Origin of the sequence: Streptomyces endophyticus (genome assembly GCF_035798155.1) — a bacterium.
Lineage (GTDB): Bacteria > Actinomycetota > Actinomycetes > Streptomycetales > Streptomycetaceae > Streptomyces > Streptomyces endophyticus.
The window spans coordinates 54,535-106,513 of sequence record NZ_JAOZYC010000117.1 but is presented as its reverse complement, the minus strand read 5'-3'; the positions used below and the strand labels follow the sequence as shown (position 1 = coordinate 106,513).

Here is a 51,979-nt window from a genome sequence, read left to right as displayed (position 1 = left end):
CGGGCCACGTGCTGCGGGGCGTGGGGCAGGGCCCGGTGGGTGCCGCCCTCGCGCAGCGCGCGGGCGACGTCGTACGGCAGCTCGGCGAGGTCCGTTCCGACGGGGACCAGCATGCCGCGCTCGGCGAGCCAGTCGGTGCCGGGGTCGCCGGAGCCCTGCTCACGGAAGTGGAACTTGGAGTGGGGGCCGGCGTAGTGGCCGTACTCGGACATGAAGCAGTGCGTGGCGAGCGACGGCGGCCCCGGGACCAGTTCGGCCAGGAGGTCGTGGGCCTCGGCGGGCGCGTCGGCGACCAGGGCGCGGACTCGTTCGGGATCGGAGAGTGTCTCGACGATCGCGTGCTGGGCGGCGTCGCGGGTGCGCTCCTCGGGCAGGCCGAGCGCGGTGGCGATGCGGTGGATCTCGGCGGCCTTGAAGGCGTCGATGAGCAGCGGGTTGAGGGGGCGGCCGTAGCCCTGGAGTTCGGCGGACCTGCGGTGGAGAAGGACCGGGACGGTCAGCAGATCGCCATGCGGTGGCAGCAGGAGGGCCCGGTCGGCGAGCCGGACGAGGACGGCCTCCGCGACGACCCGCCGGTCGGCCTCCTCACCATCCTCGCCACCGCTGGCGATCCGGTCGAGGAGTTCCGCACGGTCCACGGCACGGCTCGCGGGTTCGAGGCCCGACTGGGTGGCCTGTTGGTGGCGCAGGTGCGCCGAAACCTCCGGAGCGGGCTCGACCGGGCCGTGGATCTCGGCAGCGTACGCGGTGATCTCCGCGAGTACGACGCGTTCGGGCAGGGTGACGCAGTCAAGGGCGCGACTGACCGAGGCCGGGGCGAGCAACTGCCGGGCCAACTCCGCGAACACGGACACCGGGGCGCCGGAGGCCGGCAGATCCCGCTCCTCCAGAAGACGCGTCAGTGCGGTACGGGAGAGTGTCCTCAGCCAGCCGGCAAGGGTGTCTTCACTGGTCACGGCCGCCAACCTAACGGGCGCGCGAGCCACGAAGCCAACGTCCGATCGGACGTCCTGGGCGCCACGGCAAATACCGCACCATACCTCCGTCCCCCAACGCGCCACCGTCGTGCAGGAATACGGTGAACCTGCGCCACGGAAGGAGCGGGACCATGCCCGACATCACGGTGCTCCTCGTGGACAACCATCAGGAGACCCTCCTCGCCCTGAAGGCTTCCCTGGCCCCTCTGCCCTGCCGCATCGAGACGGCCGAGAGCGGGGACCAGGCCCTCAAGGCCGTCCTGCGCGGCGGCATCGACCTCGCTCTCCTGGACGTCGTCATGCCCGGCATGACCGGCATCGAAGTGGCCCGCTACCTGCATCGCCTCGACCAGACCCGGCACATTCCAGTGATCCTGATGACGGGAATGGTCGGCCAGGCACGACTCACCGAAGAGGCCTACGAGATCGGTGTGGCCGACCTCATCATCAAGCCCGTCTCCCCCTGGCTGCTACGCCTCAAGATCGCCGGCCACCTGCGCTACCTGAGGCGCATCCGCGAACTGGAAGCACCGGACCCCGCCTGACCCGCTCCCCGCCCCTCATCCCCTGTGCAGCACACCATCGATCTCGGCGAGCTCGCCCGCCGACAGCGGCCCGAACTCCAGCGCCCCGGCGTTCTCCTCCGCCTGAGCAACCGTCCTGAAGCCAGGAATCGGCACCGTGCGCGGACTCCGCGCCCACAACCAGGCCAGCGCACCCTGGGCGAGGGTACGGCCGCGGCTCGTCAGGATGGACCGTACCGCCTCCACACGCGCCAACCACTCCGGATCGACGCCGCCGCCCACCGCGAACCCCGGCAGCCAGGCGGGCGGAGCGCTGCGGATGTCCGTGGCCGCGAGCGCGTTCCCCGGCGCGAACTTCCCCGTCAGCAGGCCCATCGCGAGCGGGCTGCGGTTGATGCTCGCGAGGCCGAACTCCTCGCACAGGGCAAGCATTTCGGGCGCGTCCTGCAGGACGTTGCAGCGGTGCTGCACGGCGGCGCAGTGGGGGCCCGCGGCGAAGACCGCCGCGCGCTCGGGGTCATCGGTGCTCCATGCGTACGCACGGATCAGCCCCTCCCCTACGAGGTCCTCGCAGGCGTCCCGAAGCGGCGCGGCCCGCTCGGGATCGGCGTCCGACAGATGCAGCTGGTACAGGTCCACATAGTCGGTGCCGAGCCGGGCCAGTGACGCGGTCAGCGCGCGCCGTACGTACTCCGGCGAATCGTCGCCGCCCGTGCGGACCCTGCTCTCCTCGTCGAAGAGGTTGCCCCACTTGGTGGCGACGACGACATCCGCCCGGCGCCTGCCGAGCGCCCGCCCCAGTACGCGCTCGCTGTGCCCGGCCCCGTACGCGTCGGCGGTGTCGAAGAAGGTCACGCCGAGATCCAGCGCACGACGCACGGCACGCACGGACTCCTCGTCATCGACCTCGCCCCAGCCGAGTGGCTCCCCGCCAAGCCCCTGCCAGGGCCCGCCGATGGCCCAGCAACCGAAGCCGAGCGCGCTGACCTCGATCCCGCTTCGTCCAAGGGCCCTGGTGTACGGCGCGTGCGGCGCGGTGGTCGTCGACCCGTTCTTCGCGTTGGTGGTCTCCATGCCTGCGAACGCTAGGAGTTGAAGTGCACGCGAAGGCAACCCCCTGCGCACGACCACCCGGACCCGAGAAGCCGCCCCTGCGACTCACCGCGTCGGCGACCCCCGCTGGCGTTGCTACGCGGTTTCCCTGACGTCGATGAGGACCTTGCCCACCGTGCCGCTCTCGACGGCCTCGTGTGCCTGCGCCGTCTGCTCCAGCGGGAAGCGGACCAACGGCAGACCGGCCTCGGCGCCCGCCCGTAGCGCACCGGTCGCGACGGCCTCCGAGACCGCGGCCACGCCGTTGCGCATCGGCTCGGCGGGGACGGAGTAGAGGGACAGGCCGTGCCAGTCCAGGTTGCGGCCGAAGGTCGCGCGCAGGGGCAGTCGCAGTTCGTCGCCGCCGTTGTTGGCGTAGAAGGCGATCGTCGCGTTGTTCCTGGTGACCGCCAGGTTCAGCTCCGCGTTGACCGCCGGGGCGACCTCGGCGACGAGGTCCACGCCGTCCGGCGCCAGATCGAGAATGACCTTGGCGACGTCCTGCGTACGGTAGTTGACGATGTGGTGGGCGCCGGCGGCCTTCGCCAGGTCGGCCTTCTCCGGGGAGCTGACGGTGGTGATGACCGTCGCCCCGGCCCAGCGGGCCAGCTGGATCGCCGCGTTGCCGACCGCCCCCGCTCCCCCGGCGATCAGCACGGTCCACCCGGCGAGCGCCCCCGGCGCCAACCGGTCCGGCCCGTCGGCGGCGAGGGTGAGGGCCCGGTGGGCCGTGAGCGCCGGCACGCCCAGCGCCGCACCCAGGTCGTAGTCGGCCCCGTCCGCCAACGGCACGGCCCGCTCGGCCGGAATGGTCAGGTACTCCTGCGCCGTACCACCGTCCGGGCGCCCGGCCGCGGACAGATACAGCCACACCCGCTCCCCGATCCGCGCGGGGTCGACTCCCGCGCCGACCGCGTCGATCCGACCCGCACCGTCCTGGTTGGGCACCTGACTCTCGCCGTCCCCGAGGCTGCCGGACAGCCCCGCCCGGACCTTCCAGTCGGTGGGGTTGACCCCGGAGACATGGACCTCGACCCGGACTTCGCCGGGACCGGGGTCGGGGACGGGACGCTCCTCCAGCTTCAGAACCTCGGAGTCGCCGTTGCTGCTGTACACGATGGCCTTCATGCTCTGGCCAATCATGATTGCGCTCGTCGTATTCCCGGCTGCGGGCGGCTATTGGAAGAGGGTTCCGGTCTTGTCGCCGATGGCCTGCTTGCGGTGGAAGTAGTCGTTGATGACGACCCGGTAGAGGTCCGCGTCCGGGCGCGCCCAGTTGCGCATCAGTTCGCACCCGAAGGCGAGCGACGTGATCGGTCGCGCGCCGGCCTGCGTCATCCGTTCGATCGCCGTGGTGTGGGTGACCGGGGAGACGCCGCCGACAGCGTCGACGACGGGGTAGATCTCGAAGCCCTCGCGGAGCATGTCCAGGGTGGGGAAGGCGAGGCAGACCTCCGTCCACAGTCCGGCCATGACGATCTTCTTGCGGCCGGTCGCCTCGATGGCTGCACGGAAGTCGGCGTCTTCCCAGGAGTTGACGCCGGTGCGGTCGATCTCGGGAACGTCCGGCAGCTCGCGGGTGATCTCCGGGACCGTGGCCCGGTTGACGCCCATGCCGACGGCGACGGTCGACAGCACGGTCGGAACTTCGTAGGCGCGGGCGAGCTTGGCCAGAGTGATGGCACCGAGGTCGATCTCTTCGCGGCTCGCGGAGCCGATGGTGGCGTACTGGCCTTCCTGGTAGTCGATGAAGACCACGGCGCAATTGTCCGGCGTGAGCAGATGGTCGGCGACGGTGTCCCGGACGGGCTCGGGAGCGGTCTTGATGTGCGCGGCGTCGGCGGTCATGCCGTGTCCCCTTCTCGCGTCTGGATCGTGGGCGGTGGGCGATGGCCTTGCGGGCAGGAGCGTACCCACGGCCGGGCAGGCCCGGCCGTGGGCTTCCTGCGGCGCGCCGACGATGGCTGAAAAAGGGGGAGGCGCTCCCCGTTCAGCCGAGCCGGCTTCGCAGCCAGTCCGTGATCTCCCGGTTCACCGGGTCGACGACGTCGGCCGTCTCCTGCTCGCGCTTCTTGAGGTACTTGGCCCAGTACGGGCAGACGGGGACCACGCGCTTGCCGCCGGCGCGGACGTCGGCCAGGGCCTCGGTGACGAGGATCGAGGCCAGACCCTGCCCGGCGAAGCGGTCGTCGACCTCGGTGTGGAAGAAGACCCGCTGCTCGCCGCGGTCGCGGTACTCGGTGAAACCGGCGAGTTCACCGTCGACCGTGATGACGTAGCGCTGCTCGTCGGGACGGTGTTCCACGGCCGGAGTGGTGTCAGATGTCATGGCGCTTGTCTCCTTGGGCGTTGGTGTGTTGATGTGTTGGCGCGGTGGTGTGTTGGCGTGGTGGTGTGTTGGTGTCTCGTGCTGCTGGTGTGCTGTTGGTGTGCTCTTGACGCGGTCAGCGAGGCTTGCGGTTGCCGCGCGCCTTGAGGGTGCTGTTGGGCAGCTCGGGGGCCGGCAGGCGTTCGCCGGAAGAGCCGTGGACCGTGCCGAAGCGTTCCGCTCCGGCCTCCCATTCCGCCCGGGCCGCCACGATGTCCTCGTGGCTGCGGCCGATGAAGTTCCACCACATCACGATCTCTTCGCCGAACGGTGTACCGCCCAGCAGCAGAAGCCGTGCCGGATGGCTCGCGTCGTTGGCGAGGGTGATGGTGTCGCCACCCGGCGCGAGGTGGCCGAGCTGTGCGTTCGGTACGAGGGTCCCCTCGACCCGGACGGCTCCTTCGTCGACCAGGACGCCGTGTTCGAAGGCCGGGTCCACGGCGAGGGTGGTGTGCGCGCCCGGTTCGAGCACGATTTCGGCGCCGAGCAGAGGGGTGTGGGTGGGGACCGGGGAGGTTTCTCCGGCCAGTGTGCCGAGGAAGACCCTGGCCTCGCCTCCGTCCAGGGCGATGGTGGCGGGGGCGTGGTGCCGGAACGCCGGTGCGACGTCGCGGTGCTCGTCCGGGAGCGCGATCCAGAGCTGGATGCCGCGCAGGACCGTGGTGTCGGGGGTGGAGACCTCGGAGTGGCTGATGCCGCGTCCGGCGGTCATCAGGTTCAGTTCGCCGGGCCGCACCATGGCGTGCGTGCCCAGGCTGTCCCGGTGCTCGATCTCCCCGTCGAACAGCCAACTCGCCGTCTGCAGACCGGTGTGCGGGTGCGGCGCGACGGCCATCCCGCCGGTGGCGGCGACGGCGTCGGGCCCGTAGTGGTCGACGAAGCACCACGCTCCGATCAGGCTCCGCTCCCGCTGTGGAAGGGTGCGCCGCACGGTCATCGCCCGCGGGCCGCCGAGCGGAACCTCGCGGGCCGAAAGAACCTCCACCCGCCTTTCGGCCACGGTGTCCTGACGTGACGTCACGGCCGCACGGCGCGTCTCGGCCGGCGCCTGTTCGTATGCAGACATGGTGCCCTGCCCCCTCTTTCCGATCTTCCCTGCCGCAGCTTTCCGGTCTTCCCTGTCGCAAGGTGATTGAACGGTAAACTATATTGGCGTGGGCCGCCACTCCCACAGACGGCCACGAACGAGGAGGCTCAGTCATGACCAGCAGCACATCGACCACCACCGACACGCAGGACCGGCGCCGCGTCTTCATCGACAAGCAGTCACCGGGCGCGTACCAGGCCTTCCGGCACGCCGCCGACACGGTCCGCGCCGAGGCCGTCGAGGCCGGACTGGAGCCCGCGCTGCTGGAGTTGATCAACGTTCGCGTCTCCCAGATCAACGGGTGCGCCTTCTGCCTCAACACCCATACCCGTGCCGCCCTGCACGCCGGGGAGTCCCCACTGCGACTGGGGGTGCTGCCGGGGTGGCGGGACGCGGAGATCTTCACCGACCGGGAGCGGGCGGCCCTCGGCCTGGCCGAGACGGTCACGCATCCGGACGACGCCGCCGCACAGGAGTCGGCGTACGCCGCGGCCCGGGAGGTGTTCGACGATGCCGAGATCTCCGCCGCGATCTGGGCGTCGATCACCATCAACGCCTTCAACCGGGTCTCCATCCTCAGCAAGCACCCCGTACGCCGGCCTGCCACGCCGAACCAGGCGGTGCGGCGACCGAACGCCCCCACTGCGTAAAACTGCGCAGACAACCCAATCGGCAGCCGACGGTACGTTCGGCGCCACGACCGGCGACACGACCGGCACCACGACCGGCTCCACGGCTGGCGACACGACATGGAGGGCCCACGATGGCCATCGAGATCACCGACTCCCCCGACGCCAACCGCTACGAGGCCCGAGTCGACGGGCAGCATGCGGGAGTCGCCGAGTACATGCGCACCAAGGAGAGCGGGCTCGTCGTCTTCACGCACACCGAGGTCGACCCGCAGTACAACGGGCAGGGCGTCGGCTCCGCGCTGGCGCGCGCGGCACTGGACACCGCGCGGGCGGACGGGCTCCGGGTTCTCGCGGTATGCCCGTTCATCTCCGGCTGGATGGCCCGGCACCCCGACTACCAGGACCTCGCCTACCAGAGCCGCAGCAAGGTCGAGGACTGAGAGCCCTACCGCCACTGGCCGTCCTCGCGGTCACGCCGTCGACCCTCGCGCGTCCGCGGAATTGACAAGGCGTCCCCCCGCCCAACGACGTCCCCCCGCCCACTGATTGAATGCACATGCCACTCACGGCAACCACATGCACACGGGGAATCACGGGGAACTCATGAACAACACGCATGTCCTGTCCGCATCGACCGCCCGCCGCGCCGCCACCGCGCTCGCCTGCGCCGCCGCCCTGGTGTCGCTGACGGCCTGCGGCGGCGGCTCGGACAAGGCCGCGGACGCCGACAGCAAGCCGTCGAGCGCCACCGACAAGCCGGCCAAGGCCGACGCCAAGCCGAACGGTGTCGACAAGCTCACCGCCGTCGAACTGCGCGCCAAGGGCACGGAGACGAAGGCCGCCGCGGGTTCGGTCCGCGAGGTCATGTCGCGCTCGGACGCCAAGTCCGACCTCCGGGTCTCCGCCACGGAGTGCACCGGCACGGTCGACCTCAAGGACATGGGAACGTTCGACGTCGTCCGTAAGGGCAACGACGTCTGGGGCAAGGTCGACTCCACGTTCTCCACCTGGGCCAAGAAGAACGGCGCCGGCACCATCAAGGCCGACCAGTGGATGCACGGTTCGCCGACCGCCGCGCTCACGAAGGTGCTCGTCTCCTACTGCCACGGCGAGCAGTTCGGCGAGCCGGAGAAGAACTCCCTCAAGCTCACGAAGGGCTCCGCCGCCGAGGTGGCGGGGCAGCCCGTCGCCACGGTCGTCGCCAAGGGCGCGGACCCGAGCAGGCAGGCCACGTTCAGCGTTGCGACCACGGGCAAGCCCTACCTGCTGCAGCAGGAGACCCCGTACAGCAACGGCACCGGCATGGCGACCATCACGTGGTCCGACTTCGGCACGCCCGTCGGCGCGAAGGCACCGACCGGCAAGATCGTGACTGCCCCGAAGATCTGACCCGCGGCACCATCGCCGCGCTTGAGGGCCGCCCCGAAGGGGCGGCCCGTGCGCGTCAGTTGAAGACGACGGTGTTGGTGTCGGGTTCGCCGGTCGGCAGCATGGTCGCCTGACCGGTCGCCCCCTTGAAGTCCCCCGTGCCTCCGGTCACCGCGGAGCGGGTGGGGCGGGGCATGGTGTCCTCGTCCTTCTGGATGGGCTTGAAGGCCTGGGTGAAGATCTCACCCCTGCCCTCGACGACATAGGCACTGGAGCACAACGCACCCACCGTCGTCTTGCCGGGCGCCGCCGTGGTGCAGTCGTAGTAGAACCGCCCCACCACGTCCCCCGAGGCATCGAGGAGGCGGGCGTCACCGTCGAACTGCTGCCCCTCGCTGCCGCTGGGCTCCTCGTCCTCATAACCGAAGTCCACGGTCATGGTGGGCAGCGGCTCCGACACCGGCGTCGGCACCGGCACCGGCACCGGCCCCAGGGCCACCGCGGGCGCGGCCAGGGCTCCGACCGCCACCGTGAGCGAAGCGGCCGCGAGGCCGAGTGGCCGTCCGAGCAGGCGGATGGATGTCATGAACGATCCTCTCCATCGAGGCGCATGCGGGGGCTCCCGCACGGCAGGTACGCACGGCAGCTGAGTGACTTCGGTGTGTGACTCAGGCTGTGCGGTGCGCCCGTCGGCAGGAGCCCTGTCCGCCATCGGCGCCTCCGCATCAACGGCTCCGCATTGACGCCTCCACACTGACGCCTCCACATCGACGCCTCCGCGCATCGGTCAGATGACCGATGTCGCGCCCCGCGGCCGGGCCTACTGTCCCCCTTCATCAGCACCGAAGGGAGTGATGGCCATGGGCCTGGACGGCAAGATCGCGGTGGTGACGGGCGCGGCGGGCGGGATCGGGGCCGCCGCGGCCGACCGGCTGGCGGAGCTCGGTGCCGTCGTGGTGCGGGCCGATGTCCAGTACGCGGAGGACGCCGGCGGGGCGGGGCGGGTGCGTCTCGATGTCACCGAGCCCGCGTCGTGGGACCGGCTGCGTGACATCGTCCGCCGAGAGTTCGGGCCGGCCGACCTGCTGGTGAACAACGCGGGCGTCAGCGCCCGGGCGGACCTGCTCGGCACGAGCGACGAGGACTTCACGCGGGTGCTCGCGGTGAACGCGTTCGGCCCGTGGCGGGGCATCAAGACCTTCGCCGACGACCTCGCCGACACCCGGGGTGTCATCGTCAACATCGGCTCGATCTACGGAGTCACCACCCCTCCCGCCGGGGACGGCACGGTCCCGTCCTCGGTCGCGTACCAGATGAGCAAGGCCGCGGTGCATCAGCTCACCAAGGTGGCCGCCGTCGAGCTCGCTCCGCGCGGTATCCGGGTGAACGCCCTGCTGCCCGGCGTCTTCCGCACCGCACTCCTGGACGACCTTCCGCCGCAGGCGCTGCGGGCCCGCGTCGACGGCGCCCCGCTGGCACGGCCGGGCGAGACCGACGAGCTGGCCCACGCCCTCGCGTTCCTCGCCGGGCCCGAGTCCTCGTTCGTCACCGGGGTGCTGCTGCCGGTGGACGGCGGCTACCTCGCCGCCGCCTGACGACCTGTTACCTGCCAACCCTTGCGAGAAGAGTGACCATGAAGGCATCAACGGCCGAGGCACCAGTCACCGACACGGGCCCCAGAGCGGGCCTCAAGCTGCGGGCGGTCGTCTCCGGCAGCATCGGCAATCTGCTCGAGCAGTACGACAACCTCGTCTACGCCTACTCGACGGTGTATCTGAGCGCCGCGTTCTTCTCCGGCGGCGGCTCCGTGTCGTCGCTGCTGTCGACCTTCGCCGTCTTCGCCGTGGGCTTTCTGGCCCGGCCGCTCGGCACGGTCTTCTTCGGACACATCGGCGACAAGATGGGGCGCCGGCCCGCCCTGCTGGCCAGCGTGATCCTCATGGGCTCGGCGACCGTCCTGATCGGGCTGCTGCCCGGCTACCGGACCATCGGCGTCGCCGCCCCCGTGCTCCTGGTGGTGCTGCGGCTGTTCCAGGGCTTCGCCGTCGCCGGCGAGTGGGCCGGTTCCGCGGCCATGCTGGTGGAGTACGCGACCCCGCGCGCCCGCGGCAGGTACGGCAGCCTCAACCAGGTCAGCACCGCCGCCGGTTTCCTGGTGGCCGCAGGCGTGGTGGCGCTCAACTCGCTGTTCTGGAGCGAGCAGGGCATGCGGGAGTTCGGCTGGCGGGTGCCGTTCCTCATCGGCGCGGTGACCGCGGTCGTCGCTCTGCTGCTGCGTTTCGGCCTGGAGGACACACCGGCCTTTCGCGAGCAGGAGGCCGCCGGGGAGACCAGCGCGAGCCCGCTGCGGCTGGCGCTGCGCACGCAGAAGAGCGCCATGGCACGTGGCTTCTTCTTCACGGTGAGCTGGACCGTCGCCTATTTCTTCTTCCTCACGTACCTGCCGACGTACCTGCGCGAGGAGGCCGGAATCGCCCCCGGCATCGTCGAGGCTTCGAACATCGTGGGCCTGGTCGTGCTGACGGTGGCCATCTTCGGGTTCGGCGTGCTGTCCGACCGGATCGGCCGCAAGCCGCTGCTGCTCATCGGCTCCGGCGGGCTCGTACTCCTGAGCTTCCCCGTCATGTTGGTGTTCCAGACCGGGAACACGGCGGGCGTCTTCCTCGGCCAGATCCTCATCGGGCTCATCATCGCGGCGTTCTCCGGGCCAGGACCCGCGGCGCTCGCCGAGCTGTTCCCCACCAACGTCCGCTACTCGGCGCTCGGCATCGGCTACAACTTCTCGGTCATGGCCTTCGGCGGCACGGCCGGCTTCATCGCGACGCTGATCGTCAACAGCACCGGCAACGCCGTCCTCGTCGCCCTGCTGCCGACGCTCGCGGCCCTCATCACCTTCGTCACCGTGTGCCGCATGCCCGAGACCTACCGGAGCGAACTGAAATGAGAGGCACCACCGTGTCCCAAGCGACCTTCCAGAACCCGCGGTTGATCGTCGTCCAGGGCAGCTACCGACAGATGGGCGAAGACCTCGGCCGCGCCACCGCCGACCTCATCGCCCGCAGCCTCGACACCTACGTAAGCCGGTTCCGCGACGACGCCGGGCTCAGCGACGCCGACATCGACCGCTGGGGACGGATCTACCTGGACATCGCCGCGTCGTACTCCCCCGAGATCGCCGCGATGCTCGACGGCATGGCGACCGGCTCGCGCCAGCCCGCCCACCGGCTCGCCGCGCTCAACGCGCGCACCGAGATGCTGTACGGCACCGGCTACCGCGACGAGGGCTGCACCTCCCTGTCGGTGCTGCCCCGGTACACCGGCGACGGGCACACCCTGCTCGCCCAGAACTGGGACTGGCACCCCGAGCAGGCCGAGGTCACCTTCCTGCTCGCCACCCGCGACGAGTCCGGGTTCGCCGTGCTGTCCCTGGCCGAGGCGGGCATGCTCGCGAAGAGCGGCCTCAACTCCGCCGGGCTCGGGGTCTGCGCCAACCTGCTGGTGTCCGACCAGGATCGGGGCGGCGCCGGCGTCCCGTACCACTATCTGCTCCGCGGGGCACTGCAAGCACGGACGATGTCCGGCGCCCACAAGAAGCTGCTGCCCGTCGAACGGATCTCGTCCGGCAACGTACTGCTCGCCGACGGAACCGGCGGCGAGGCCATCGACTTCGAACTGGCACCTGACGTCTTCGGGACGCTGCTGCCCGAGAACGGTCTGATCGCCCACGCCAACCACTTCGAGGCGCCGCTGCCGCTGCGCGACAAGAAGGCGGCGACCAGCGCGCTCACCCTCCTGCGCTCGGTGCGGGCCCGGCATCTGCTGGAACCCGCGCTCGACGAGCGCCGGGTCGGCGTCGCCGATGTCGTGGCGACGCTGCGCGACGAGTGGTCCTTCCCTGACGGCATCTGCCGTCACCCCGACCCCGACGTCCCGGCGGGCGAGCGCAACGCGACCGTCTACTCCGTCGTCATGGACCTCACCGACCGGGTGCTGTGGATCGCGCCGGGCCCGCCGAGCCAACACGGCTACGCCCGCTGGGAGTTGGACACCCTGTTCGACGACCCGGCCCCGAAGCCACTGGAGTTCCTCCCGAAGAACACCGCTGCCGCCCACCATGCCCACCATGAGGAGATACGCGCATGAGCCGCGGAACCGTCTGTCTGACCTTCGACTTCGACGCGATATCCCTGTGGATGGCCCGCGGCCAGACCACCCCGGGCCCGGTCTCCCGCGGCGAGTTCGGCGCCTACGCCATCGACCGCATCCTGGCCCTGCTGCGCCGCACCGAGGTACCGACCACGTTCTTCGTCCCGGGGCACACCCTGGAGACGTATCCCACACAGAGCGCGGCCGTCGCCGAGGCGGGGCACGAGATCGCGCTGCACGGGTACGCCCACGAGCCGGTGTCGACGCTGGACCGGGACACCGAGCTGGCCGTCAACCGCCGTTCCGCGGCGCTGATCGAGAAGCTGACCGGTGCCCCGCCCGCCGGACACCGCACCCCCAGTTGGGACTTCACCGAGCACACCGTCGACATCCTCACCGAACTCGGCATCGTCTACGACTCGTCGCTGATGGGCACCGACTTCGAGCCCTACCTCGCGCGCTCCGGCGACCACTGCCCGGCCGACGGACCTTTCCGGTTCGGCCCGGACTCCGGCGTGGTCGAACTCCCGGTGTCCTGGACGCTGGACGACTATCCGCACCTGGAGTACGTCCGCACCCCGCAGCTCTTGATGCCCGGACTCCAGGACGCCGACGCGATGTTCGACCGCTTCCTGCGCGACGTGCGCTACATGACGGAGACCGTGCCCGACGGGGTGGTGACGGTGACACTGCACCCGCAGGTGGTGGGGCGGGGTGCGCGGATGGCGGCCCTGGAACGCTTCATCAATGGCTGCCGCGACCTGGACGTGACGTTCGAGCGGTGTGTCGACGTGGCGCGCCGGGTCCGGCCGGCACTGGTCGGGGTGTGAGGGCCGTGGCACCCACGGTGCTCGTGATCGGCGCCGACGGGGGCATCGGCCGCGCCGTGGTGGACCGGCTCACGGCGGACGGCTGGTCCGTCACGGGCACCGACCTTCCGGAGATCGACCTGTCCCGCGGCGGCGTGGTGGCGGATCACGTGGCTCAACTCTGGGACGGGCAGGGCGGGTTCGACGCACTGGTGCACGCGGCGGGGGTGTTTCCCGCCGTACCGGTCGTGGACAGCGACGAGGAGCTCTTCGACCGGGTCATGGCCGTGAACACGCGCTCGGCGCTGAGCGCCGAAGCGGAGTTCGTACGCCGCTGCCGCACCGAGGGCCGGCCGGGGACGCTGCTCTTCGTCAGCAGCGGTGCCGCGACCCGCGCCCGGCTCGGGACGGCCGTCTACGCCGCGTCCAAGGCGGCCCTCGACGCGCTGGTGCGCGGCATCGCGCTGGAGCACGGCCGTGACGGCATCCGCTGCTGTGCGGTGGCGCCGGGCTTCGTCGACGTGGAGTCGGCCGTCAACCCGGTCCCTCGGTCGTACGTGGACGCGCTGACGCGGGCCTCCGTGCGCGGGCGGGTGGGGCGCCCCGACGACATCGCGGTGGTTCTGAGCTGGCTGCTCGGGCCGGACGCGCACTGGGTCAACGGGCGGACCGTCCCGGTCGACGGCGGCGACGGCATCGGCACACCGACGGCGCCGAACTGGCTGACCTGACCGCCGGCTCGGCCGAGCACTCGCTCAGCCGACCACGGGCTTCAGCTCACCAGGGGTGGCGCCAGCCGCTGGTGGGCGCCACCGGTGATCCGGTAGATGAGGTGCGGATGGCCGCGGGCGGGGTCGCCCGTCTCGTCCGGGTAGCTGAGCCCGCGCTGGCCCCGCCCCACGAACTGGTGGGCGCCCGTCACCCCGAACGACGTCGACGTGCGCAACTGCTCCCGTACGGCGGCGAAGTCCCACGGCCGGCTGACCCGGCTCCACGCCTGCGCGAGCACATTGACCATGTCGTAGTGGACGGCCGCGGCGGCGGGTCCCGGCTCCGCGCCGAACGCGGCGCGGAATCGCTGTTCGAACGCCGTGCACAGCGGGCCGTCGACGTTGCCGATCACCGTGGACCACAGCAGACCCTCGCTCAGCTCTCCGAGGCGCCGGGCGAACTCCGGGGCCGCCGGAGACCACGCCGCGTGGAACGTGGCACTGTCCCGCATCCCGGCGGTGGCCTCCAGGAACGCCCTCAGGGTCGGCTCCGGGAAGATCGACAACGACACCAGATCGGGGTCCGCCGCCTCAAGGCGGCGGACGAGGTCGGCGAAGTCCAGCGCGTCGTCGGCCACCGACTCCAGGAACACCAACTCCCAGTCGGCCTCGGCGGCCTGCCGCTGCACGCGCTCGACGACACCCGCGTCGAAGGTGCTCGCCCGCTGAAGGACGGCGAGGCGCCGGCGCCGCGGCCGGAACTCGCCGCTGTCCTCCAGGTCCCGGACGGTGCGCAGCAGGCCCGGCACGTACGCGGACTCGGTGGAGCAGACCTGGAAGACCGCGCCGAGCCCGGCCGGGTCCGCGCGCACACCTTCGGACAGCGCCTGCCCGGTCATGCTGTGCAGCACAGGGGTGCCGGAGGCGTTGGCGGCGGCGAGCGCGGGCAGCGCGACGGGCAGCGGGAAGTTCCCGAACAGGATGCCGTCCACCCCGCGCTCCGCCAAGTCCCGTACGGTTTCCGGGAGTTGATCGGGAGTCACGGACACGGCCAGGTGCTCGATCTCGCGACCGGACACTCCGCCACGCGCCGCGAGGTCCCGCACCGCGAGCCGGGCGCCGCGCCGCATCGCGAGGACGGGGCCACCGGCCAGGGGGTCCGCCGGGTACACCGAGGCGAGCACCGCGGGCCGCCGCAGCGGCGGCCGGGTCGCGGCCTGCCGTGACACCGGATCCCGCTCCCCGAGAACGCCGAGCACGCCGAGCAGCGCCGGGGGCAGGACGAGGCCGGGGCTCGGCAGTGGGGCGACGTAGGCGTCCTCCGCGGCGATCAGGGTCGCCACGGACGTCCGGGCCCGCACCCCGAGCTTGGCGAAGACGTGTTCGAGGTGGGTGGCGACGGTGCGCCGGGAGCAGGCCAGCACCTCGGCGATCTCCGGGTTGCCGAGGCCTCCGGCGACACACGTGGCGACCTGGAGCTCACGGACGGTGAGCCCGTACGGTGCCTCGGTGTCGTACACGTCGAGCCGCACCACACCTCGACCGGAGTCCGGCACGTCGAGACCGATACGGCGCACGGTGTTCCCGGTGATGTCCAGGTAGCGCAGGTTCCGGCCGGGCGGCGTGTGCGCGGCCCGCAGGGCGACCTGCACCAGGTCGGGCCGCGCGGCGAAGAACTCGGGGTCGCTGCCGCTGCCCGGCCCGTTCACCGGCTGCAACCACCGCCGTGCCCCGGGCGAGGGAGCGGGCAGTCCCTCCGGCTTTCTCACCATGGGTCTCCTCTCCACGCCCCCGGCATGGTGCCAGGTGGAACGCTGTCGCGAGCACCCATGATTCCCGAAGAGTGTGGATGACGACCTGGTGGCGATCAGCCGGATTCGCTCACACCGATCGCCGCGGTGGGACACATGGCCGCCGCTTCGCGCACGGCAGCGTGGTGCGCGGAGCCGGGCTCGGCGGTCAGGAGGGTCACGATGCCGTCCTCGTCCCGCTGGTCGAAGACCTCCGGCGCGGACAGGACGCAGGCGCCGGCGCCGCAGCACTTGTCCTGGTCGACGGTGAGTTTCACGATCCGCCTCCTCTCCGGGTCACCAGCTGACGGGGACTTCGCTCAGGCCGCCGACGAGGAGGCCCTCCGTCTTGCGCAGTTCGGCGGCGGGGACGGCGAGGCGCAGGGTGGGCACGCGGGCCAGCAGGACCTCCAGGACGACCTGGAGTTCGGTGCGGGCCAGCGCCTGGCCGAGGCAGGAGTGCGGTCCCACGCCGAAGGTGAGGTGGGGGTTGGGGGTGCGGGCGAGATCCATGGCGTCGGCGCCGGTGAAGGCGCGCTCGTCGCGGTTGGCGGCCGGCATGCTGCACACGACCGTGCTGCCCTCCGGCACGACCTGTCCGCCGATCTCGGCGTCCTCGCCGAGGTAACGGCGCAGTCCGAAGCCGAGGTTGCTGTCGAAGCGCAGGGACTCCTCGACGGCGGTACGCACCAGCGACGGGTCGGCCAGCAGGCTCTCCCAGCGGCCGCGGTCGGCGAGCAGCAGGGAGACCATCTTGCCGATCGAGTTGGCGGTGGTCTCGTGGCCGGCGACGAGCAGGCCCATACCCGTGGAGACGAGTTCCTCGTCGCTGAGTCCGCCTCCCTCGACCTCGCTCCCCGCGCCGCCCGCCTCCTCGCTCTGCGTGATGAGGACGCTGAGGAGGTCGTCGGCGGGCGCGGCTCGCTTTGCGGCGATGTGCCCGGACATGTAGGCGACGAACTCCGCCTGGGCGGTGCGGATTTCGTCGGCGCTGTAGCGGGTGACGCTGAGGAAGCTGTCGGACCAGCCGGAGAAGCGGTCCCGGTCCTCCGCGGGGACTCCGAGCAGGTCGCAGATGACGTAGACGGGGAACGGGAAGCCGAGACTCGCCCGCAGGTCGGCGGGGGCGCCGTCGGCGAGCATGGTGTCCACGAGGGACTCGGCGAGGCGGGTCATGCCGGGGCGCAGGGCGGTCATCCGCTTGGCGGTGAAGTACCGGCCCACCTGGCGCCGCCAACGCTGGTGCGGTTCGCCCCTGTTGGGGGTCGCGATGGCGGAGCTTCCGGTGGCGGCGGCTCCCCCGGCGCCTTCGGGTGCCATCCTCGCGGCGTTGTCCTGCTCGGTGGGGCGGACGAAGCGGGGGTCGGAGAGCAGGCCCCGGACGTCGTCGTACCGGGTCAGGTAGACGGCCGTGTCACCGCTGGGCAGCGTGGCGTGGGCGACGGGGCACCGCGCGCGCAACTCCTCCCATACGGCGGGTGGTTCGAGCGGGGTGTCTCCCGACAGCGGCAGGCGGACGGGCGGTTGGGTGCTGCGGGGGTGGGGGTGTTCGGCCTGGTCGGTCATGGTGCGGCTCCTCGTGGGGTGGAGGCGGCGGGTGTCCACGGTGGCGATGGGCCGACGCATTGCACCGTTCAACAAAAGTGCATCATGCATCCTCTGTGCATGATGCACTTCCTGTGCATGGCGCACAACCGTGCCGGATCCGCCCCTCTTGTCGAACCATTCATTCCTGTGCGTAAGGTATGCCTCACCTTTCCTTTGAATGTTTGATAACTGCTCCGGGGGCACCATGCTTCTCCGACGGCGCGGCACCGCCGCGGCCTCGATCGTTCTCGCCGGCCTGCTGTCCCTCACGGCATGCGGCGGGTCCGGCGACACCGCGGCGGGCGGCGGAAAGACCGCGGCCGCGGACGGCGGCAAGGACTCGAAGTCCGTCGCGCAGGGCGGCGAGGACTTCGGCGACGCCGCCAAGAAGACCGCCGCGATGGGCACCGGCGCCAAGCCGGGCCAGTGGCCGCGCACCATCAAGCACGCCATGGGCAGCACGGAGATCAAGCAGCAGCCCAAGCGCGTGGTGGTCCTGGACGTCGGCGAGCTGGACAACGTCGTGTCGCTCGGCATCAAGCCCGTCGGCCTCGCGCCGAGCGAGGGCTCGCCGGAGCTGCCGTCCTACCTCAAGAAGGACGCGGGCCACCCGAAGAACGTCGGCACCATCAACAGCCTCAACCTTGAGGCCATCGCCGCGCTCAAGCCGGACCTGATCATCGGCAGCCAGCTGCGCGCCGCGGGCTCCTACGACGAGCTGTCGCAGATCGCGCCGACCGTCTTCTCCATCCGCCCCGGCTTCACGTGGAAGGAGAACTACCTCCTCAACGCGTCCGCCCTGGACAAGACCGCGCAGGCCAAGAAGAACCTCGCCGCGTACGAGAAGCGGGCGAAGGACCTCGGGGCCGAGCTCGGCGCCGACAAGCCGACCGTGACGATGCTGCGCTACATGCCCGAGGGCAAGATCCGCCTCTACGCGAACGACTCGTTCATCGGCACCATCCTCAAGGACATCGGCATCCCGCGGCCCAAGAACCAGGACATCTCCGACCTGGCCGCGGAGATCAGCGCCGAGAACATCGACCAGGCCGACGCCGACTACATCTTCACCGGCGTCTACGGCAAGCCCGACGCCACGGAGAAGTCCGCGGTCCAGAAGAACCCGCTGTGGAAGAACCTCAAGGCGGTCAAGGACGGCCACGCCTACGACGTCCCGGACGAGACCTGGTACCTCGGGCTCGGCACGATGGCGGCCGACGCGGTCCTCGACGACCTGGACCGGCACCTCAGCAAGTAGCCACACCCCGCAACAGCCCGTAAGAGAAGAGAGTGAGCGCGGCACATGGCGCGAGCGACCCGCCGCCGTATCGCCTGGCTGCTGGGGTGTGCGGTGATGCTGCTGATCGCCGTCCTGCTGAGCCTGGCCGTCGGCAGCCGTCCGATCGCACCCGGTGAGGTGGTACGGGCGCTGGTGCAGCACGGCACCAGCCCCGACGCCCAGTTGGTGCGCTCCCTGCGGGTGCCGCGCACCGTCATCGGCGTGCTGGCCGGGGCGGCCCTCGGCGTCGCCGGGACGGTCATGCAGGGCATCACCCGCAACCCGATCGCCGAACCCGGCATCCTCGGTGTCAGCCAAGGTGCCTCGGCCGGTGTCGTGTGTGCGATCGCGTTCCTCGGTGTGCACAGCCTCACCGGGTACATCTGGTTCGCGTTCGCGGGCGCGGCGTTCGCCGCGGTGGCGGTCTACGCCGTCGCCGCCGGTGGCTACCGCGGGGCCTCGCCCGTCAAGCTGGCGCTGTCCGGCGCCGCGATGAACGCGTTCCTGGCCGCGATCGTCTCCGGCGTCGTGACCACCGACGCGCACGCGCTGGACGAGTTCCGGTTCTGGCAGGTGGGCTCCATCAGCGGCCGGGACAGTGAAGTCATCGGCCAGATCTGGCCGTTCGTCCTCGCCGGTCTGGTGCTGGTCGCGGTGGCGGCCCGCGGCCTGGACGCGCTCGCCCTCGGTGACGACGCCGCCCGGGGCCTCGGCCACAACGTGGGCCTGCTGCGCATCCAGGGCGCGGTGGCCGCGACGGTGCTGACCGGTGCGGCGGTGGCCGCCGCCGGGCCGATCGCCTTCACGGGGCTGGCCGTTCCGCACATCGCGCGGGCCCTGGTCGGCACCGCCCACCGGTGGGTGCTGCCGGCCGCCGCCCTGCTCGGCCCGGTGATGATCCTGGTGGCGGACGTGCTCGGCCGCATCGTCCTCCCGCCCTCGGAGGTCCCGGTGGCCGTCATGACCGCCCTGCTCGGTGTGCCCTTCCTCATCGCGCTGGTGCGCCGCCGGGCGGTGGTCGCCGCATGAACAGCGCCACCGCCACCGCCACTCCCGACCGCCGGATCCGTCCGGCCGGACACACCGTGCTGCGACCGGGGCGCGGCAGCTTCCTGGTGCACCGCAGGTCGGTGCTGGTCGCCGCCGCGCTCGGCGTACTGCTGCTGGCGGCCGTCATCGCGTACCTCTGCGTCGGCGAGGCCTTCGTCTCCCCCGCCGAGGTGGTCAACGTCCTGCTCGGCAAGCCGAGTCCTGACCAGCTCGTCGTCGGTACGCTGCGGCTGCCGCGACTGACGGTCGGACTCCTTGCCGGGCTCGCCTTCGGGATCGCGGGCGCCCTCGTGCAGACCGTCGCGCGCAATCCGCTGGCCAGCCCCGACATCATCGGCGTGACCCACGGCGCGGGCGCGGTGACCGTCGCGGCGATGAGCTTCGGCCTCGTCTCGTACACCGCACTGCCGTACGTCTCGGTGGCGGGCGGCATCGGGGCGGCGCTCCTCGTGTACGTCTTCGCCTGGCGGCGCGGGATGCAGGCCTCACGGTTCGTGCTCATCGGCATCGGCATCTCGGTCGCGCTCGGCTCGCTCACCCAGCTGTTCCTCACCAAGGGCGACGCGCTCGTCGCCCAGCAGGCGAAGGTCTGGCTGACCGGTTCGCTCAACAGCCGCGGTTACGAGCAGGCGGCTCCGCTGGCCGTGGTCCTGCTGGTGGCCGTTCCGGCCGTCCTGTGGGCCGCCAGGGCGCAGCGCTCGGCGTCCTTCGACGACGACACGGCCACGGCGCTGGGCATCCGCCTGAACCATGTGCGGCTCGGCCTGACCGCGCTCGGCGTCGTGCTCGCCTCGATGGCGACGGGCGCCACGGGCCCCGTCGACTTCGTCGCCCTCCTCGCCCCTCAGATCGCCCGCCGCCTGACGCGTACCGCGCAGATCCCGCTGCTGTCATCGGCGCTGACCGGAGCGCTCGTGGTCGTGATCGCGGACCTGCTGGCCCGGCGCCTGTTCTCGCCCGTCGAACTCCCCGTCGGCGTCCTCACCGCAGCGGTGGGCGCCCCCTATCTCATGTGGCTGATCGCGCGCGGCCGCAGTCGTTCCGGAGGCACCAAATGAGTCCGACGAGCGGCCGTACGAGCCGGCTCACCGCCGAGTCCCTGACGCTGGCGTACGACGACCGCACCGTCGTCGACGGCCTCGACCTGCGGATCCCCGACGGCAAGGTCACCGTCATCGTCGGCCCCAACGCGTGCGGCAAGTCCACGCTGCTGCGCGCCCTGGGACGGCTCCTGAAGCCGCGCGCCGGCACGGTGCTGCTCGACGGCGCCGAACTCGCCCGCATCCCCGGCCGCGACATCGCCCGGGCCATCGGCGTCCTCCCGCAGAGCCCGACCCCGCCCGACGGCATCACGGTCGCCGACCTCGTGGCCCGTGGCCGTCAGCCGCACCAGAAGTGGTGGCAGCAGTGGTCGGAGGCCGACGAGCGCGCCGTCACGCAGGCCCTGGAACACACCAACACCACGGCCCTCGCCGACCGGCCCGTGGACGAGCTGTCCGGCGGGCAGCGCCAGCGGGTGTGGATCGCCATGGCCCTCGCCCAGGAGACCGAGCTGCTGCTGCTCGACGAGCCGACCACCTACCTCGACATCGCCCACCAGGTGGAGGTCCTCGACCTGGTGCGCCGCCTCAACCACGAGCGCGGTCGCACCGTCGTCGCCGTCCTGCACGACCTCAACCAGGCCGCCCGCTACGCCGACCACCTCGTCGCCATGAAGGACGGCCGCATCGTGGCGGAGGGCCCGCCGGCCGAGGTCATCACGGCGGACCTGGTCCACGCCGTCTTCGGCCTGCACTCGGTGGTGGTCCCCGACCCGGTCACCCACAGCCCGCTGGTGGTGCCGGGCGCCCCGTGGCGGGCGACGCAGGACGAGGGCGCTCCCGTGTCCGTACCCGGCCAGGACGCCAGAACGGGGAACTGATCGGGGGCGCCCCGCGTCAGGACGGGCAGGTGCCTCCCTTGCCCGGGCTGGTCCGGAACGGCTTCGGCGGGCGGTACCCCTTCGACCGGGGGTACTCGATGACCGGGACGATCTTGCAGACGGGCCAGTTGTCGTTGCCCGAGGTGTACCCGAAGTCGCCGCTGGCGCCCCGGACACAGTCCCCGCACTCGCCGTCGGTCCCCACCTTCATGTTGCTGATGTTGCTGTTGACGTCGAACTTGGTGGGCAGTTGACCCTTGTTGTCCTCGTCGTTCGTGAACTGGGTGACGCCCTTGATGAGGATCTGGAAGGCGTCGTAGTGCATGATCGCGTAACCGTCGTTCAGGTCGGTCCCCTTGACGCCCGCGTCCTTGGCGAGGGTGTCGGCGAACGTCCGGTACTGACCGGGAGCGCCCAGGTCCCGGCTCCATGAAAGGTTGTCCGTGGGGGCGGCGTTGAGCGTGACGATCTTGGCCTGCGCCATCGACTCGCGCATGTCCTCGCTGGTGAGCCGCGAGGTGAGCCCGGTGGAGACACGCAGGACCCGGATGGGGTGCTTGTCCTTGTCCTTGCGGGCCTGGCAGTCGGCGTCCTTGGCGATCGCCTTCACCAGCTCCGGCAGATCCCAGTCCCGTCCTGCCACGAACACCGTGTCCGCACCCGACTGGCACAGCCTCGAAGCCGCGGGCGCCATGGCGGCCGGCGCACCCTCGTAGGGGCCCATGGTGCCGATGTACGAGCGGTCCCGGACCGCGAGCTGGTACTTCGTGCCGAAGTTCTTGAGGAGCTCCGCCTTGGTGTTGGTGACGTAGTCGTCATCGGCGCGCGAGTCCCAGACGAGGAAACCCTTGCCGTTGCCCGGGTGGTCCTTGAGGTAACGGGCCAGGGCCAGCACGGAGTTCCGGTTGTTGGGGGCCGCCTTGTAGAACGTCCTGGCCTTGATGTTGGGCGAGCTGAGGACACCACTGACCGCGGGGATGTTCTTGGCGGCCAGAGCGCTCGCCGCGTCCTGCGAGTCCTGCTCGCTGTTGGGCAGTCCCATCACGCCCACCAGCGGGGAGTCGCCCTCCTTCTGCTTCCCGCTGCCGGTCAGCTCGGCCGCCGCGGCCACGGCGGGCTCCCACAGGTCGAGGTTGGTGCCGATGTTCCCGAGCAGCATCTGGAAGTTGACGCTGTTGCTGGAGGTGTTGGCGTTGCGCTGCGCGGCGTAGGCACCCGCGAGGCTCCGCTTCAGGAGCGGGGCGGTCATCGCCCCGGACTTCGAGGTGTTGAACGGGAGCAGCAGGGCGACCTTCACGTACGGCTTCTTGTTGGCGGCGCCCTTGGGGTCCTCCCACAGGAGCCGCACCCGGTCGTTCTCCCTCGCGATGCGCTCGACCAGCCCGGAGATCTCCTTGCCCGGCCCGTCCTCGCCGGGTTTGAACACCGGGGCCCGGACCGTCGCGTCCACGAGGCCGACGCACTCGCCGTCCTTCTCCTTGAGCCCGTCCCCGCAGTCGCTCCCGGTGACGATCGGCACGACGATCCAGGCCGTGGCGCCCACGAGGACGAGGGCCACGAACGCGGCAATCCATCGGCCCAGGATGCGCTCCCCGCGCCTGAGCGGGCGCCCCCTGACGAAAGGGCGGACGAAAAGGTCAGTGAAGCTCACCGTGGCTCCCTTCGGGGCCTGGCGCCGGCCGGGCGGAGGCGGGGGTGCGCAGCTCGCGCAGGTCGTCGTGCCACTCCTGCGCCGCGTCGAAGAGCGTGCCCGCGCCCGTGACATGACGGCCCGAGAGGAGTTCGAGGTCGAACCGGATCCGCTCGCAGAGCTTCTCGTCGGGCGCGGTCAGCGGATCGGCGGCCAGCCATACCGCGTGCAGGAGGCGGTGCACGGAGCGCAGCACATCGTCCCCGGCGGGCTCCGTGCCGCCCTTTCCGCCGGCCTTGTCGCGGCAGTCCCTGGCCCAGTTGGTGTCCGGCGGATGGGGAGCCGACGCCACCTGCCACAGGTCGCGCAGCCACTGCTCGGCGCCGCCCGGCCGCACGAACCGCTCGTACAGGCTGTTCACCACATGCCCGGCGTCGCCGCCCGCGAGCGCGTGGTGCAGGGCGTCGATGTCCTGTCGGGCCCGCTCGTGATGGATGCGGAGCAGTTCGTGGAGGTCGCTCCAGGTCGGGACCGACCGTGTGGGCCGCGCCCGCCGACGGCGCAGTTCGAGGACGAGGACGGCCCGCAGGAACGGGTCGGTGACGAACGGCTGCGGCGCCTGCGCACCGTGCTCGGCGCGCAGATGGCTCCGGGCGGTCTCCACCGCCGCGCGGTCCGGGGCGGCCGGCAGGTACTTGGTGGCCAGAGCACGCGCCGCGGCGCTGTCCCGGGCCACGGAGAACAGGGTCAGATTGCGGCGCAGCTCCGGGTCGGGCACGAGCCGCACCGCGATCTGCCGCGTCACCGACTGCCCGTTCAGTTGCAGCGCGCCGACGTCGAGCCCCGGCGTGGCCGCACTGCTGGGAGCGGCCCGCACGGCCTCGGTCAGGAGACCGCACCCCAGGGGCGAACCCTGGGTGAACCGACGTACCACGCGCGGCAGTTCACCCCGCAGCGAAGGCGCGGCGTCACTCAGCATGGTGACGATGTCCTGCCGCTCCAGTCGTGACAGTTCGATGGTGATGAGCCCGGCCGACGGTGTCCCCGTCTCCGGCCGCTGCCAGTCGACCGCCCCGCCGGAGACCTGCTCCAGCGTGCGGTGGGTGGCGTCCGGCAGCGAGCGGCGGCGGGCGCTGCCGCGCGCGGCGGCCACCACGACCAGCGGGTCACCGGCCCGCTTCACCCGGTGGGTGAGGAACTGGTCCAGGAGGCGGGCGCCCGGCGGCGTCTGCACGTTGTCGAGCAGCAGCAGCGGACGCGGCGGCCGGTTGAAGCGCATCCAGCGGGTGCCGTAGCGGGCCCGCAGATCTTCCAGGAGCGCGACGGCCAGCGAGGCCTCAGCCAGCTCGCGCACGTCGCCGCCCTGGTGGAAGGCGCGGGAGTGCGCGACCAGGGGCGACTCGTCCGGGCGGGTCCCGGGCCGTCCGGCGTAGAAGGCCAGCACCTCGTCGGCCTGACCCTTCTTCGTCAGATACCGCTCGGTGAACAGGTTCACCGAGGCGTCCACGACCGGCTGGAGCTCCTCCGGTGCGACGACGTTCGGCAGCCGGTCGTTGACGTCCCGCACCCAGCGGTCCGCCGCGGGGGAACCCCTGGCCTCCAGACCGCATCCGGTGAGCAGCCGCCCCACGCGGTCCTGGGCCGCCTCCTGCTCCCCCGTGTCGCCGAACCGCCAGGCGCAGACGGCCACCAGGCCGGTCCACAGCCGTGGCAGCTGCAGCAGCTTGCGCTCCCCGGCGACCGGCGAACACAGCCCGCCGGCGGCGTCGATCAGGAAGTCGGCGCCCTGCGAGGTGTTGCCGACCAGGCCCTCCCCGGCGCCGGCGCCCTGCGCGCAGTCCACCTCGGCCACCGGAATGCGGGCCGTGTACGAGCGGTACAAGGTGTCAAGGACCGCGGTGCGGCCACGGCCGTGCGGGCCGGTCAGGAGCAGCGCGGGCGGATCGTCCCTGTGCACCTGTTCGACGTCCCCGTGCTCCTCCTCGCGCGGGTACCCCACGAGCCGTGGCACCAGATCGTCGAGGAGAACGTCCCGGCCGTACAGTCTGCTCACGAGCGTCCTCCTCAGTCCGGCTCAGCCGCCGAGCACTCTGGCCAGGATCGGCCCGATCGTCTGCAACAGGGCCTGTGTTGCCGTGGAGTTGGGCGCCGCCGCCAGCTGCGCACGGACGCGGGCCGCGAGGGTACGTGTCTCGGGGCTCGGCGGCGCGACTCCCGGGCGGTGCCTCAAGTCCCGGTCTGCCTCGATGAGTTGATGGATCTGCTCGGGGTCCAGGCTGAACCCGGTCTCCTGGTTGAACGTCTCGATGTCTCCGTACAGGACGTTGACGTTGCCCGTCACCGAACCGATGGTGAGCCCCGCCGGGGCCGGTTCGTGTGCCACGTACGCCGATACGTCGCCCGCGCCGCTGGTCGCACAGGTCCGCCCGCGGTCGGTCAGCTCGACGCGGGCCGCGATCGCCTCCCCGTCGAGCGTGAGCAGCCTGGCCTGCCGCAGATACGCGGCACTGCCCTCGACGACACCCTGACCGAGCACCTGGCCGTGGAACGACGACTGCTCGGCGATGAAGAACTCCTTGAGGCGCGGGCGGCGCCCGGACCGGTTCTCCTCGTACGCCCACATGATCAGGGCGTTCTCGGTGTACCGCCGGACCGCGTCCGGGTTCTCCAGATCGGCGACCAGCTGCTCCGCCTGCGCAAGCCCCGCCGCCGTGAGCTCCGCGTCCGGCGGCGGCCGCTCCCCGTCCTCGTGGACGCGTACGAGCCCGCGCTCCTGGAGCGCCTCGGCGAGAGCGGCGACGCCCAGCGCGGGCATGTTCTTCTGCCGCCCGAACTCGCCGGTCGGCACCGGCACATCGGCCTGCCGGCCGCACTGTCCGTGCAGCCACAGCAGCAGCCGAACTTCATGGCGGCCCAGCGAGGCCGTGTGGCGCGTCATCTTGAGCCGAACCCCCGTTGGCGCAGATGCATGAATCAAGCTGTTTGAGCAGTCGAATGTACCCCTCATCCGGTCCGGTCACCAGATCTTCGACACCTCGGGGGCCCCGTAACTCCCTTACGTCTCTGTGGAGTTGCACAAGGGTCGAAACGGCGCTCGACGGCGCGACCGCACCACACCACACCGTCCCTGGCGGCCCGCTACAGTGGCGAAATGTTCAAATCCCGCAAAGTACGCAAAGAAGACGCCTGGGACGGCATTGTCGTCGACAAGACCCGCAGGGCGACCGACGGCTCCAACCTCTACCACTACGTCGAGGTCCGCCTCCAGGACGGCACGACGATCAAGGTCCGCGTGGACAAGCCCCTGTGGGAGTCGCTGACCAGCGGCGACCGCCTCGTTAAGGAAGCGGGGGCCGACGCCCCGACCAAGGCACCTCACTGACCCCGCCGGACGGGACCCTCACGTGACACCGGTGCCTTAGGCTCGTCAACGGTTGCGACAGGCTGCAACGAGTGCGAAAGCCGCGTTCGGTGTGCGTGAAGGGCCCTCTGGGCTCGAAGGGGGTTCGTCATGACCAACAGGCCGGGAAGCGGGCCGGAACCGGGCGATCGGGAGATCGACGACTCGGAACTGATGGACGTCGCGCAGGATCCGGAACAGGCCGAGAGCCTCCACAAGGCATTGCGCACTCTGGCCAACAACCCGAACGTGCAAGGCCCGTTGCAGGAGATGGCCCAGGGCATCCTGTCGGGGCGCATGGGCATGACCGACGCCATAAAGGACGAGCGCTACATGGACGCGCTGGGCGACCGCATGACCGAGATCCGGCACGCCGCGGAGTCGCAGACCATGGAGGACCGCGAGGCCGAGCGCGGAAAGCGCGAGGAGTGGGAGCGCAGGCGGGACGAGGAGGAGCAGAAGGAGCGCGAGGAGCGCGACGGCCCTTCGACCAACCTGTTCACGGGCTCGAAGAAACGGGGTCCGGGCGGACACCGGGGTTGAAGCCTTGTCAGTGCCTCTGGGTACGCTGGCACAGACATGAGGCGGACGCGAACGGGCGGCAGGGCAGCGCCGGTTGGTGAAACGGGGGCGTAGTCATGGGTGACGGGTTCAGGAGCAGTCCGGAGACACTGAAGAACGAGGGGAAGAACTTCTCCGACATCGGCAGGGAGTTCTACGCGGCGACCAGTAGGCTGAGGAACGGCCTGGCCGCGCAGGGCGACGGTGGAGGCGGCGGGGGCGAAGCGCCGAAGGAGACGACGGTCGCGAGTGTCGCCCAGGACGCCTGGAAGGGCATGACCACCTTCAGCGACAAGCAGGGCACCCCGCCCTGGGGCGACGACGAACTCGGCGAGAAATTCGGCGTCGTCTACGAGGGCCTGCGCGACGGTATGACGGACTCGATGGATCACCTCGCCACGAAACTCAACGAGATCGGCAAGGCGTTGGAGCGGATGGCGAAGAACCACGAGGAGAACGAGGGCTTCAACGAGGCTCTGGTCAAGGAGCAGACGCCGGAGAACCAGTTCGGCGGCGAGGTCCACGTCCTGAAGTCCGTGAGCAAGTAGCACGGCCCGCGGCAACGCCTGACCCGCCGTCACCCCTTCACCTCGCAGGAGAGAGTCCGTGTCACAGCCCGGCCCGCCGGAACCGGTACAGCCCGTCCCCACCACAGGTGAAGAGGCGCTGGCCGCTGCCCGGTCCCGCTTCGAAGTACTGGACCTCGAAGGAAACCCGGCACCGCTGCACGTGGCGGAGTTCGACATCGGCTTCCTCGTCCACGCCGTCATGCCCCCGCCGCCGCCCGGCACTCAGGCGCCGTTGGGCGGCAGCCACATGGTGATCTCCAAGGCCGACGGAGCCGTCACCTACGTCCCCAACTTCCCGCCGGACTCCGCGATCGACCTCTACCGCAGCATGCGCCGAGCCCGCGGCTGAGGCGACCGCCTGTCTGCAACAGCACTGTGACACGGGATAGTTGAGGGTCCCGATGGACCCTTGGATAGTCTCTGGCATGAGCATGACGCCGCGCCGAAGGTGAGGCGCGAAGGGGGCCGGCGCACAAAGCCGGGACAACACGAGTTACATGGGGACAACGGGGGTCTTCGTCGTGGCTTTGATGCTGCCGAACGGGCTTGAGTGGCTTCTCGAGATGTGCGGCTTCGACTGGCCCACAGGCGACGAAGACAAAATGATGGAGTGTGCCAATACCTGGCGCCAGTTCGCCGCCGATGTGACGGAACTCCAGTCCCGCGGCTTAACCGCCGCCGGCAACGTTCTCGCGGAGAACGCCGGGGACTCCATCGACGGATTCAACAAGACCTGGGAGAAGTTCGCCGGAGGATCCGGCTACTTCGACGACGCCCGCCAGGGCGCCGAGCTGATCGCCATCTGCATGGACGCCGCGGCGATGCTCATCATCGGGCTGAAGATCGCGGTGATCGCCCAATTGGTCATCCTGGCGCTCGAGATCGCCGCGGCCCAGGCCGCCGCCCCGTTCACCCTGGGCCTGTCCGAGATCGGCGCGATGGGCGCGGCCGCCGCCACGCGCATGATCCTGCGCAAACTCCTCAAGGAGATCGCCCAACAGATCTTGCAGGCGGTGCTGGAGACCACCAAGGAACCCTTCGTCTCCGCGCTCGAAGCCATGATCTCCGACGTGGTCGCCCAGACCGTCGAGCAGAACTTCGGCAAGCAGTCGGGCTACGACCTGGGCCGCACCGCCAAGACGGGTTACGAAGAGGGCAAGAGCGCCCTGGAGAACTCCGGCTCCACGTTCGGCGAGTCCCTGCGCGACGGCGCGGGGTCCCGTGCGGGGCACGGAGCTCGTGGCGGACTGACCAACAGTGGGGGCGACGGGGACGGCGGCGACGGTTCGTCGAGCTCTGGCGGTGACGGCTCGTCGAGTTCCGGTGGGTCGTCCTCCGGCGATTCGTCCTCCGGTGGGTCGCCGTCGAGCGGCAACTCGCCGTCCGGCGACAGCAGTTCGTCCAGCAACTCCCCCAGCTCCAGCGATTCTTCGAGCTCGCCCAACTCACCCTTGGGCGACGGGGGTTCGTCGAGCGACTCCTCCACCAGTACCAGTGGCTCGACGAGTTCGAGCGGCGGCGACTCCGGGCGCAGGGCACCGGACATCGGCGGTCCGCCGTCCTCTTCCCCGAGTACGGCGCCGAGCGGCGGGACGGACGGGGCCGGCGGCGCAGACTCGTCCGACTCCTCGTCGTCCTCGCCCGCGCCGAGCCGTGGCTCCGAGCCGCCCAGTCCGTTCGACGTGGGCACGCAGGCGTACCAGGACAGCATCAGCCAACCGTCGGGCAGCGACTCCTCCTCTCCGGACTCAGCTCCAGAGTCGTCCACACCGTCTGCCACGACGCCGGACGTCGAGGGCGGACCGGCTCCGGACACCACCCCCGACTCCGCCCGCCCGGACAGCACGCCGGACGCTCCGCCGAGCACGCCGCCGGGTAACGAGCCGTCCCTGTCCTCCGACCCGTCGCCCAACGGGAGCACGCGAACCACGCCGGACGTCAGCACCTCCCCGACGCCGGACACCACTCCGGACAGCGCTGCTCCGAGCCGCCCGGAAGGCGCCGGCACCTCCGCCCCGGACCAGGGCGCGTCGGTCCCGGACCAGCGCAGTCCCGAGCCCTCGCCGTCCACGCCGCCCGAGGCCGCGCCGACCCCGGCGCCCGACAACTCCAGCCCCGATCCCGGTGCGCACCAGGTCGACCGCGACTCGGTCTCCACCATGCCCGCGCAGGCCCAGGGCCCCACGCCGGACGGCTCCGGCGACGGCACCAACAACGACAACCAGAGCCAGGGCAGCGGCGGCCGCGCCTCCATGCCGAGCGGCGCCATGCCCGGCAACGCGCCCACCTCCCACGCCGGTCCCGGTCAGGGCCACGCGCCGTCACAGTCGTCCCCGACCCCGCACGACCCGGGCGACCCGAGCGACCCGGACATCGACCTCATGGGCGGCGTCGCCACGGCGGCACCCCCCGCTCCCCATGCGCAGTCCGGTGACGCGGGCGTCCCGCAGCAGGCAGCCGCGTCCTCCGCGGCGCCCTCGACGCCGGCCCCGGGCGCCATGCCGCCACCGACGGCCGGCCCCATCCCGACCCAGGCACCGGCTGCAAGCGGCCCCACGACGACACCGCGGGCAAGCACGCCCAGTGCCACGACGCCGCGTACGGATCAGCCGAGTTCCAGGCCCGCGACGCCATCGCGGGACACCCCGCAGAACCGCCCCGCGTCGCCGCCGCGCACCAGCACACCGCGCAGCGAGACACCGAGCCGTCCGACCACACCGCCCCGCGGCGAGCAGCCAACGAACCGTCCGACGGACCACCAGTCACCGCCCCAGTCCCCCACGTCCACACCGAACGACCAGGGGATGCCGGCACCGAACAACCAACAGCCGAACACCCCACAGCCGGACAACCAACAGCCGGACACCGCCGACCAGACGCCCGATCAGAACCAGCAGCCCACGACGCCCCCGCCCACATCCCAGGCGGACAACCTCTCGGACATCCGCGACGACCTGAACATCCCGCACGAAGGCCTGGCCACACCCGACCCCGCCCATCAGCAGGACCTGGAGAACGCCCACCCGAGGAACCCCGACGGCACCCCGCAGGTGTTCGCGGACCCGCGGCAAGGAAACTGGGCCGGTCTGCAGAACGACGGCGGCCCGGGAGTGCCCGGCCGGTCCAACAACTGCGCCGACTGCACCCGTTCGTTCCTCGAGACATGGTTCGGCCGCCCGACGGTGTCCGCCCCGCGCACCTTGGACGTCAACGCGGACGGCAGCCTGAACACCTTCTCCGCGGAGCGCGACTCGGTCGACAACCAAGCACGTTGGGCCGGCGCCCCCAGCACGTACGCGGGCAAGGACCACCCCAACCCGTACGCGCGAATAGCCCACGAGCTGTCGCAGGCCGGGCACGGTTCGGCGGCCGTGATCGGCGTCAACTGGCCCGGCGGTGGCGGCCACGCCTTCGCGGCGGTCAACCACAACGGCCAGGTCCTGTTCGTCGACCCGCAAACGGGCGTCGTCAGCGAGAACCCGATCCACCTGGGCGCCCAAGAGGTCTTCTACACCCCGCTGGACGCCGACCGGAATCCGATCACCCCGTACTTCCTGACACCGTCGACACCTCAGCCGTCCACGGAGAACACCCCGGACACCCAGTCGTCCCAACCTTCCACCGAGCCGTCCACCGAGCCGCCCCCTGAACCGTCCACTGACGGGACGCCCTCCGACACCGACGAAGACGCGCAAGACGACCAAGACGCGCAAGACGGCCAGGATTCCCAATCCCCCCAGAATTCCCCGGACTCAACGGAACCGACCCCGTCCACGGCAACGCGCCCCTCCGGCCCTCCGGACGGCTACGACAACCCCAGCGACGCCGACAACCGCGCACAACAGGAACGCTTCCCGCGCAACGAGGACGGCTCGTTCCAGCAGGCCCCCGATCCGCGCGACGGCTCCTGGCTCAACGACATCCGCGGCCAGAACCCCGACGACTCCGGCCGCGACGTCAACTGCCCCGACGGAGCACTGGCGTTCACCGACTCATACGCGGGCAATCCCACGGTCGCCGCCCGCCGCAGCCCGAACGAGGACGGCACCGCGGCCGACACTCCCGAGCCGGGCGGCCGCGACCGCATCGAGAGCACCCTGGGCGCCGAGTTCGACGACTTCGGCGACGGCCGCGACGCGTACAACAACCTGGAGACCACCCTCCTCAACGAGGGCCACGGCTCACAGGCCGTGATCATCACCCAGAACGCCGACGGCCGCGCCCACGCCTGGAACGTGGTCAACCACAACGGCCAGATCGTCTACGCCGACCAGCAGACGGGCCAGACCAGCACCACCCCGCTCCACAACGGCAACAACGGCGTCTTCGCCATCCCCCTGGACGCCAACCGCCGCCCCCTCCAGACCACCGGCCAACCCACCGCTCAGAACCAGAACCAGAACCAAGGCCCAAGCCAGAACCAGAACCAGAACCGCACCTCACCCGCGCCCCACAGCCCGGCCGGTTCAACCCCTGATCCCAACGACCCCAGCGCGGAGGCCACCCGCGCGGACCGCAACCAGAGCCTCCCCTCCCCGGAGACAGCGGCACAGGCACACGCGAACCTCCCTCCGGACACGTCGCAGGCAAGCCTTCGGGACTCGCACCATGTCCACCGCATCGGCATGGACCCGGTCCAGCAGCAGTTGCAGCGGTGGGCCGACCCCGTGGGCGACCCGCCCCGGTCGCCCTTGTCCGACCTGCTGGAAGAGTCCGTCAGGCGCCGCCAGGAACACGCGTTGGCCGCGCACGAGGTGCGGGTGGCCCGGGACGCCTACGACAGGGCGCTCAAGGAGGTCTCCGACGCCAAGGCGGCTCGGACCAGGGCGGAAGGCGCCCTGGCGAGGGCAAGGACTCCCGCCGCGACAACGAGGGCCGAGGCCAGGATGGCTACGGCGCAGCAGCGGCTCGCCACGGCCGAGCAGGCTCTCGAGGCGCCCCAGGCCGCCCACAAGGCAGCGATGGAGGCGCATCAGGACGTCTCGATGCCGCCGACGAGCTTCACCGACAGTCATCTCCGGGACAATCTGGATCCGGCGTGGTCGCAGATGAACGACGGCGAGCGGTACGCCGCGATCGCCGCGATCGCTCGCATCAGCCAGTCCTTCCACGCCAACAACGCCGTCAGCGTGAACCCCGACCCGGCCGCGAACAACGACGCGTACGGCGACGGGAACTTCCACGAATCCGCGGCTGCCTGGCGCCGTGACTTCTCCTCGCGTCCGGACGGGGCACCCCCTGCGGACGTACAGAGCCTCAGGAATCTGATCGCGGCGACGGACGTCAACTCGCCCGACCTCTCCGGCAAGAACTACGCGGTCGTGGAAGTCCTCGATCCGAAGACCGGGGAAAGTCACTACATCGTCGATTCGTCGCTTCCCGCCGGCGTGGACGGCGCCCCTTCGGCGCACTCCGAGTCGCACATCCTGAACTGGATCGACCAGCTCAACGAGAACCGGGGGGAGCAGTTCCAGGTCAAGATCAAGGGCCTCTTCACCGAACGTGAGCCGTGTGGCCTGCCCACCAGCAAGAAGACCCATCCCGACGGCACCGTGACCAGCCATCCCACCGGCCACGCCAACTGCAGCAGGACGATCCAGAACTGCCGGGCGATGGACGGTGTTCCCGTCTACTACGGCACGACCTATCGAGCCGACCCGGAGGTCAAGGACCTGAAGGCGGCCGAGCCGGACAGGCTGCGCGACTTGGACGCCTCCGAGCGGGACATCAACCGGACGATGCGCCAGTACCGCACGCCGAGCCAGGCGGTCCAGGACGCGGAGATGAACGACCACCGGGAGTTCATCAGCGGCCTCGTGGACATGCTGGCTCCTCAGCGGCCGGTCCCGTCCACGCCGGAAGGCCCCGACCAGGACACACAGCCCGCCCAGGCACCCCCGTCGGGCCCGTCCGGCCCCACGGGCCCCGACCGCACACCTCCGCCGGACCCGGCGGGCGCGGACCGTCGCCCGCCGGCCGACCCCGCGGGCACCACCCCGCCTCCCGACGGCGAACAGCCCGGTTCACCGGCGGGCGAGCAGCGACCGGCCGACGACGACGCGCAGCAGCCGCAGGCGACGCCGGCGGACGGGCACGACCTGCCCGGCGACGACACGCTCCCCGAGGGCCCGCGCGGCAATCTGCCGGACGGCTCCTGGGAGGGCGAGAACGGCCTGCGGCTGACGCCGGACGAGAACGCCGCAGCGGACGACTTCCTGCGGCAGTCGGCCGCAGCCGAACCGAGGATCACCGAAACTCTTCAGCAGATAGCGCACAACGTCGACGACGGGCGCCTGACGGGACTCGACTACCGCCTCAAGGGCGAGGATTCCCTCAAGCGCAAGCTGGCAACGCAGATGCTTGATGAACCCGACCGGACAGCGCAGTCGGCGCTTGGCAAGGTCAAGGACTCCATTCGGTACACGGTCGAGTTCCCTGATTCTCACTACACGCACGGCGTGCAGCAGGCAGTTGACACCCTTCGCCACCAAGGGTTCGAAAACGTCACGTTCAAGAACACCTGGGGATCCGAAGGCTACAAAGGCATCAACTCGACATGGCTCGACCCTGACACCGGCAAGGTCTTCGAGGTCCAGTTCCATACGCCCGAGAGCTTCACGGCCAAGATGGACACACATGTTCTCTACGAGAACGGGCGCCTGCCGGGCGTATCCGAGGCAGAGCGCGAAGCCATCCGTGCCGCGCAGAACGATGTCTTCGGGAGAGTGCCGGTACCGGAGGGAACAGAAGCCATCAACGTGGCGGACGACCTGGCCTCCACCGACTCACCTGCGGACGACCCTCATGTTCCTGCCGGCCATCACGGCCCGGGCACAGTCCAGAGCAACGCCCCGCCGTCCGAGCTTTCTCCCGCTGAGCGCGAGGCGTCCGCCGAACGACTCCACGAGCTGGAGCAGCAGTATCAGGATGACTTCGATCAACTCAAGCAGGATCCCGACCACAGAGGCAAGGTCAAGCCCTCCGAACTGGACGAAGCCCGGGTCGCCCTCGACCTGCGCGAGAACGGCACTGTCCCGCAGGACATCCAGCGGCCTCCGGCGGCGAACCAGGGCGATCTGTACTCTCCCAGCACTCAGGAGTACTACGACATCAAGGGCGTGCACTCCAGCTGGCCTCCGTACAACAACGTCCGAGACCGGTCGCTCCCCTACAAACAAGCCTATGACCCGGCAAACAACGAGGCGTGGGTAAACAAGTTGCGGGAGCAGATTGTCGACAAGAATCGCGCGGTTATCCTCGACGTGCGCAATGCGAATCAGGCCGCGATCGACGACCTGGCACAGATCATCGAACAGAACGGCTGGAGTGAGCGAGTTGTCTGGTACCCGTGATGTGAGCAGAACAGTGCGGGTCATGCCGACCGATCCCACGGGTGCGGCGGCACTGCTGGCCTGGTGCGAGGCGAGCGACGACGAGACGACGTTGGATGCCTCTCAACTCGACCTGTCCCGCGCCGATCTGTCGGGCGCCGACCTCGCGCTGGCGACACTCTTCGACACCGACCTCACCGACGCGAAGCTCGTCGAAGCGGATCTGTACCGAGCTCAGAGCGCCGACGCCGTACTTGACCGCGCAGACCTCACCGGGGCGTCGCTGGTGAAGGTCGACTTCCGTGACACACGGTTGCGGGGCGCCGATCTCACGCGCGCCGATCTCGGCAGTGCGGAGCTCTGGAAGGTGGATGCGCGATCGGCATCCTTCCGTCACGCGGTGCTCGACGGCGCGGCGTTCCAGGAAGTGTCCCTGCTCGGCGCCGACCTCACCGGGGCATCAGCGCACAATGCGACACTCAATGTCGCACTCGACGAGAGCACCGTGGTCACCGGCCTCACTGGTGAAATTCGCGGTCCGGCCCGCCTCGGCGAAGGTGATGCGGAGCGCGAACTCGCGGGACTTGAGCTTGAGTTGTGGCTGAACAGTCGTGGGGCGTCCGTCAGCGTGCTCAACTCCCCTCCAGGCACCGTCACCTACTACGCCCGCGTGGACGACGAATTTCCCCGCGAACGACCCGCCGGCATCGTCCGCCGACGCCGAGCCGGGAAGTCACTCAGCGACGAGGCCTTCACCCGTAACCTGCGCTGGGAACCGACGGAGTACTTGCGCCGCTACGAGCTGGGCCACAACGAGGACGACCACGTCGAGATCACCGAGGAAGAAGCCACCCGGTTCATCCTCCGCATCAGGGCCAAGCTCCACAGGTCGCATGGTCCGGATCACGCCGGAGGCGATACCTCGGTCCCGCCCCTCGGCGGACAGCCGGGGTGATCGAGCGGTGCGGCTGCCCCGGCTACGCGGCCATCAGCCGCTCGGGGAAGGGGAGTTCCGGGCCCTCGGGAGCGAGATCCCGGCTCCGGCTCGTCGCCATCCGGTGCGACCGGGTCCGTCATCGGCTCGACGACGGTGTCGTCGAGTGCCTGCGCGCGTGCCTGCGGTGTGCCGTCAGCGCTCGCCGCGGCCGACTTGGCCCGCAGACCCCTCTATCAACGTGACATACATGCTCTCAGCTCGTCGGCCGGTCCAATCTGGATGAAACAATGAAGGCTGTGGTCAGGGAACTGCGAGCGAAGGGCGTGAACCTCCGATGACCGGAAACCTGTCGGCCGGCGGGGTACTCAGTCGCCTCCGAGCCATCAACTGGGACGACTGGACAGTGGCGTTCGACCACTCGCGGTCGCGCGCTCTCCTGATGCGTGAATATCTGCGCAGGTCCGCCCAGTGGGCCCGGCACTACGGTGCCGAGAGCGTCTGGCCCTTCTTCGACATCGCTGAACACGTCGACGCATCCGTACAGTTGCCCCCGGACATCGCTAGCGACCTCGACGCGTTCCTGCGCGGCGGGATCGGTCCGAACTCGGTCGAGCGGACCGTGGTAGGCGCTGTCCGCTGGGCGGAGCTGCGCCGTCAGGAGCGTACGGACCTGCCCGGTCTCCCGGAGCCGTACGAGCCCTTGCTGCTCATGTACGGGCGTGGGGGCGGCTTCTACGTCGATCAAGCCATCGACCTCAACGGCGTGAGCCTGCCCCGCTGGAGTCTCGACACGGCCATCGCCGCTCCGCCGTTCCTGACGATGACCACGGCGACGCTCGATGCCCTGGATTCCGAGGCGAAGGGGAAGATCACGTACTTCGCGGTGGTCGACGAGGGCTTCCCGAGGGAACGGCCGCTGGGGCTGATGCGTCGTCGGGCGGTCGGGAGGGAGCCCGTCACCCGCGACGAGGCCTTCAGCAGAAACCTCCGCTGGGAGCCCACCGACTATTTCGACCTGTACGCGCTGGGACACAATGACACCGACCACGTGGAGATCCCGGAGATCGAAGCGGCGGCTTTCATCGACCGGATGATCCAGCGGATCAGGCCGTCCCGTTCCGCCTGAGACCAGGGATCCGACACGAGCCAGGGAGGGGCACAGTGCCCGAGCCGACCATCGACACCTCCGGAAACCCCGGAATCCCCGAGGAGGAGGTCGCAGGCCGCGTCGGCGCATGGTGGCGTGAGGGCGGGCGTGGCGGGCGCGTCGCCTTCCTCGCCCTGGCGGACAGCCACGACTCCTCGGCAGTCGTCCGCGCGACGCACGAGCGCGTGCCCGGCAGTGTCGTCGTCGACGCCACCGGTCTCACCGCCGAACAGGTCATGCGGCAGGCCCTCACGGCGCTCGGAGTCGATCTGTCCGCGGACAGGCAGGGCGCCTGGCGGTTCGCGCTCGGCGCCTGGCCCGAGGAGCGGTTGCTGCTGGTCGTCAACGCCCACCGTGCCGGTCCGACCCGACGCTCGTACGAGGCAGAGCGGTTGGTGACCCGGACGCTCCCGCGGCTGGCGCGCGGCAAGTTGACCGTGCTGGTCCATGTGGTTCCGCGGCTGCTGCCCACGGATACCGACTCCGGGACGGTGTTCCGGGTCTCGGCGCCCGCCACCGAGCCGACGGCGGCGCCGGACTCGGTGGCCGTAAGGGCCCTGGCCCTGGCCGAGCCCCGTCTCGTACCTCTCCCTGTCTGGGCCCAACTGGTCACGGCGCTGGCCGGTGAAGCCACGTCCGAGGACGAACTCGCCGCGCTCGCGCGGGAAGAGTCCGGTGTTCTCCGGCTCGGTCCGCTCGGGGTCTCCTTCATCGACGAGGGCCTGGCCGAGAAGGTGCGCCGGGACGTCGGGTCCGAGGTCGGAGCCACCGAACTCCGCGATCTCCATGGGCATGTGGTGGATTGGCTGACGCGTTCGGCTCCCGACCTTCGCCACCCCGAGGGATGGGCCCGGCGCGGTGCCGTCGGCCTGTACGCGGCCACGGGGCTCGCCATGCACGCCGTGCAGGCGGGAACGTACGAGGAACTTCTCCGGGACGGGAGTGTCGTCGCCCAGCTGCCGCAGACGGCACTCATGGACGCGGCACGCAGCATCACCTTCTACATCCCCGGAAACACGGCCGCCGCCGACGCCATTCACCTGTGGGGCTGGGGAGTCGTCCCGCGGCATCAGACGGAGTGGGCTTCGTGGCTGCATCTGATGGCTCTTTCGCGCAACGACCGCGCGTTCGCGTCGGCTGTCGCCTCCTCCGGTGTCGCCCTGCCCTGGCAGGCCAAGTGGACGAAGTGGCGGCCACCGGGCGGCCTGCACGCGGACTTTCTTGAAGCGGGGCGGTTGGCTGCTCTGGCGGAGGTGCGCTGGCAGGGGCGGCCCGCAGTCGCCGCTCTGGAGCAGCGGACAGTGAACGAGGACGAGTTGCTGTACGTCTCGGTCCGGGACATGGAGACGGGAGAGCAGCTCGCGGAGCCTTGGGAGGACGACGAGATTCCGGAGGAGCATCGCGCCGATCTCACCGTGCCCACGGCGTCCGGGAGCGGCGCCGCCGCGCCTGCCCTGACCGGCGAGCTGTTCGCCGCGTCGTCCCCGCGACGGGACGGCCGCGCCTTCATGCTGCCCTGCCCTCCGCTGGACCTAGGGGAAGTCACGCTGTTCGCGGGCGACTTGGGCCTGATCGCCGTCGAACCGACGGCCGGCGTGGACATCTCCGGCTTCGGCGCCCGCGCGCTCCCTCTCAGCAGTGATTACACGGACGCGGGTCCGTGCGGCCCGATCGACGCGCCGGCCCCGAGCCACGAGGACCTCATCACCGTGTTCGGCGAGGACCTGATCTATCCCATCCAGCCCGAGGACCTGCCGGACCGGCTCACCGATCCCGCGACGCGCGAACTCCTCCTGGAATTCGGCCTGCCGTACATGAAGGAAGGGGCCATGGGGCTTTTCCCGTTCGGCAACTGGGAGATGGGCATCCTCGACGAACGGCCCTCCTGGCCCGAGGGAATCGACCCCGTCACCGAAAGCGGCCCCTTCTTCCAGATCGGCAAGTGGGTGGGCGGCAAGCTCGTCATCGACGGCCCCACCGGCCACGTCCTGCGCGTCCCCACCGAGCCGGGCGAGGACCACCTCGGCGGCCTTCCCGTCGCGGACAGCCTCGAGGAATTCCTCACCATGGTCGCGGTGTTCGTCACCGGCTGGCGCTCACGGGACCTCGCGCCCCCGACCAGTGCCGAGCGCCAGCAGGCCACCTATTGGGTAGTGGGCGCACTGGCCGAGGTCAGCGAAACGGGCGGAAAGCAGCCCGCCTGGTCGTACGTACTCCACAACACGTGATGTCGCCCCGAAACGGCCAGGACCGGTGAACAGAGAACTCGAAAAGTTCCTCAGGGCGTACCTCGACCATGAACAGGCCTTCGACACCAGTGGATCCTTGCGCCGCACTCTGCACGCGTTCAGGCCCGAATATGTCGCCGCCGTGCGAGAAGGCTTGAAGTCCGCACTGACGGACGGCGAACTCTCGACAGCCGACTACGAAAGAATCACCGACATCGAGTTCGCGAGCGAAGAGGCACTCCACGCCTACCTGTGCGAGATGTTTCAGTACCTGTTCGAGACGGGGGAACGACAGCCGCTGCCACCCGAGTAGCCGGCCTGGGAGTGGCGAGGCCGAGCAGGCCCGTCGATGCTCCGCCTCCGCACTACAGCGACCTGATCGCTCTGTTCGGCAGAGCCGAAGAAGGGCCCGCAACGGGCATCTGGCCGAGCTGCCCGCCGCCCGTTCCTGGCCCCGGAAGGTTCCGCTGGATGCCGTGACACGGACCGATCGTGTCGGCGCTGCTCATCTCTCGCCCTCGGCTCAGAACAACCCGTGCCACATCTGCTCGACGATCACCGACCACCAGTTCCGCGGGTCGTCCAGGGCCGACGCGTCGATGGCGACGAGCTGCTTCTGGAGGTCGGCGACGGCGCTGCCCGCAAGCACCGGGCCGAGCGCGATCATCTCCTCGCGCGTGGTGTGCAGGAGAGCCAGGGAGCGGGCGAAGGCGGACACCGAGGCGTTGACGCGGCGGCCCGCGCCGTTCTCCGGTGTGACGGCCCAGACCTGGCCGACCGGCTCGCCCTCCAGCTCGGACCCCGTGCACTGGACGGTCATCAGGGCGACCCCGTCGGTGCCGATCCGGACGTGGCCCTCCAGGAACGCGAGGGTCTCGGTGCCGGCCTGGGAGCCGATCTCGCGCAGATGCGCGGCGGCGTTGCCGAACAGGCCGCCCGGCAGCTGTGCCTGCGAGCTTTCGCCCGTGAAGAAGAACGGGACGTCGGCCGGAAGCCCCGCCCACGTCAGCGTGGCCTTGGTGGCCTCGGGGAGCGGGGCGCCCGCCACGTCGTCGGCGTCGTAGCGGCGTACGTCATCGGCGCCGAAGGCCTCCGTCAGCTCGCGGCCCAGGGCGACATCGCGCAGCGGCTCGGCCGGCTCGACGTCGGTCGGCACCGGCGCCCGGTGGGGCCGGGGCGGCGGCTCCTGTCCCGCGATCCGGTGCATCTGCTCGACGTGCTCGACCAGCCCGGCGACCGCCTCCGCGCGCTCCTCGCCCCGCAGGCCGTACTCCTGCGCACAGCTGAACCTGGCCTGGGGGAACCGGCGGCCGAGCAGCAGGCCCGGGTAGCCGCCCGGGAGCAGGCTGGAGCTGAGGTCGGTGTGGATCGCGACCACGTTCTGCGTGGGGACGCCGCGGCGCTGGAGCTCCCCCAGCGCCCGGATCTCGGAGTGCGGCTCGCCGGGGGCGGAGTTCACGGCGAGGCTCGTCTCCTCGCCGGTGGCCGGGTCGACGTAGGTGAAGACCGCGGTGTTGCCGGGGCCTGTGACCGGCGGCTGCGCGGGCGGCGCCGTCTCCTGGCCGCCGCCGTGCTTCTGCTGGTACATGCGCACGACTTCCTCGACCGGCACGGACGGCCAGGTGCTCAGCTCGCCGGTGCGGCGGTCGACGACGCCGCAGGAGTGGCCGATCGTGGCGGGCGGCCTGCGCTTGCCCGTGACCGGGTCGCGCTCCATCGGCGGGGCCGCGGCCCACACCACCCAGCCCAGGTCGAACTCCTGGACGCGCACCTCACGGCGCGTCTGTCCCTCAGGGTTGAGCCATCCCTCGGCGGTCGCGAGCGCCTGCTCCTGGCTGATCACGGGAACTCCCTACGAGTCTTCGGGCGGGCCTGGGTGCAGGCGGTCCGGCACGGGCGCCCCCGAGGCTAGCGGCCCGCGCCGGTTGGACGTCAGGCGGTCGGACGGGCGTCGGGCTCGGCTGCCCGGGGCGCGGGTACGTCGGGCGTATCGGGCTGCGACGGGCGGATCCGCAGCGCCTTCACACCGTTTTCCGTGGCGACGAGGAGGATGCCGTCGGGGGACATGTCGGTTCCCGTGAAGGGCGTGGCGGAGACCAGGGCCGTGACGATCTTCTCGTCGCCCTGCTGCTCGCCGCGGTGCCAGACGCGTACGTAGTCGGCGCCCCGGCTGAACCCGAGCGGTGCGGCGGCGCGCTCGTCGTCCGAGGGGCGCTGGATCCGGGTCGGGTCGGCAGCGATGACGGCGCCGGTGGTGAGGTCGTGGACCAGCACCGCGGGCGACCCGGGGTCGTCTGCCTGCAACAGGTGGGCACCCGGGGTGCCTTGAGGGACCACGCTGACGGCGACCGCGAGCGGGCCCTGCTCCCCCGGCAGCCTGCCGACGGTCACACCCTCGACCCCGCCGACCGGCACACTCCACAACGTGTGCCAGGGAAGCCCGGGCAGCGCGCTGCGCAACACCGCCGCGTACTCCGGCAGTCCGTCCTCGACGAACGCGGTCTCCAGGAACGCCGCCCGCAGCATGGCGGGCGCTTGCGTCCGGGTGAGCAGCGGGGCCGTACGCAGATACGTGCGCGCCGGTGCGTCCAACTCCTCGTAGGGCAGGGCCTCCACCGCGGCGCGCAGCAGCACGGGGTCGGCCTGGGCGAACAGGTTGGGGTCGGTGAGGAGCCGGGGAAGCAGCCCGGCCTCCAGGGTGTGCCCGGCGATGCGATCGCGTACGTACTCCCCTGCCTTCGCCCAGTCCTGGTCGGGGACGGCCTCCAGCAGCTCCATGGCGATGCGCGCCTGCGCGCCCGGGACATCAGGGATGCCCGCCCGGACGGCCTCGCCGATGCCCGGGTGCTGCAACGCCACGAGCGTCCGCTCGCCCTCGGGAATGTCCTCGGGTATGTCTTCGCCGGCCCTCTCGACGGGGCGGATGAAGGGGGCGGCGAGCAGCAGGCCGCGCGCCATGTCCTCGCTCATGTCCCGCTCGGCGACGGCGGAGGCGAGCGGGGTCAGCAGGTGCACGGGCAGTCCTTCGCCCTCGGCGAGGGCGAGGGGCGCGAGGATCTGCCGCAGGGTGCGGGGATGGGCGTCGAGCCGCTGGGCGTGCAGGTCGAGCACTTCGCCTACGCTGCCCGGCAGTTGGCCGGCATCCGCCGGATCGAACCCCTCCGGGTGCGTCAGGATCGACTGTACGGCGAGGTGCACGGTCAGGCGGCTGCCCGCGCCGTCGCCCGCGTGCCGGGCTATGGCCTCGGCGAGCTCGCGGCGAGCGGCGGGGTCGGTCGTGAACGGCAGGTCCGGGGCGCCGAATTGGGGGTTGAGCAGCGCATCGGCCTGCAGCACGAGGCCTTCGGGGTCGGCCCACTCGGGTGCGTCGAGGTCGATGATCCGGGCCGCGCCGGAGGGCAGGCCCTCGGCCAGCTCGTCGGCGAACTCCCGGGGTACATCGGCGAGAAGGCGTACGGACTCGACGGCGGCGAGGGGCTTCAGCACGTCCCGCACCACGCGCGCGGGCTCCCCCGCCCCGCGCACCGGTCCTGCCCGGTCCACATCCGGCACCACGATCGTCACCGGCCGCCCGGACGCCGGGAGTTGGCCGAGTTCGGGGAAGATGTCGGCGGTGCGGGTCGCGGACAGTTCGAAGTGGTCGGCGAGCAGCCACAGGGTCTGCGCCGCCGTGAGCCCGGCGACGCTCGGCACCGCGGGTGCGGGCAGGTCCGGAGGGACGGTCGCCGGGTCGAACGCGTCCAGTTCGAGCCCCTTGCGGTACTCCGGGTCGCAGAGCATCAGGAACCCCGTGAGCAGCCGCGAACACCCGGTGCCCGGGCTGCCGGTCAGGACGATGACCCGCGGCGCGCCCGGCCACTCCATCCGCCACGCGGCGAGCGCGCGCAGCGCGGCATTGCGTCCCCCGATGTACGGGTGGGGCTCATGGGCGGCCTTGGCCTGCACTGGGGCCTGGGTCGGGCTGGTCATCGCTCCCCCGTTGTCCTGTCCGTCCGGCACCGTCACATCATGTTTGACCGTACGACGTTCATCCTATGGGGGTCGCACGGGGCGAATCACGCCCCGGCTGTCGCTTGTTACCCAGGTGTGGCGTGCGCGGGTCAGCCGTCCAGGCGGCGCCGTGCGAGCCAGGTGACGATCTCGGGGGCGTGGTGGTCGAAGAACAGGGAGCCGCCGGTGTCGAGGGTGGCGATCCGGTCCAGCTGCTCGTCGGTGAGCTCGAAGTCGAAGACGTCGATGTTCTCGGCCATCCGCTCGGCTCGCACGGACTTGGGGATGGCGATGACGCCGCGCTGGGTCAGCCAGCGCAGCACCACCTGGGCCACGGACTTGCCGTGCTCCTTGCCGATCTCGGCAAGCAGCGGATTGCTGAACAGGTCGTTCTTGCCCTCGGCGAAGCCGCCCCAGGACTGGATCCGTACGCCGTGTTCGCCCATGAGGTCCTGGTAGTCGGCGCGCTGGAAGAAGGGGTGGGTCTCGATCTGGTTGACCGCCGGAGTGATCTCGTTGTTGACGATCAGGTCGATCAGCCGGTCCGGGTAGAAGTTGGCGACGCCGATCGCCTTGGCGAGGCCCTCGCGGTTGAGGTTCTCCATGGCGCGCCACTGGCCGTAGACGTCGCCGAAGGGCTGGTGCATCAGGTACAGGTCCAGGTGGTCAAGGCCCAGCTTGGTCAGCGATGTCTCGAAGGCGCGGCGGGTGTTGGTCTCGGCCGGGGCGTCCTGGATCCACAGCTTGGTGGTGACGAACAGTTCCGCGCGCGGGATGCCGCTGGACCTGATGGCGCGGCCGACGGCCTCTTCGTTGCCGTAGGCGGCCGCGGTGTCGAGCAGGCGGTAGCCGGCGGCGAGGGCCTCGGAGGCGGCGCGTTCGGTGTCGTCGGCGGGGATCTGGTAGACGCCGAAGCCGAGGATCGGCATCTCGACGCCGTTGTTCAGAGTGACGGATTGCATGGGGGTAAGTCCTTTGCCGCGCGGGCGAGTTGGGGTCAGGGGCGGACGAGGGCCTTGAGGACCCGGCGGTCCGCCATGGCCCGGTAGGCGTCCGGTGTCCGGTCGAGGGAGAAGGTCTCGTCGAAGACGCGGCCGGGGGCGATGGTGCCGTCCAGGACATCGGGCAGCAGCTGCTCGATGTAGGCGCGGGCAGGGCTGGCGCCGCCGGTCAGCGTGATGTTCCGCATGAACTCGGCCGGGCCGATCGGGCCCTCCTCGTACTGCGGGACGCCCAGGCGGCTGATGGTGCCGCCGTCGCGGACCGCGCCGAGCGCGGTGTCCAGGGACTGGCGGGTGCCGACGGCCTCGATCACCTTGTCCACGCCGCCGGTCAGTTCGCGGATGCGGGCGACGCCCTCCTCGCCGCGCGCGGCGACGACGTCGGTGGCACCGAAGTGGCGCCCCAGTTCGGTACGTGTCTCGTGGCGTCCCGCGAGCACGATCCGCTCGGCGCCGAGCCGCTTCGCGGCGATCACCGCGCACAGGCCGACCGCGCCGTCCCCGACCACGAGCACCGCGTCCCCGCGGCCGACACCGGCGGTGACCGCCCCGTGGTGGCCGGTGGTCATCACGTCCGACAGCGCGAGGAGCGAGGGCAGCAGCGCGGAGTCGGCGGCCACCGGCAGCTTGACGAGGGTGCCGTCCGCGTACGGCACGCGGACGGCCTCGCCCTGTCCGCCGTCGACGCCGTCGAACCCGTAGCGGCCGCCGTTGCGGCAGGAGATGTGCAGGCCCTTGGCGCAGTAGTCGCAGGTGTTGTCGCTGTACGTGAACGGGGCGACGACCAGGTCCCCCGCCTTCAGGCCGGTCACCTCCGCGCCGGTCTCCTCGATCACGCCGAGGAACTCGTGCCCCATGGGGCGGCCCGTCTCGGTGGCGGGCATCGACTGGTACGGCCACAGATCGCTGCCGCACACGCACGCGGCCAGCGTGCGCACCACGGCGTCGGCCGGCTGGACGATCTTCGGGTCGGGCCGGTCCTCGACGCGGACGTCGCCGGCTCCGTACATCAGGGCTGCACGCATGTCAGGCGTACTCCAATCGGGTGTGGTGTCGGGGGATGTGGTTGATCAGCGTTCGAGCATGCGCGCCTGGGCCTCGGTGTGGGTGTCACCGGCGGCGGGCGGCAGGCTGCTGAGCCGGTCGAGCTGCTCGCCGGTGAGCGTGAGGGCGTCGGCGGCGGTGTTCTCCTCGACGCGGGCGACGCGCTTGGTGCCGGGGATCGGGGCGATGTCGTCGCCCTGCGCGAGCAGCCAGGCCAGCGCCACCTGTGCGGGTGTGGCGTCGACCTCGTCGGCGAGCGCGAGGTTGCGGCGGAAGTTCTCGCCGGTGAAACGGGGGTTGCCGCGCCGGAAGTCGCCCTCGTCGAACTGGTCGGTGGAGCGGACGGTGCCGGTCAGGAAGCCGCGGCCGAGCGGGGAGAACGGGACCAGGCCGATGTTCAGTTCCCGCAGGACCGGCAGGACGCGCTCCTCGATGCCGCGTGTCCACAGCGAGTACTCGGACTGCACCGCGGTGACGGGCTGGACGGCGTGGGCGCGGCGGATCGTGTCCGGGCCGGCCTCCGAGAGGCCGAAGGCGCGCACCTTGCCCTCGGCGATCAGCTCGCCGACGGCGCCCGCGGTCTCCTCGATCGGTGTGTTCGGGTCGACCCGGTGCTGGTAGTACAGGTCGATGTGGTCGGTGCCGAGCCGCTGGAGGGAGCCCTCGACGGCCGTGCGGATGTTGGCCGGTCCCGAGTCCAGGTTCCAGGCGCCCTCGCCGCCGTGCGAGACCAGGCCGAACTTGGTGGCCAGCACCGCCTGGTCCCTGCGCCCCTTCAGCGCCCGGCCCAGCAGCTCCTCGTTGGTGTACGGGCCGTAGATCTCGGCGGTGTCGATGAGCGTGACGCCCAGGTCCAGCGCCCGGTGCACGGTCCTGATCGACTCCGCGTCGTCGGTGCCGGAGCCCGTGTAGCCGTGGGACATCCCCATCGCGCCCAGGCCGATCCGCGAAACCTCCAGGTCACGCAGGTTGATGTACCGCATGTCGCCCTCTTTCGATCCGTGGCGTACCCGGCACCCTCACTCTCGCCCGCCCCGGCAGGTCGCGCCTGTGGTGGCGGGGTCGAAGGCCGGTGTGCCGGCGTCTTGCTCGTTCACCCTCGCCCGGATTGCGCCCCTGTGGCAGGGCGGGCTCTTCAGGGGTAATGACAGGGCCCCCCTCAGCCCTGCGGGGCGGGTGCTCATCGGGTGAGACTGGAGCCATGGCAGCATCGACGAGCGCGCACAACGAGGGCGCCGAGCTGGGCCGCTACCTGCGCGCCCGCCGCACCCAGACAAGCCCCGACCACGTCGGCCTCACCGTCGGCGCCGGCATCCGCCGCACCCCCGGCCTGCGCCGCGAGGAGCTGGCCACCCTCGCCGGTATCAGCATCGACTACTACGTACGCCTGGAGCGCGGCAAGGAGACCCGGCCCAGCCCGGCCGTCCTCGACGCGCTGGCCCGCGCCCTGCGCATGGACGACCAGGAGCACCAGCACCTGCGCGAGCTCGCCGCCCGCGCCGCCCGCTACGTCTCCGAGCCACCGCCCGCGCCCAGCCGCACCGTGCGCCCCCACCTCAAGCTGCTCCTGGAATCGCTGCGCCCGAACCCGGCGTACGTCATCAGCCGCAGCATGGACATGCTCGCCTGGAACCCCGGTGGCCTCGCCCTGTACGCGGGGCTCGACGACTGGCCCGTGAAACAGCGCAACCTCGCCCGCTACCTCTTCCTGCACCCCGCGGCCCGCGAGCTGTTCACCGACTGGGACCGGCAGATCACGGCCTGCGTCGCGCGCCTGCGCGCCATCGCCGGCACCGCGCCCGACGCCCCCGACCTCACCAACCTCGTCGGCGAGCTCCTCCTCAAGAGCCCCGACTTCGCGGGCCTGTGGGAACGCTACGAAGTGACCGGACGCAAGCCCGCCCACAAGACGTTCCACCACCCGCAGGTCGGAACCGTCACCCTCACCTCGCAGTCCCTGCACGTCGAAGGCACCCCGGGCCAACGCATCGGGGTCTACACCGCCGACCCCGGCACCCCCGACCACGACGCCCTGCTCCTGCTCGACATGACCGCGCCGGCGATGAGCCCGCCTCACGCCTCCGCGTAGGAGAACGGCTCGGCCTCCGCGTACCGCTGCGTGACGTCCCCGGCCAGTGTCGTGTCCGACAGGTCAAGCCGCTGGGTGCGTGTGAAGTCCAGGCGGGACAGGTCGGTCCAGAAGATGTCGGTGCGGTACGAGGAGGCGAACGCGTAGACCCGGTTCGTCAGGTCGGACAGGGTCGACCAGATCGTCTGGGAGATGTTCGGCTCGTCGCCCTCGGGGAGGCCGAACGGCTCGGCCGTGTTGCGCAGCACGCTCAGCAGCGCGGCGTAGGCCTGGGTGTCGCTCTGCGGCGGCGGAAGGTGATCGCGGTAGTAGCGGGCTCGTACGAACCGGTCGGCGGCCACGGTCGTGCCGGGCAGCGGAGCGTCGCCGCCGAAGCCCGTGTACTTCTTCAGGTTCGCCAACTGCTCTTCGTATGACGGTGAGTTGGTGAGCACCGTGTGTTCAGGTCCGTGGTGGACGTGCGCGACACCGTCGAGGAACTCGACGACCGCCGAGTCGCCGGTGGCGTCCTCGACCGCCAGATGCGTGGTCGCGCCCTTCGTGTTCTGCATGGCCTGGGCGAGGATCTGCACCGGGTGCGCGGCGAGGAAGTCGACGAGCTGCGCGACCGTCGAGAACTGGTCGAGGACGAACTGCCCCCACTGGGACTGCTCAAGGCCCGCCTTCGACGTGTCCCGCTCGCCGTAGTCGGACTCCACGAGCCACAGCAGATGGGCGGCCAGGCCCGCCTCGTTCATGCCGTCGCACACCGCCCGGTCGTAGGCGGTGGCCACCACGCTGCCGTAGCGGCTCGTCCAGGTCAGCGGCTCGGGATCGCCGGGGGCGCCGTCACGCGCCACCCCCCGCGGGGTGACCCACAGGTCGGTGTGCAGGTCGAACTTCCAGTCCATGTTGCGCCCGCAGAGAGCGGGGAAGCCCTCCGGCGTCCAGATCACACGCGTACACATGAACACACCTTGACCTGGCCAAATCGGTTGCGCCAGTCGTGCGGCGGCCTGCGTGACGTGCGCCGGGGTCAGTGTGCGCGGCGGATGCGTACCGGGAGGGAGGCCCAGGAGCGCAGGGTGTTGTTGAGGTGGCGGCGTGGCGGGGCCGTGAGTTCCAGATGTTCCACGCGGTGGGCCAGCGCGGTCAGCAGGCACTCGGCCTCCAGGCGGGCGACGTGCTGGCCGACGCACTGGTGCAGGCCCATGCCGAAGCCGACGTGGCCGGAGGGGTCGCGGGTGAGGTCGAAGCGATCGGGGTCGGTCCAGCGGTGCGGGTCGCGGTTGGCCGCGCCGAGGAACATGAGGATCTTTCCGCCCTCGGGGACGGTGGCCCCGGCGATCTCGACGTCGGTGGTGGCGGTGCGGAAGAAGGTCTGCACGGGTGACTGCCAGCGCACCGCCTCGTCGAACGCGATCCGCGCCAACTGCGGGCGCTCGCGCAGTCGTTGCCACTCCTCGGGGTGCGTGGCGAAGGCGTAGAGGGCGGCGGCCAGGCCGTGCACCGTGGTGTCGACGCCCGCCGTGAGCAGGGATCGGACCACCAGCGGCGCCTGCGCGGGGGTGAGGTCGCCGCGGTCGGCGGCGGCCCAGATGCGGGCGCCGAAGCCGTCCTCGCTCAGCGCGTCGCGGGCGCACTGGTCGTTCACCCAGGCGGAGAGTCCGGCCATCCGGTCGGCGTCGGCGCGCACGAGGTCGTTGCGCGGGCCGAAGGCGTTGAAGGCCATGTTGCCGTAGGGCAGCAGGTTCTCCCTGCCGTCCGGGCCCAGGCCGACGGCGTCCGGGAAGACCCGCAGCGGGAAGGCCGTGGCCAGCGCCTCGAAGGCGTCGAACTCCGGTCCCTGGGTGGCCAGTACGGTGTCGACGAGTTCCTCGGCGACGCGCTGCCAGGTCTCGCGCAGCCGGCGCAGGGCGAGCGGGGCGAGGATCTCGCGCAGCACGCGGCGCGGGGCGTCGTGGTGGGGCGGGTCGGCCTCCAGGAGGAGGCTCGGCGGCCGCCACGGCTTCTCGTGCCGGAAGTTGGCGAGGCCGACCCCGGCACCGGACTGGAAGGTCTGCCAGTCGACGAGGGCCGTGTGCACCTCTTCGTAGCGGGCCAGGGCGTGTACGTCGTAGCGGGAGAGGTGGACGACGGGTCCTGCGGCGCGCAGGGTCCGGTGCAACGGGTCGGGGGCGGCGAGGTGTTCGGCGGCGAAGGGGTCGACGTCGCTGGTCGGCACCGGCGCGGGGACAGCGGCTGTTGCGGACATGGCGGCTCCACGAATGCGGCTCGGACGGACTCGGGGAAAACGGTGAACTCGGTGTTCAGAGGTCGAGGACCAGGCGGTCCGAGCGCGAGCGGGACACGCAGGGCAACAGGCAGTCCCCGGCGGCGCGTTCGTGCTCGGCGAGGACCGCGTCCCGGTGGTCGGGCGTCCCGGCGAGCACCGGGACCAGGCAGGTGCCGCAGGTGCCCTGCTCGCAGGAGGACAGCACCTCAACTCCGGCGCGGCGTACGGCACGCAGCATCGAGAGGTCCGGTGGGACGGTGACCGTACGGCCGCTGCGGCGCAGTTCCACCTCGAAGGCGGTCTGCCGCACGGGCGCGGACGGCGCGGCGGCGGTGAAGCGTTCGGTGCGCAGGCTGTGCGGCGGCCAGGCGGCGCAGGCGGATTCGACGGCGGCCAGGAGCGGGGCGGGCCCGCAGCAGTACACCTTGGTGCCGGGTTCCGGCCGGCTCAGCCAGGTGTCCAGGTCGAGCAGCCCGTACTCGTCCTGCGGGCGCAGGTGCACGCGTTCGCCGTAGGTGTCCGTGAGGTGCTCGCGGAACGCCATCGAGGCCCGGGTGCGGCCTCCGTACAGCAACTGCCAGTCGATTCCCATCAGTTCGGCCTGGTGGATCATCGGCAGCAGCGGGGTGATGCCGATGCCGCCCGCGATGAAGAGGTAGCGGTCGGCGGGCGCCAGCGGGAAGTGGTTGTGCGGGCCGCCGACGCCGACCGGGTCACCGACCGCGAGAAGGTCGTGGACATACGCCGATCCCCCGCGCCCCTCGGGCTCGCGCAGCACGGCGACGCGGTAGGTGTACGGGTCCCAGCGGTCGCCGCACAAGGAGTACTGACGGGTCGTCCCGTCCGCGAGTACCAGGTCGACATGGGCGCCGGGCGTCCAGTCCGGCAGCCGTGCGCCGTCCGGGCGCTCCAGGGTGAGCGCCACGACGCCGTCCGCGGCGGTGTCCTTGGCGCGCACCCGGGCAATCTCAGGCAGCAGGTGGTGTGCGACCACGTCGTCGCCTCCCGTCTGTGGATTGCAGGCAGGATGCGCGTGGCGGCGGTCACACCGCGACGGCCTTCTCACCCAGTGAGAGACGGATTGCGCGCCGCCGCTATTCCGCTGCCGCAGGCCTGTCACGCAGAGGGCGTGCCGGGGGCAGCGGCCGCCCCGAGTGCGCGCGACACACCACGCGCGGCCGTGCGGACGACGGGCACGATCGCTTGCGCGCTCCGGTCGTTGGGGACGATGACCGACAGCGCCGCCGCCACCGTGCCGTCGGCGCCGCGCACCGGGGCGGCGATCCCGAGGGCGTCGTCGTGGACGTATCCGGGGCAGTAGGCGTAGCCCTGTCGCCGCACCTCGGCCAGGACGGCGCGCAGCACGGCGGGGGTGGCCGGGGTGGCGTCGGTGTAGGCGGCCAGTTCGCCGGTGAGCACCCGGTCCTTGAGGGCGGCCGGTCCGTGGGCGAGCAGTACCAGGCCGCTGGAGGAGGCGTGCAGGGGGAGCCGTCCGGCGACGCGGGTGTAGTTGATGACCGAGCGCGGGGCCGAGAGGCGTTCGAGGAACAGCACCTCTTCGCCGTCCAGGACGGCGAGTTGGACGTGGTGGCCCACCACGTCGTGCACGCCCTCCATGAACGGCATCGCCGCGTCACGCAGGGACAGCGTGGGCGAGGCGCGGACGACGAGCTCCCACAGCCGGACCCCGATCCGTACGCGGCGGTCCTCGTCGCGGCTGAGGAACCCGTGGCCGACGAGTTCGCCCACGAGGCGGGAGGCGGTGGCCACGTGCAGTCCGGTGCGGCGGGCGATCTCGGAGACGGTCAGCGCCGGTTCGTCCTGGCTGAAGGCCTGCAGGATGCGCGCGGCGCGGGAGAGCACCGACTCGCGGTGGGGCGGCTTCATCGCGCGGCTCCTTCCAACTCCGGGCTCATGCGGTGCCGTTGACCTGGGGGCCGTGCGGAGGCCGGGGCAGGTGTGCACCGACCGCGGCGGCGGTCTCGCGCAGCCAGATGTGGGCGGCGTCGTGGGTGTGCACGGGATGCCACCACAAGGCCTCCCGCAGGGGAACCGCCTCGTAGGGAGGTTCCATGACCCGGACCGGGGCGATGGGCGCGAGCAGCCGGGCGAGCCGGGCCTGGACGAGGGCGATGCGCCGGGTGCCGGCCACCAGGAGCGGCAGCAGCTGGAAGCTGTCGACGGAGACCTCGACGTGCGGCTCGACGCCGAGCATGCCGAGTTGGCGCACGGCCGGGGCGTCGTAGGTGCGCTGGTAGGTGACCCAGGGCAGCTCCGCGAGGTCCTGCCTGGTGAGCCGGCCCCCGACATCCGGATGGTCGTCGGACACGAGGAACACCCACCGGTCGTCGTAGAGGTCCGTGGCGGGGAAGTCGCTGATGACGCCGTGCGGCATGAGCAGTCCGTCGACCGTGCTGAGCAGCGTCGCCGTGTCCTCGACCACGGTGGACGGGGTCTG

The 51,979-nt window shown here is 70.9% G+C and carries 46 protein-coding genes (1 of these 46 cut by a window edge); 23 read left to right on the top strand and 23 right to left on the bottom strand.

Going from position 1 to position 51,979, the window contains the following annotated elements; translation table 11 throughout:
- A partial coding sequence (locus OKJ99_RS18125) for a hypothetical protein (RefSeq protein WP_407700717.1) occupies positions 1–956 on the bottom strand: 956 nt, incomplete at its 3' end.
- 152 nt (positions 957–1,108) lie between these two features.
- On the opposite strand from OKJ99_RS18125, the gene OKJ99_RS18120 reads away from it, so the two are divergent.
- Positions 1,109–1,522, top strand: coding sequence for a response regulator (locus OKJ99_RS18120; RefSeq protein WP_326017534.1), 414 nt, complete (start codon positions 1,109–1,111; stop codon positions 1,520–1,522).
- Between the two features lie 15 nt (positions 1,523–1,537).
- On the opposite strand, the gene OKJ99_RS18115 is transcribed toward OKJ99_RS18120, so the two are convergent.
- The 5 genes from OKJ99_RS18115 to OKJ99_RS18095 form a co-directional block, all read right to left on the bottom strand.
- A complete protein-coding gene (locus OKJ99_RS18115; RefSeq protein ID WP_326017532.1) occupies positions 1,538–2,575 on the bottom strand; it encodes an aldo/keto reductase in 1,038 nt (345 codons plus the stop codon).
- 114 nt (positions 2,576–2,689) lie between these two features.
- Positions 2,690–3,721 carry an NADPH:quinone reductase gene (locus OKJ99_RS18110; RefSeq protein WP_326017531.1) on the bottom strand — a complete coding sequence of 344 codons (1,032 nt, stop codon included), beginning with the start codon at positions 3,719–3,721 and terminating at the stop codon, positions 2,690–2,692.
- Positions 3,722–3,769: 48 nt separating this feature from the next.
- On the bottom strand, positions 3,770–4,441 hold the full coding sequence (locus OKJ99_RS18105) for a hydrolase (RefSeq protein ID WP_326017529.1): 672 nt from the start codon (positions 4,439–4,441) through the stop codon (positions 3,770–3,772).
- Positions 4,442–4,583: 142 nt separating this feature from the next.
- Positions 4,584–4,922 (bottom strand): GNAT family N-acetyltransferase, encoded by a 339-nt coding sequence (locus tag OKJ99_RS18100; RefSeq protein ID WP_326017527.1) that lies wholly within the window; start codon positions 4,920–4,922, stop codon positions 4,584–4,586.
- A gap of 115 nt (positions 4,923–5,037) precedes the next feature.
- Entirely contained in the window at positions 5,038–6,027 is a 990-nt protein-coding gene (locus OKJ99_RS18095; RefSeq protein ID WP_326017526.1) for a pirin family protein, read from the bottom strand.
- Between the two features lie 134 nt (positions 6,028–6,161).
- Here OKJ99_RS18095 and OKJ99_RS18090 point away from each other — a divergent pair, with 134 nt between their 5' ends.
- The 3 genes from OKJ99_RS18090 (at position 6,162) to OKJ99_RS18080 (ending at position 8,069) form a co-directional block, all read left to right on the top strand.
- The gene (locus OKJ99_RS18090) at positions 6,162–6,698 is read left to right on the top strand and encodes a carboxymuconolactone decarboxylase family protein (protein WP_326017524.1); all 537 of its coding nucleotides are present in this window, start codon (positions 6,162–6,164) and stop codon (positions 6,696–6,698) included.
- A 113-nt stretch (positions 6,699–6,811) separates the two neighbouring features.
- On the top strand, positions 6,812–7,120 hold the full coding sequence (locus OKJ99_RS18085; protein WP_326017522.1) for a GNAT family N-acetyltransferase: 309 nt from the start codon (positions 6,812–6,814) through the stop codon (positions 7,118–7,120).
- 163 nt (positions 7,121–7,283) lie between these two features.
- Positions 7,284–8,069, top strand: coding sequence for a hypothetical protein (locus OKJ99_RS18080; RefSeq protein WP_326017520.1), 786 nt, complete (start codon positions 7,284–7,286; stop codon positions 8,067–8,069).
- Positions 8,070–8,124: 55 nt separating this feature from the next.
- On the opposite strand, the gene OKJ99_RS18075 is transcribed toward OKJ99_RS18080, so the two are convergent.
- A complete protein-coding gene (locus OKJ99_RS18075) occupies positions 8,125–8,634 on the bottom strand; it encodes a hypothetical protein (RefSeq protein WP_326017518.1) in 510 nt (169 codons plus the stop codon).
- Between the two features lie 274 nt (positions 8,635–8,908).
- On the opposite strand from OKJ99_RS18075, the gene OKJ99_RS18070 reads away from it, so the two are divergent.
- Genes OKJ99_RS18070 through OKJ99_RS18050 form a run of 5 tightly spaced genes read left to right on the top strand, consistent with a single transcriptional unit; the run spans position 8,909 to position 13,734 of the window.
- Positions 8,909–9,643: an SDR family NAD(P)-dependent oxidoreductase gene (locus OKJ99_RS18070; protein WP_326017516.1), complete on the top strand. Its 735-nt coding sequence runs from the start codon at positions 8,909–8,911 to the stop codon at positions 9,641–9,643.
- A gap of 38 nt (positions 9,644–9,681) precedes the next feature.
- On the top strand, positions 9,682–10,992 hold the full coding sequence (locus OKJ99_RS18065; RefSeq protein ID WP_326017514.1) for an MFS transporter: 1,311 nt from the start codon (positions 9,682–9,684) through the stop codon (positions 10,990–10,992).
- Between the two features lie 11 nt (positions 10,993–11,003).
- The gene (locus tag OKJ99_RS18060) at positions 11,004–12,191 is read left to right on the top strand and encodes a C45 family peptidase (RefSeq protein WP_326017512.1); all 1,188 of its coding nucleotides are present in this window, start codon (positions 11,004–11,006) and stop codon (positions 12,189–12,191) included.
- On the top strand, positions 12,188–13,024 hold the full coding sequence (locus OKJ99_RS18055) for a polysaccharide deacetylase family protein (protein WP_326017510.1): 837 nt from the start codon (positions 12,188–12,190) through the stop codon (positions 13,022–13,024). Before OKJ99_RS18060 ends, OKJ99_RS18055 begins: the two co-directional genes overlap by 4 nt.
- Positions 13,025–13,029: 5 nt before the next feature.
- Complete coding sequence (locus OKJ99_RS18050) at positions 13,030–13,734, top strand: SDR family NAD(P)-dependent oxidoreductase (RefSeq protein ID WP_326017509.1); 705 nt, start codon at positions 13,030–13,032, stop codon at positions 13,732–13,734.
- Between the two features lie 41 nt (positions 13,735–13,775).
- On the opposite strand, the gene OKJ99_RS18045 is transcribed toward OKJ99_RS18050, so the two are convergent.
- The 3 genes from OKJ99_RS18045 to OKJ99_RS18035 form a co-directional block, all read right to left on the bottom strand.
- Complete coding sequence (locus tag OKJ99_RS18045; protein WP_326017507.1) at positions 13,776–15,482, bottom strand: ABC transporter substrate-binding protein; 1,707 nt, start codon at positions 15,480–15,482, stop codon at positions 13,776–13,778.
- A 98-nt stretch (positions 15,483–15,580) separates the two neighbouring features.
- Positions 15,581–15,781, bottom strand: a complete 201-nt coding sequence (locus OKJ99_RS18040) for a ferredoxin (RefSeq protein ID WP_326017505.1) — start codon at positions 15,779–15,781, stop codon at positions 15,581–15,583.
- 19 nt (positions 15,782–15,800) lie between these two features.
- Positions 15,801–17,069 carry a cytochrome P450 gene (locus tag OKJ99_RS18035; protein ID WP_326017503.1) on the bottom strand — a complete coding sequence of 423 codons (1,269 nt, stop codon included), beginning with the start codon at positions 17,067–17,069 and terminating at the stop codon, positions 15,801–15,803.
- A 226-nt stretch (positions 17,070–17,295) separates the two neighbouring features.
- Between OKJ99_RS18035 and OKJ99_RS18030 the strand changes: the two genes are divergently transcribed.
- Genes OKJ99_RS18030 through OKJ99_RS18015 form a run of 4 tightly spaced genes read left to right on the top strand, consistent with a single transcriptional unit; the run spans position 17,296 to position 21,340 of the window.
- Positions 17,296–18,348 (top strand): ABC transporter substrate-binding protein, encoded by a 1,053-nt coding sequence (locus OKJ99_RS18030; RefSeq protein WP_326017502.1) that lies wholly within the window; start codon positions 17,296–17,298, stop codon positions 18,346–18,348.
- A 45-nt stretch (positions 18,349–18,393) separates the two neighbouring features.
- Positions 18,394–19,398 (top strand): FecCD family ABC transporter permease, encoded by a 1,005-nt coding sequence (locus OKJ99_RS18025; protein WP_326017501.1) that lies wholly within the window; start codon positions 18,394–18,396, stop codon positions 19,396–19,398.
- Positions 19,395–20,477: a FecCD family ABC transporter permease gene (locus OKJ99_RS18020; protein WP_326017500.1), complete on the top strand. Its 1,083-nt coding sequence runs from the start codon at positions 19,395–19,397 to the stop codon at positions 20,475–20,477. Before OKJ99_RS18025 ends, OKJ99_RS18020 begins: the two co-directional genes overlap by 4 nt.
- Positions 20,474–21,340 carry an ABC transporter ATP-binding protein gene (locus OKJ99_RS18015; protein ID WP_326017498.1) on the top strand — a complete coding sequence of 289 codons (867 nt, stop codon included), beginning with the start codon at positions 20,474–20,476 and terminating at the stop codon, positions 21,338–21,340. The genes OKJ99_RS18020 and OKJ99_RS18015 overlap by 4 nt, the downstream gene beginning before the upstream one ends.
- A 16-nt stretch (positions 21,341–21,356) precedes the next feature.
- Here OKJ99_RS18015 and OKJ99_RS18010 read toward each other — a convergent pair whose 3' ends face one another.
- From OKJ99_RS18010 to OKJ99_RS18000, 3 genes are read right to left on the bottom strand one after another with little or no spacing between them, the layout of a single operon-like run.
- A complete protein-coding gene (locus tag OKJ99_RS18010) occupies positions 21,357–22,991 on the bottom strand; it encodes an ABC transporter substrate-binding protein (RefSeq protein WP_326017496.1) in 1,635 nt (544 codons plus the stop codon).
- Positions 22,978–25,023, bottom strand: a complete 2,046-nt coding sequence (locus tag OKJ99_RS18005; RefSeq protein WP_326017494.1) for an ATP-binding protein — start codon at positions 25,021–25,023, stop codon at positions 22,978–22,980. Before OKJ99_RS18005 ends, OKJ99_RS18010 begins: the two co-directional genes overlap by 14 nt.
- A 21-nt stretch (positions 25,024–25,044) precedes the next feature.
- The gene (locus tag OKJ99_RS18000; protein WP_326017492.1) at positions 25,045–25,908 is read right to left on the bottom strand and encodes a hypothetical protein; all 864 of its coding nucleotides are present in this window, start codon (positions 25,906–25,908) and stop codon (positions 25,045–25,047) included.
- 213 nt (positions 25,909–26,121) lie between these two features.
- On the opposite strand from OKJ99_RS18000, the gene OKJ99_RS17995 reads away from it, so the two are divergent.
- The 9 genes from OKJ99_RS17995 to OKJ99_RS17955 all read left to right on the top strand — a co-directional run bounded on the left by OKJ99_RS17995 (position 26,122) and on the right by OKJ99_RS17955 (position 39,456).
- Entirely contained in the window at positions 26,122–26,352 is a 231-nt protein-coding gene (locus OKJ99_RS17995; RefSeq protein WP_326017490.1) for a DUF7489 domain-containing protein, read from the top strand.
- Between the two features lie 129 nt (positions 26,353–26,481).
- Entirely contained in the window at positions 26,482–26,913 is a 432-nt protein-coding gene (locus OKJ99_RS17990) for a hypothetical protein (RefSeq protein WP_326017488.1), read from the top strand.
- Positions 26,914–27,008: 95 nt separating this feature from the next.
- Positions 27,009–27,479 carry a hypothetical protein gene (locus tag OKJ99_RS17985; protein WP_326017486.1) on the top strand — a complete coding sequence of 157 codons (471 nt, stop codon included), beginning with the start codon at positions 27,009–27,011 and terminating at the stop codon, positions 27,477–27,479.
- 58 nt (positions 27,480–27,537) lie between these two features.
- Positions 27,538–27,849, top strand: coding sequence for a hypothetical protein (locus OKJ99_RS17980; RefSeq protein ID WP_326017484.1), 312 nt, complete (start codon positions 27,538–27,540; stop codon positions 27,847–27,849).
- Positions 27,850–27,997: 148 nt separating this feature from the next.
- Positions 27,998–34,852 (top strand): toxin glutamine deamidase domain-containing protein, encoded by a 6,855-nt coding sequence (locus OKJ99_RS17975; protein ID WP_456115188.1) that lies wholly within the window; start codon positions 27,998–28,000, stop codon positions 34,850–34,852.
- A gap of 22 nt (positions 34,853–34,874) precedes the next feature.
- On the top strand, positions 34,875–35,786 hold the full coding sequence (locus OKJ99_RS17970) for a pentapeptide repeat-containing protein (RefSeq protein WP_326017481.1): 912 nt from the start codon (positions 34,875–34,877) through the stop codon (positions 35,784–35,786).
- A gap of 316 nt (positions 35,787–36,102) precedes the next feature.
- On the top strand, positions 36,103–36,894 hold the full coding sequence (locus tag OKJ99_RS17965; protein WP_326017480.1) for a hypothetical protein: 792 nt from the start codon (positions 36,103–36,105) through the stop codon (positions 36,892–36,894).
- A gap of 35 nt (positions 36,895–36,929) precedes the next feature.
- Positions 36,930–39,143 (top strand): SUKH-4 family immunity protein, encoded by a 2,214-nt coding sequence (locus tag OKJ99_RS17960; RefSeq protein ID WP_326017478.1) that lies wholly within the window; start codon positions 36,930–36,932, stop codon positions 39,141–39,143.
- Between the two features lie 25 nt (positions 39,144–39,168).
- The gene (locus tag OKJ99_RS17955) at positions 39,169–39,456 is read left to right on the top strand and encodes a hypothetical protein (RefSeq protein ID WP_326017476.1); all 288 of its coding nucleotides are present in this window, start codon (positions 39,169–39,171) and stop codon (positions 39,454–39,456) included.
- A 210-nt stretch (positions 39,457–39,666) separates the two neighbouring features.
- On the opposite strand, the gene OKJ99_RS17950 is transcribed toward OKJ99_RS17955, so the two are convergent.
- The 5 genes from OKJ99_RS17950 to OKJ99_RS17930 all read right to left on the bottom strand — a co-directional run bounded on the left by OKJ99_RS17950 (position 39,667) and on the right by OKJ99_RS17930 (position 46,161).
- Positions 39,667–40,986, bottom strand: coding sequence for an SUKH-4 family immunity protein (locus OKJ99_RS17950; protein ID WP_326017475.1), 1,320 nt, complete (start codon positions 40,984–40,986; stop codon positions 39,667–39,669).
- Positions 40,987–41,075: 89 nt separating this feature from the next.
- Positions 41,076–43,112, bottom strand: a complete 2,037-nt coding sequence (locus OKJ99_RS17945; protein WP_326017473.1) for an ATP-binding protein — start codon at positions 43,110–43,112, stop codon at positions 41,076–41,078.
- Positions 43,113–43,243: 131 nt separating this feature from the next.
- Entirely contained in the window at positions 43,244–44,095 is an 852-nt protein-coding gene (locus OKJ99_RS17940) for an aldo/keto reductase (RefSeq protein ID WP_326017472.1), read from the bottom strand.
- 35 nt (positions 44,096–44,130) lie between these two features.
- The gene (locus OKJ99_RS17935; RefSeq protein WP_326017471.1) at positions 44,131–45,159 is read right to left on the bottom strand and encodes a zinc-binding dehydrogenase; all 1,029 of its coding nucleotides are present in this window, start codon (positions 45,157–45,159) and stop codon (positions 44,131–44,133) included.
- A 45-nt stretch (positions 45,160–45,204) separates the two neighbouring features.
- Positions 45,205–46,161 (bottom strand): aldo/keto reductase, encoded by a 957-nt coding sequence (locus OKJ99_RS17930; RefSeq protein WP_326017470.1) that lies wholly within the window; start codon positions 46,159–46,161, stop codon positions 45,205–45,207.
- Between the two features lie 218 nt (positions 46,162–46,379).
- Here OKJ99_RS17930 and OKJ99_RS17925 point away from each other — a divergent pair, with 218 nt between their 5' ends.
- A complete protein-coding gene (locus OKJ99_RS17925; RefSeq protein ID WP_326017468.1) occupies positions 46,380–47,267 on the top strand; it encodes a helix-turn-helix transcriptional regulator in 888 nt (295 codons plus the stop codon).
- On the opposite strand, the gene OKJ99_RS17920 is transcribed toward OKJ99_RS17925, so the two are convergent.
- The 5 genes from OKJ99_RS17920 to OKJ99_RS17900 form a co-directional block, all read right to left on the bottom strand.
- Positions 47,252–48,214 (bottom strand): linear amide C-N hydrolase, encoded by a 963-nt coding sequence (locus tag OKJ99_RS17920; RefSeq protein ID WP_326017466.1) that lies wholly within the window; start codon positions 48,212–48,214, stop codon positions 47,252–47,254. The two genes, OKJ99_RS17925 and OKJ99_RS17920, sit on opposite strands and share 16 nt — an antisense overlap.
- Before the next feature lie 68 nt (positions 48,215–48,282).
- Positions 48,283–49,500, bottom strand: coding sequence for a cytochrome P450 (locus tag OKJ99_RS17915; protein WP_326017464.1), 1,218 nt, complete (start codon positions 49,498–49,500; stop codon positions 48,283–48,285).
- A 55-nt stretch (positions 49,501–49,555) separates the two neighbouring features.
- On the bottom strand, positions 49,556–50,515 hold the full coding sequence (locus tag OKJ99_RS17910) for a PDR/VanB family oxidoreductase (RefSeq protein ID WP_326017462.1): 960 nt from the start codon (positions 50,513–50,515) through the stop codon (positions 49,556–49,558).
- A 122-nt stretch (positions 50,516–50,637) separates the two neighbouring features.
- A complete protein-coding gene (locus tag OKJ99_RS17905; RefSeq protein WP_326017460.1) occupies positions 50,638–51,408 on the bottom strand; it encodes an IclR family transcriptional regulator in 771 nt (256 codons plus the stop codon).
- Between the two features lie 25 nt (positions 51,409–51,433).
- Positions 51,434–51,979 carry the 3' portion of a LysR family transcriptional regulator gene (locus OKJ99_RS17900; RefSeq protein WP_326017539.1) on the bottom strand. Its footprint extends 393 nt past the window's final position, so the window shows 546 of its 939 coding nt (coding positions 394–939); its start codon lies beyond the right edge, outside the window; it ends in the stop codon at positions 51,434–51,436.

What these genes read in the sequence shown, in the direction of transcription:
- OKJ99_RS18120 (WP_326017534.1), top strand. Translation starts at nt 1,109, where the DNA reads ATGCCCGACATCACGGTGCTCCTCGTGGACAACCATCAGGAGACCCTC.
- OKJ99_RS18115 (WP_326017532.1), bottom strand. Translation starts at nt 2,575, where the DNA reads ATGGAGACCACCAACGCGAAGAACGGGTCGACGACCACCGCGCCGCAC.
- OKJ99_RS18110 (WP_326017531.1), bottom strand. Translation starts at nt 3,721, where the DNA reads ATGAAGGCCATCGTGTACAGCAGCAACGGCGACTCCGAGGTTCTGAAG.
- OKJ99_RS18105 (WP_326017529.1), bottom strand. Translation starts at nt 4,441, where the DNA reads ATGACCGCCGACGCCGCGCACATCAAGACCGCTCCCGAGCCCGTCCGG.
- OKJ99_RS18100 (WP_326017527.1), bottom strand. Translation starts at nt 4,922, where the DNA reads ATGACATCTGACACCACTCCGGCCGTGGAACACCGTCCCGACGAGCAG.
- OKJ99_RS18095 (WP_326017526.1), bottom strand. Translation starts at nt 6,027, where the DNA reads ATGTCTGCATACGAACAGGCGCCGGCCGAGACGCGCCGTGCGGCCGTG.
- OKJ99_RS18090 (WP_326017524.1), top strand. Translation starts at nt 6,162, where the DNA reads ATGACCAGCAGCACATCGACCACCACCGACACGCAGGACCGGCGCCGC.
- OKJ99_RS18085 (WP_326017522.1), top strand. Translation starts at nt 6,812, where the DNA reads ATGGCCATCGAGATCACCGACTCCCCCGACGCCAACCGCTACGAGGCC.
- OKJ99_RS18080 (WP_326017520.1), top strand. Translation starts at nt 7,284, where the DNA reads ATGAACAACACGCATGTCCTGTCCGCATCGACCGCCCGCCGCGCCGCC.
- OKJ99_RS18075 (WP_326017518.1), bottom strand. Translation starts at nt 8,634, where the DNA reads ATGACATCCATCCGCCTGCTCGGACGGCCACTCGGCCTCGCGGCCGCT.
- OKJ99_RS18070 (WP_326017516.1), top strand. Translation starts at nt 8,909, where the DNA reads ATGGGCCTGGACGGCAAGATCGCGGTGGTGACGGGCGCGGCGGGCGGG.
- OKJ99_RS18065 (WP_326017514.1), top strand. Translation starts at nt 9,682, where the DNA reads ATGAAGGCATCAACGGCCGAGGCACCAGTCACCGACACGGGCCCCAGA.
- OKJ99_RS18055 (WP_326017510.1), top strand. Translation starts at nt 12,188, where the DNA reads ATGAGCCGCGGAACCGTCTGTCTGACCTTCGACTTCGACGCGATATCC.
- OKJ99_RS18035 (WP_326017503.1), bottom strand. Translation starts at nt 17,069, where the DNA reads ATGACCGACCAGGCCGAACACCCCCACCCCCGCAGCACCCAACCGCCC.
- OKJ99_RS18030 (WP_326017502.1), top strand. Translation starts at nt 17,296, where the DNA reads ATGCTTCTCCGACGGCGCGGCACCGCCGCGGCCTCGATCGTTCTCGCC.
- OKJ99_RS18025 (WP_326017501.1), top strand. Translation starts at nt 18,394, where the DNA reads ATGGCGCGAGCGACCCGCCGCCGTATCGCCTGGCTGCTGGGGTGTGCG.
- OKJ99_RS18020 (WP_326017500.1), top strand. Translation starts at nt 19,395, where the DNA reads ATGAACAGCGCCACCGCCACCGCCACTCCCGACCGCCGGATCCGTCCG.
- OKJ99_RS18015 (WP_326017498.1), top strand. Translation starts at nt 20,474, where the DNA reads ATGAGTCCGACGAGCGGCCGTACGAGCCGGCTCACCGCCGAGTCCCTG.
- OKJ99_RS18000 (WP_326017492.1), bottom strand. Translation starts at nt 25,908, where the DNA reads ATGACGCGCCACACGGCCTCGCTGGGCCGCCATGAAGTTCGGCTGCTG.
- OKJ99_RS17995 (WP_326017490.1), top strand. Translation starts at nt 26,122, where the DNA reads ATGTTCAAATCCCGCAAAGTACGCAAAGAAGACGCCTGGGACGGCATT.
- OKJ99_RS17990 (WP_326017488.1), top strand. Translation starts at nt 26,482, where the DNA reads ATGACCAACAGGCCGGGAAGCGGGCCGGAACCGGGCGATCGGGAGATC.
- OKJ99_RS17985 (WP_326017486.1), top strand. Translation starts at nt 27,009, where the DNA reads ATGGGTGACGGGTTCAGGAGCAGTCCGGAGACACTGAAGAACGAGGGG.
- OKJ99_RS17975 (WP_456115188.1), top strand. Translation starts at nt 27,998, where the DNA reads ATGGGGACAACGGGGGTCTTCGTCGTGGCTTTGATGCTGCCGAACGGG.
- OKJ99_RS17970 (WP_326017481.1), top strand. Translation starts at nt 34,875, where the DNA reads ATGCCGACCGATCCCACGGGTGCGGCGGCACTGCTGGCCTGGTGCGAG.
- OKJ99_RS17965 (WP_326017480.1), top strand. Translation starts at nt 36,103, where the DNA reads ATGACCGGAAACCTGTCGGCCGGCGGGGTACTCAGTCGCCTCCGAGCC.
- OKJ99_RS17945 (WP_326017473.1), bottom strand. Translation starts at nt 43,112, where the DNA reads ATGACCAGCCCGACCCAGGCCCCAGTGCAGGCCAAGGCCGCCCATGAG.
- OKJ99_RS17940 (WP_326017472.1), bottom strand. Translation starts at nt 44,095, where the DNA reads ATGCAATCCGTCACTCTGAACAACGGCGTCGAGATGCCGATCCTCGGC.
- OKJ99_RS17935 (WP_326017471.1), bottom strand. Translation starts at nt 45,159, where the DNA reads ATGCGTGCAGCCCTGATGTACGGAGCCGGCGACGTCCGCGTCGAGGAC.
- OKJ99_RS17930 (WP_326017470.1), bottom strand. Translation starts at nt 46,161, where the DNA reads ATGCGGTACATCAACCTGCGTGACCTGGAGGTTTCGCGGATCGGCCTG.
- OKJ99_RS17925 (WP_326017468.1), top strand. Translation starts at nt 46,380, where the DNA reads ATGGCAGCATCGACGAGCGCGCACAACGAGGGCGCCGAGCTGGGCCGC.
- OKJ99_RS17920 (WP_326017466.1), bottom strand. Translation starts at nt 48,214, where the DNA reads ATGTGTACGCGTGTGATCTGGACGCCGGAGGGCTTCCCCGCTCTCTGC.
- OKJ99_RS17915 (WP_326017464.1), bottom strand. Translation starts at nt 49,500, where the DNA reads ATGTCCGCAACAGCCGCTGTCCCCGCGCCGGTGCCGACCAGCGACGTC.
- OKJ99_RS17905 (WP_326017460.1), bottom strand. Translation starts at nt 51,408, where the DNA reads ATGAAGCCGCCCCACCGCGAGTCGGTGCTCTCCCGCGCCGCGCGCATC.